Consider the following 57,671-nt stretch of genomic DNA (forward strand, 5'->3'; position numbering starts at 1 on the left):
TTCAGGATCGGGGTGATGTCGTTGATGGAGTTGGTGCCGGCCTCGGTGGTGCCCATCCGCTCGGCCATCTCGTGCTGGTCGATGTCCTTGCCCTGCACGGACAGGGCGTTACGGGCCGCGGCCGGACCGCAGTAGAAGAACGTGTCCTGCGCCTCGTAGTCCACGCGCAGTTCCCGCTCACCCTTGCGGTCGGCCTGCACGGCAGGCTTGTCCACGGTGGGGGCGGCGAACACGGCCGACGCGGGGGCGGCCACGGCGCCACCGGTGACGAGCACACCGGCGGTGGTCAGCACGGTCTTACGCAGCAGATCGGTACGCATGATGATCGAAGCCCTTTCGCTCGGGGGTACGCGACCGGGGCAGGGGGATGCCCTTGGGTCGCGGTAGGAAAGGTGTGTCGCGAACGGACACGGCCCGGCAGGGGGGTGCTCGGGGGTCCGGGGAGATGTAACCGCCTCGGCTGCCGGGTCATTCCCGGTGGCCGGCCACCCCGGTGGGGGCGGGTCCTGCGGTCACGCCATGTACAACGACCCGGCCCACCCACCCATTCCGCCGCCAGGGTGGCGCCGACCACCCGACACCCGGCCCCAAACCGGACACCGCACCCGGCCGCGCCGCCGCCGAACCGGACACGCCGCGCAGGGCAGCCCAACCCTCCGGACCGGCCACCGGTCGGATACCGGCGACGGGCCACCCGCCCGGGCGCATCCCCCCGGTTGCTCCGCCGGGCACGCATCCTCTACGGTCTGGTCAGCGGTGGCGCGGTGCGGTCCGTAGCCGACGACCGCTGGGTGGCGCGCAAGCGGCCCGGGCTGGTGGAGTCCCGGGATCGTCCCGCCGGCGCCGGTCAGCGTCCGTGTGATCCTCAGCTCGTGAGCCCTGGGCGCCGTGCGTCCGGTTCCGGGCCGGGACGCACCGACCCCACCGGGAGCACCCGTGTATCTCACCCCGCACGAGCAGGACCGCCTGCTCGTCCACGTCGCGGCCGACGTCGCCCGCCGGCGGCGCGACCGTGGCCTGCGACTCAACTACCCCGAGGCCGTCGCGGTGATCACCGCTTTCCTGCTGGAGGGGGCCCGCGACGGCAGCACCGTGGTCGACCTCATGTCCGCCGGGCGCACCGTCCTCGGTCGGGACGACGTGCAGGACGGCGTCCCCGAGCTGCTGAGGGAGGTGCAGGTGGAGGCGACGTTCCCGGACGGCACCAAGCTGGTGACGGTGCACCACCCGATCCCGTGATCCCGGGCGAGGTCCTGCCCGCGTCCGGTCCGGTCGAGATCAACGCCGGGCGGCCGGTGACCATCCTGCTCGTCGTCAACACCGCCGATCGCCCGGTGCAGGTGGGGTCGCACTACCACTTCGCGGAGGCGAACCCGGCGCTGCGCTTCGACCGGGCCGCCGCCTGGGGGCACCGGCTGGCGGTGCCGGCGGGGACGTCGGTGCGCTTCGAACCGGGTGTCAGCCGGGAGGTCGAGCTGGTGCCGCTGGGCGGCGCGCGGGTCGTGCCCGGCCTGCGGGGTGCCTGCGCCGGCCCGCTCGACGGCCGCGACCGGGGTCGCGCCGCCGGTTCCGAGGACCGGTCCGACGGTACGAGTGAAGGGCCCACCGCATGAGCGCCGTCGCACGGGACCGGTACGTCGCCCTGTACGGGCCGACCACCGGTGACCGGATCCGGCTGGCCGACACCAACCTGCTGATCGAGGTGGAGCAGGACCACTGCGCCGGCGGCGACGAGGCTGTCTTCGGCGGCGGCAAGGTCATCCGCGAGTCGATGGGCCAGTCCCGGGCGACCCGCGCGGAGGGCGCCCTCGACACGGTGATCACGGGTGCGGTGGTGCTGGACCACTGGGGCGTGGTCAAGGCCGACGTGGGTGTTCGCGACGGGCGGATCGTGGCGCTGGGCCGCGCCGGCAACCCGGACACCATGGACGGTGTCCATCCCGACCTGGTGATCGGTCCGGCGACCGAGGTGATCGCCGGCAACGGTCGCATCCTCACCGCCGGGGCGGTCGACACCCACGTCCACTTCATCTGCCCGCAGATCGTCACCGAAGCACTCGCCAGCGGCGTCACCACCCTGGTCGGCGGGGGCACCGGGCCGGCCGAGGGCACCCGGGCCACCACGGTCACCCCGAACGCCTGGCACCTGGCCCGGATGCACGAGGCCCTCGACGCGTTCCCGGTGAACGTGCTGCTGCTCGGCAAGGGGAACACCGTCTCCACCGAGGCGCTGTGGGAGCAGTTGCGGGCCGGGGCGGGCGGCTTCAAGCTGCACGAGGACTGGGGCACGACGCCCGCCGCGATCGACGCCTGCCTGCGGGTCGCCGACGCCTCCGGCGTGCAGGTCTCGATCCACACCGACACCCTCAACGAGGCCGGTTTCGTGGCCGACACGCTGCGGGCGATCGGCGGGCGGGCCATCCACTCGTACCACACCGAGGGGGCCGGCGGCGGCCACGCGCCGGACATCATCACCGTGGCCGGCGAGCCGAACGTCCTGCCGTCGTCGACCAACCCGACCCGCCCGTACACCCGCAACACGCTGGCCGAGCACCTGGACATGCTGATGGTCTGCCATCACCTCAATCCGGCGGTGCCGGAGGACCTGGCGTTCGCCGAGAGCCGGATCCGACCGTCCACGATGGCCGCTGAGGACCTGCTGCACGACCTGGGCGCGATCTCGATCATCGGCTCGGACGCGCAGGCGATGGGGCGCGTCGGGGAGGTGATCCTGCGGACCTGGCAGAGCGCGCACGTCATGAAGGCCCGGGTCGGCGCGCTGCCCGGCGACGGCGCGGCGGACAACCACCGGGCCCGGCGGTACGTCGCGAAGTACACCGTCTGCGCGGCCATGGCGAACGGTCTGGACGATGAGATCGGCTCGGTCGAGCCGGGCAAGCTCGCCGACCTGGTGCTGTGGGATCCGGCCTTCTTCGGCGTCCGCCCGCACCTGGTGCTCAAGGGCGGCTTCATCGCGTACGCCCAGATGGGCGACGCGAACGCGTCGATCCCGACGCCGCAGCCGATGCTGCCGCGCCCGATGTTCGGCGGCTACGGTGTGGCGCCCGCCGCCACCAGCCTCGCCTTCGTGGCGCCGGCCGCGCTCGACGCCGGGCTGCGGCTGGACGTGCGGCGGCGGGTCGTCCCGGTGGCCGACGTGCGGTCGCGGGGCAAGGCCGACCTGCCGAACAACGGCGCGATGCCGCACATCGAGGTGGATCCGGACACCTTCACCGTCCGCGTCGACGGGGTGGTGGTGGAGCCGGATCCGGTGCCGGAGCTGCCGATGTCCCAGCGGTACTTCCTGTTCTGATGGGCACGCGCAGCCTGCTCCTGCTCCTCGCCGACGGGCGGTTTCCCGCCGGGGCGCACGCCCACTCCGGTGGCCTGGAGGCGGCCGTGGCGGCCGGCCGGGTCACCGACCTCGGGACGCTCGGGGCGTTCCTGCGTGGCCGTTTGGCCACGGCGGGGCTGGTCGGCGCGGCGTTCGCGGCGGCGGCGCACCGGGCCGCCCCGGCCGGCCGCAGGGATGCCGTGCTGGCCCGGCTCGACGCCGAGCTGGACGCGCGTACCGCCGCGTCGGCCCTGCGGGCGGTCTCCCGCCGTCAGGGCCGGGCGTTGCTGCGGGCCGGGCGCCGGGTCTGGCCGGGCGGCCCGTTCGCCGGCCTGCCCGATCCGGGCGAGGGTCCCCACCAGCCGCTGGTGCTCGGGCTGGTCGGGGCCGCCGCCGGGCTCGACCCGGGGGACACCGCGCTCGTCGCCGCGTACGGCACGGTCACCGGCGCGGCCAGCGCCGGGCTCCGGCTGCTCGGCCTCGACCCGTACCACGTCCACGCGCTGCTGGCCGACCTGGCCGGCGCGTGCGACGCCACCGCCGCCACCGCGGTGGCCGCCGCCGACGGCCCACCGGAGGCGTTGCCGGCCGCTGCCGCGCCCCTGTCCGACATCCATGCCGAAGACCACGCCACCTGGGAGGTGCGTCTCTTTGCGTCCTGAGATCGCGCACGACGAGTCCGTTCCACACACCCACCCCGAGCCCGGCGTCGACCCGCACGTGCCGCTCGCGCCCGCCGGCCGCGCCCTGCGGGTCGGCATCGGCGGCCCGGTCGGCTCCGGCAAGACCGCCCTGGTCGCGGCGCTCTGCCGGGCCTTCGCCGGTGAGCTGCGCCTCGGCGTGGTCACCAACGACATCTACACGACCGAGGACGCCGATTTTCTCCGGCGGGCCGGGGTCCTGGACCCGGCGCGGATCCGCGCGGTGGAGACCGGATGCTGCCCGCACACGGCGATCCGCGACGACATCGGTGCGAACCTGGACGCGGTCGACGAGCTGGCCGAGGCGGTCGGCCCGCTGGATCTGGTGCTTGTGGAGAGCGGCGGGGACAACCTGACCGCCACGTTCAGCCGGGGCCTGGTGGACCGGCAGATCTTCGTGGTCGACGTGGCCGGCGGGGACAAGGTGCCCCGCAAGGGCGGGCCCGGGGTGACCGCCGCCGACCTCCTCGTGATCAACAAGACCGACCTGGCCCCGATGGTGGGGGCGGACCTGTCGGTGATGGATCGCGACGCCCGGGCCCGCCGGGGCGACCTGCCGACGGTGTTCCTCTCCATCGTGGCGGACCGGACGGCGAGCCCGGTGGCCGACTGGATCCGGCACGAGCTGGCCGCCCACCACCGCGTCCCCGCCGGGTCCGCGTGATGCGGGCCGCCGCCCGGCTGGTGGCCCGCGTCGACCGGCACGGCCGCACGGTCCTCGCCGAGCTGCGCGGGGAGAGCCCGCTGCTGCTGCGTCAGGTGCGGACGCCGCACGGGGTCACGGTGTACGTCGTGGGCGGAGCGGCCGGGCCGCTCGCCGGGGACGACCTGCGGCTGGACGTCGAGGTGGCGGCCGGTGCGGCGGTACGCGTGCACACCGTCGCCGCGTCCGTCGCGCTGCCCGGCCGGCCCGGCGCGACGTCCCGGTTGCTGGTGCGGGCGTCGGTGGCGGCCGGCGCGGTCCTGCACTGGCTGCCGGAGCAACTGGTGGCCGCCGCCGGTTGCGGGCACGTGTCCGAGTCCCGGGTGGCGGTCGCCGACGGGGGCACCCTGTACTGGCGCGACGAGCTGGTCTGCGGCCGGCACGGCGAACTGCCCGGCGACGCGGTGGTGCACACCAGCGTCGACCACGGGGGCCGGCCGCTGCTGCGACAGGCGCTGTCGGTCGGGCCGGGCGCGCCTGGCTGGGCGGGGCCGGCCGTGCTCGGCGGCGCATCCGCGACCGGCTCGCTGCTGGTGCTCGACCCGGCGCGGCCGGTCGAGCCGCCCCGGGTGACGGCCGGCGGGACTGCCGCCCGCCTGCCGCTGGCCGGCGGCGCGGCGACGCTGTGGACCGCGACCGCCCCGGACGCGCACACGCTGCGCCGCCACCTGACGCTGGTGGAGCACGCCGCCGCGGCGTGAACCGTCAGGTGGGCACGGGTGCGCTGCGGCGGTGCGGGTCGAGCCGGCCGATCAGGTCGTCGAGCTGCCGGGCCAGGCCGGCGTCGTCCGATGTGGTCAGCGCGGCGAGCTCCGCGCGGACCGCCGCGTCCAGCCGTGCGTGCTCGCGCCGGCCGCGCTCGGTGAGGTACGCCCGGATGCGCCGCCGGTCGACCGGATCGACGCGGCGGAAGACCAGATTGCGGTCGACGAGCTGGTCGACCAGCTTGGTCAGGGTGCCCGGCGGCAGGGACGCCTCGGCGGCCACCTCGGTCATCGGGTGCCCGAGCCCGTCGGCGAGCAGGCCGAGCACCCGCCACGCCTCGATGCTGAGCGACTCGGCGGCGAGGACCGCGCCGACACGGCGGGACAGCAGGCGTTCGGCGCGGGTGAGCAGGGGAAGCAGGTCGGTTGGCGTCCCGGGAAGGTCTGGCATGGCACTCCCGCCTGGCGGTGGCTCCGCCATCGTACCGAGTCGTCCCGCTGGGTGGGGAGCGCTGGCGGGCGCGGAGCGGGTACGGCCACCATGTGTTCATGTCCGTGCCGGTCCCGGGGTCCGGGCGTCCACCGGCGGGGGAGCGCCTCACCGCCGGGGCGCCCTGGCTCACCGTCGACCGGGACGTGGTCAGCGTCGCGCTGGTCTACCCGATGCGCGGGCCGGCCGGCATGTTCGGGCCGAGCTGCGAGCTGTGCGCGCAGCTCGCGGTGGAGGAGGTCAACCGCCGGGGTGGGGTGCTGGGCCGGGAGCTGCGGCTGGTGCCGGTCGACGGCGGGGCACCGCCGGCGGAGGTGGCTGCCGAGGTGGACGCGCTGGTCTCGATGGGCGCCGTGCAGGGGGTGACCGGCTGGCACATCTCCTCGGTGCGGCAGGCGGTGGCGCCGCGCGTCGCGCACCGGGTGCCGTACGTGTACACCGCCCTGTACGAGGGCGGGGAGCGCACCGAGGGGGTGTTCCTCACCAGCGAGACGCCGGACGCGCAGCTCTGGCCGGCGATGCGGCTGCTCTCCGCTGAGCTGGGGATGCGGCGGTGGTTCGTGGTGGGCAACGACTACGTGTGGCCGCGCCGGACCGGGCTCGCCGCCCGGCGGTACGCCCGGCGCTGCGGAGCCCGGGTGGTCGGGCAGCACTTCCTGCCGCTGGAGACGCACGCGTTCGCCGAGGCGCTGCGCCGGATCGAACGCACCGAGGCCGACGCGGTGCTGATGCTGCTTGTCGGCGCGGACGCGGTGCGCTTCAACCGGGCGTTCGCCCGGGCCGGGCTGGACCAGCGGTGCCTGCGGCTGAGCACGCTGATGGACGAGAACATGTTGCTGGCCAGCGGGGTGAGCGCCACCGCCAACCTGTACAGCACGGCGGGCTTCTTCGCCGGCCTGGTGACCCCGGAGAGCCTGGACTTCCACGGCGCCTTCGCGCGCCGCTTCGGGGTGGAGGCGCCGCCGCTGGGCAGCCTGGGGGAGTCCTGCTACGAGGGCGTCATGCTGCTCGCCGCGCTGATCGGCAAAGCCGGCACGCTGGACGTGCGCGGGGTGGAGGCGGCGGCCGACGTGGTCACGTACGACGGGCCGCGCGGCGAGTTGCGCCTGCGGCGCCGGCACGTGCGCCAGCGCATCTACCTGGCCGAGGCCGACGGGTTGGAGTTCGCCGTCCGGACGGAGTTGTAGGGCGACCTTGACAGCCGGCCGGGCTGGCCGCCTAAGATGCTTCCTGCGTGAAGTATCCAGGGTGGACCCGGATGTCGTGAACGCCTGCCCCGGAGGCGGCCAATTGCCCGCCGGGGCCTCAGATAATTGTGTGCCGGTGCCTGTCGCCGATTTTCCGGCGGCGCGTGGCCGGCATTTTTCATGCCTCCGCTCAGGCGGGCCGGAAACAGTCTATTGAGGCGCAGGAAACGTCCGCGCAACGAAGCGGATCGAAGCTTTCCCTGCCCGACAACCAATTCGCGGATCCGGCCGGCGTCCACCCGCCGTCCGGCCGCCGCCGACGTCATCCGGGACCGCACCGCGACACCGACGTCGACATGACCTGACACGACCGCTGCTCCACGCACAGCGCAGGGAGAACAGATGTCATTGATCCGGGGCCGCATCCTGGCGGGTGCCACGACCCTGGTCGTCGCGGCCGCCTTGGCCGCGTGCGGCAGCAAGACCACCGACACCGACACCGCCGCGGGCGTCAGCGCCGACGTCTCCGGCGACACGGTGAAGGTCGGACTGCTCAACTCGCTCTCCGGCACCATGGCGATCAGCGAGGTCACCGTCCGAGACGCGATCCTGCTCGCCGTCGGGGAGATCAACGCCGCCGGCGGGGTACTCGGCAAGAAGATCGAGCCGGTCGGCGAGGACGGCGCCTCGGACTGGCCCACCTTCGCGGAGAAGGCGGAGAAACTGATCAGCCAGGACCGGGTCGCCGCGGTCTTCGGCTGCTGGACCTCGGCCAGCCGCAAGGCGGTCAAGCCGGTCTTCGAGAAGAACAAGGCACTGCTGTTCTATCCCGTCCAGTACGAGGGCCTGGAACAGTCGCCGTACATCTTCTACACGGGCGCGACCACCAACCAGCAGATCGTTCCCGGGCTCGACTATCTCAAGGCTCAGGGCGTGAAGTCGGTCTACCTCGTGGGCAGCGACTACGTCTTCCCGCGAACGGCCAACAAAATCATCAAGGCGTACGCGCAAGCGAACGGAATGACCGTCTCCGGGGAGGACTACGCCCCCCTCGGGTCCACCGAGTTCGGCACGATCGTCAACAAGGTGAAATCGTCCGGCGCGAACGCCGTCTTCAACACGCTGAACGGGGACAGCAACGTCGCCTTCTTCAAGGAGTACACCTCCGCCGGGCTCACCGCCGCCAGCCTGCCGGTGGTCTCGGTGTCGATCGCCGAGGAGGAGGTCAAGGGCATCGGCACGCAGTACCTCAAGGACCAGCTGACCGCCTGGAACTACTACCAGACCACGCCGGGCGCGGCGAACGAGAAGTTCGTGACCGCGTACAAGGCGAAGTACGGCGCGGACAAGCCGACCAGCGACCCGATGGAGGCCGCGTACGTCTCGGTCCACCTGTGGAAGGCGATGGTCGAGAAGGCCGGCAGCTTCGACGTGGAGAAGGTGCGCGCCGCCGCCGACGGCATCACCTTCGAGGCGCCGGAGGGCCTGGTCACCGTCGACGGCACCACCCAGCACATCGCCAAGACCGCCCGGATCGGCAGGATCGGCGCGGACGGGCTGATCACCGAGGTGTGGAACTCCGGCCAGCCGATCGAGCCGGACCCGTACCTCAAGAGCTACCCCTGGGCGAGCGGCCTGAGCTGACCGACGTGGCCCGGGCGGCGGCCCTGCCGCCCGGGCCACCCCACCCGTTCGGAGTACGCACCGTGACAGTCCTCTTCGGTCAACTCTTCACCGGCATCAGCATCGGCGCGGTGCTGCTGCTCATCGCGCTCGGCCTCGCGCTGACCTTCGGCCAGATGAACGTGATCAACATGGCCCACGGCGAGTTCATCATGGCCGGCGCCTACACCACCTACGTCCTGCAGCAGACCATCACCGGCGCCGGATGGTCGCTGCTGGTCGCGCTGCCGGTCGCGTTCGTGGTGGCCGGCGCGATGGGCGTGCTGCTGGAGGCGCTGCTGATCCGCCGGCTCTACGCCCGCCCGCTGGACACCCTGCTGGTCACCTGGGGCGTGTCGCTGATCCTCCAGCAACTCGCCCGGGACGTCTTCGGCAGCCCCAACGTGCAGACCCGCGCACCGGAGCCGCTCACCGGCAACGTCGCGCTGCCCGGCGGGGTGACCGTCGCGAACAACCGTCTGTTCATCCTCGTCCTGGCGCTGGCCGCCGTGGCGGCGCTGACCCTGGCGCTGCGGCTGACCCCGCTCGGCCGGCGGATCCGTGCCGTCGTGCAGAACCGGGACCTCGCCGCCGTCTCCGGCATCCCCACCGCCCGGGTGGACCGGATCACCTTCTTCGTCGGCTCCGGCCTGGCCGGTGTCGCCGGCGTCGCGCTCACCCTGCTCGGCCCGATCGGGCCCACCATGGGCACCAACCTCATCATCGACGCCTTCCTGGTCGTCGTGGTCGGCGGGATCGGCCAGCTCAAGGGCAGCGTGATCGTGGCGTTCGCGCTCGGCGTCCTCCAGGCCACCGGCGAGTACCTCACCACGCTGAGCGTCGCCAAGGTGATGGTGTTCATCGCCATCGTCGCGTTCCTCCAGTGGCGGCCCCAGGGCCTGTTCACCCTGCGTACCAGGAGCCTGGCATGACCGCCCTCGCCGGACCGCCCGCCACCACCGCCGTCGACCCCGCCCCGGCCGCCGGCCCACGCCCCGGCCGCGGCCGCCGCGCCGGCCGGCTGCGGACCGCCGTCGGGTTCGCGCTCGGCGCCGTCCTGCTGTTCGCCGCCGCGCCGCTGGTGCTGTCCGACTTCCGGCTGTCGCTGCTGGCCAAGTACCTGTGCCTGGCCATGGTGGCGATCGGCATCGGCATCGCCTGGGGCCGCGGCGGCCTGCTCACCCTCGGCCAGGGCGTCTTCTTCGGACTCGGCGGCTACGCGATGGCCATGCACCTCAAGCTCGCCGACGCGGGTCCGGGCCAGATGCCCGACTTCATGCGGCTGTACGGGCAACTCGACGAGCTGCCGCTGTGGTGGCGTCCGTTCGCCAGCCCCTGGTTCGCCCTGCCGGCGACGGTGCTGCTGCCGATGGCGGTCGCCTTCGGGCTCGGGTCGCTGGTGTTCCGGCGGCGGGTACGCGGCGCGTACTTCGCCATCCTCAGCCAGGCCCTGGCCGCCGCCATGGTGATCCTGCTGATCGGCCAGCAGGGCACCACGGGAGGCACCAACGGGCTCACCGACATCCAGGGCTTCTTCGGCTACGACCTGGACGACCCGGTCAACCAGCGGACGGTCTACTTCCTCATCGCCGCCGCCCTGCTGGCGCTGCTGTGGCTGGCCCGTCAGCTGATCCAGAGCCGCTACGGCGAACTTCTGGTCGCGGTCCGCGACGGCGAGGAGCGGGTCCGCTTCCTCGGCTACGACCCGGCCAGCGTCAAGCTGGTCGCCTACGTGACCGCCGCCGGCATGGCCGGCCTGGCCGGGGCGCTGTTCGTCCCGGCGGTCGGCATCATCTCGCCGGCGTTGATCGGGATCGTCCCGTCCATCGAGTTCGTCATCGGCGTCGCCGTCGGAGGCCGGGCTACCCTGCTGGGCCCGGTGCTCGGCGCGGTCGCGGTGGCGTGGGCGCGGACCGCCCTGTCCGAGCGGTTCCCGGGCACCTGGACGTACCTGCAGGGCGGCCTGTTCGTGCTGGTCGTGGCGTTCCTTCCGGGCGGCCTGGCGGCGCTGTTCAGCCGCCGGCGCGGCACCGGCGGCGGTCCACTGACCCGGCTGCGCCGGCGCCGGACGGAGGCGGCGGCGTGAGCGGGCCGGACGGGCTGGTGATCCGCGACCTGCGGGTCAGCTTCGACGGCTTCACCGCCGTCGACGGGGTGAGCCTGGACGTGCCGCCCGGGGACATCCGGTTCCTCATCGGCCCCAACGGCGCGGGCAAGACCACCCTGGTGGACGCGGTCACCGGGCTGGTCCGGGCCACCGGCTCGGTGCGTTTCGGCGTACACGAGCTGCTCGGCCGGCCGGTGCACCGGATCAGCCGCCTCGGGGTGGGCCGGACCTTCCAGACCGCGTCGGTCTTCGAGGAGCTGTCCGTCCTGCAGAACCTCGACATCGCGGCCGGAGCGCGGCGGAGCTGGGCGACCCTGGCCCGGCGGCGGCGCGGGGTGCCGGACGAGGTGGCCGCGGCGCTGGACACCGTCGGGTTGGCCGGCCATGCCGACCGGCTCGCCGGCACCCTCGCCCACGGCCAGAAGCAGTGGCTGGAGATCGGGATGCTGCTGGTGCAGGACGCGAAGCTGCTGCTCCTGGACGAGCCGGTCGCCGGGATGAGCCACGAGGAGCGCGACGCCACCGGCGCCCTGCTGGAGACGGTGAGCCGCGACCGCACGGTGGTGGTGATCGAGCACGACATGGACTTCCTGCGCCGCTTCGCCCGGACGGTCACCGTGCTGCACGCCGGCCGGGTGCTCAGCGAGGGCACCGTGGCGCAGGTGCAGGCCGACCCCCGGGTGCAGGAGGTCTACCTCGGCCACCCGGTCGACAGCGGTTCGAGCGGAGGCGAGGCGTGATGCTGGCACTGTGCGGGGTGTCCGCCGGGTACGGCCGCAGCCGGGTGCTGCACGGCGTCGACCTGGCGGTGCCCACCGACGGCGTGGTCGCCGTGCTCGGTCACAACGGGGCCGGCAAGAGCACCCTGCTGCGGGTGGCCGCCGGGCTGCTGCGTCCGCACGCCGGCACCGTCGAGCTGGACGGCGAGGACGTCACCCGGCTCGCCCCGCACCAGCGGGTGGCGCGCGGGCTGGCGTACGTGCCGCAGGGGCAGCAGTGTTTCCCGCACCTGACGGCGGGGGAGAACCTGCGACTGGTGGCCGACGGGCGGCGTGACGGCGCTGCGGCCACCGCCGACGCGCTGGACCTCTTTCCCGCGTTGCGGCCGCTGCTGCGGCGGCGCGCCGGCCTGCTCTCCGGCGGGCAGCGGCAGCAACTCGCCCTGGCCCGGGCTCTGATCACCCGGCCCCGGCTGCTGATGCTCGACGAGCCGACGGAGGGCATCCAGCCGTCCGTGGTGACCGAGATCCAGGACCGGATCGTCGGGCTCACCCGGCAGGCCGGCATCAGCGTGCTGCTGGTCGAGCAGCACCTGGGTTTCGCGCTGCGGGTGGCCGACCGCTACCACGTCCTGGAATCGGGGCGGGTGACGTCGGCCGGGGACGCCGGCGCCGGCGCGGGCGCCGCGGTCCGGGCCGCCCTGGCGGTGTGAGGGCGCGGGTGTCGGGTCGCCCTCCGTGAGGTGCTCGTATCCTTTCGGCGAACCTCTTCGGAACGCGCCGGCCCGGGTCGGCGCGCCCCGGCACCGGCTGCGCGGACGAAAGGACACGGTGTGAGCACCGAGACGTTGGAGTTCCAGGCGGAGGCCCGTCAGCTGCTCCAGCTGATGGTCCACTCGATCTACTCGAACAAGGACGTCTTCCTGCGGGAGCTGATCTCGAACGCCTCGGACGCGCTGGACAAGCTGCGCCTGGCGTCGCTGGTCGACAAGGATCTCCAGGTCGACACGTCGGACCTGCACATCGCGATCGAGGTCGACCGGGCCGCGCGCACGCTGACCGTGCGGGACAACGGCATCGGCATGTCCCGCGACGAGGTCGTCCAGGTGATCGGCACGATCGCCAAGTCCGGCACCGCCGAACTGCTGCGCAAGCTGCGCGAGTCCACCGACGCGGGGGCGTCGCAGGAGCTGATCGGGCAGTTCGGGGTGGGCTTCTACGCGGCGTTCATGGTCGCCGACCGGGTCGAGCTGGTCACCCGCAGGGCGGGGGAGAGCGGCGGCACCCGCTGGGAGTCGACCGGCGAGGGCACGTACACGATCGCCCCGGCCGCGGACGCGCCGCAGGGCACCGCCGTCACGCTGCACCTCAAGCCGACCGACACCGAGGACAACCTGAACGACTACACCGCCGAGTGGACGATCCGGCAGATCGTCAAGCGGTACTCCGACTTCATCGCCCACCCGATCCGGATGGCCGTCGAGCGGCCCGGCGCCGACGGCGGCGAGCCCACGAGCGAGGTGCAGACCCTCAACTCGATGAAGGCGCTGTGGGCGCGGCCCCGCGACGAGGTCGAGCCGGCCGAGTACCACGAGTTCTACAAGCACGTCAGCCACGACTGGGCCGACCCGCTCGAGGTCGTGCACATGCGTGGCGAGGGCACCTTCGAGTACGAGGCGCTGCTCTTCCTGCCCGCCCACGCCCCGCTGGACCTCTTCTCCCCGCAGGGCCGCCGCGGCGTGCAGCTCTACGTCAAGCGCGTCTTCATCATGGACGACTGCGAGGCGCTGATGCCGTCGTACCTCCGCTTCGTCAAGGGCGTGGTGGACGCGCACGACCTGTCACTCAACATCTCCCGGGAGATCCTGCAGCAGGACCGGCAGATCCAGGTGGTCCGCCGCCGGCTGGTGAAGAAGGTCCTCGCCACCGTCAAGGAACTCAAGGCCAACCAGCCGGAGCGGTACCGCACCTTCTGGGCCGAGTTCGGCGCCGCGGTCAAGGAGGGCCTGATCGACGACACGGAGAACCGGGACACCCTGCTGGAGATCATCTCCGCCGCCTCCACCCACGACGCCGCCGAACCGACCGACCTCGCCGGGTACGTCAGCCGGATGAAGGACGGCCAGACCGACATCTACTACGCCACCGGCGAGTCCCGCCCGACCATCGAGAACTCGCCGCACATGGAGGCGTTCCGCGCCAGGGGCTTCGAGGTGCTGCTGCTCACCGACCCGGTCGACGAGGTGTGGGTCGACCGCGTCGGCCAGTACGACGGGAAGACCCTGCGCTCCATCGCCAAGGGCCAGGTCGACCTGGACACCGAGGAGGAGCGCACGGCGGCCGAGGCCGAGCGGGAGCGGCAGCGCGCGGACTACGCCGACCTGCTGACCTGGCTGGGCACCGCCCTCGCCGACCAGGTGAAGGAGGTCCGCCTGTCGTCCCGGCTGACCACCTCCCCGGCCTGTGTCGTCGGTGACGCCACCGACCTCACGCCCACCCTGGAGAAGATGTACCGGGCGATGGGCCACGAGGTGCCGCAGGTCAAGCGGATCCTGGAGCTGAACCCCACGCATCCGCTGGTCAGCGGACTGCGCAAGGCCCGCGAGCAGGGGGGCACCGAGGAGTCGCTGCGGGAGACCGCCGAGCTGCTGTACGGGATGGCGCTGCTGGCCGAGGGCGGCGAACTGGCCGATCCGTCGCGGTTCACGCGGATCCTCGCCGAGCGGCTCGCCCGTACCCTCTGACGGTCGTGCGGGGCGCCGGGCCGCCGGCGCCCCGGTCAGCCGGCGGTGGACGGCCGCGACGCCACCCACCAGCCGGCGGTCGCCACCACCGCGACCGCGCCGCTGAGCAGGAACGGCGCGACCAGCCCGGCCTGGGCGGCGAGGGCGCCGCCGGCCAGGGCGCCCAGCGCCGTGCAGCTGTAGGTGAGCGTGCGGGAGGCGGCCACGACCCGGCCGAGCAGGCCCTCGGGTACGAGCCGGTGGCGCAGCGACAGCGCGGCGACGTTGAGGACGGCGAACGACGCGCTGGTCAGGACCACCACCACGACGGCCGCGACGCGGTTCGGGGCGACGACCAGCAGGACGGGCACGCCGCCGGTGAGCGCCAGCGTGACGGCGAGCACGTCGCGGTGCCGGAACCGCCCGAGCACCCGGCCGGCGAGGAGCGAACCCGCCAGCCCGCCACCCGCGCCGGTCGCCAGGAGCAGGCCGAAACCGAGCGCGCCCAGGCCCAGGCTCTCCCGTGCGTACAGGACGAAGATCGCGAACCACGCCGTGTCCGCGGCGGCGATCGCCGCGCCGACGACCACGAGCGTACGCAGCACCCGTTGCCGGACGAGCCACCGCAGCCCGGCCAGGACACCCCCGCCGGCGCCGGTCCCGCCGGCCTCGGTCCCGGCGTTGCGGACCGGCGGTCGGGCCAGGCTCAGCGGCAGCGACAGCACGAGCATCACCGCGAGGGCGAGGGCGGCACCGTTGACCGCGAACGGCAGCGCGGCACCGACGACGAACAGCAGCGCCCCGACCGGCGGGCCGACGAACTCGTTGCCGACGATCTCCCCGGCCACCAGGCGTCCGTTGGCCCGCTCCAGGTGCTCGTCGCGGACGAGCCGCGGCACGGCGGTCTGCGCGGCGGTGTCGCGCAGCGTCTCGCCGACGCCGAGCAGGAAGGACGCCGCCACCACCAGGGCGATAGTCGCCCAGCCCGTCGCCACCGCCACGGCCAGCGTCGCCAGGACCAGCACGCGCCCGGCGTCGGCGGTGGCGATGACCGTACGGGCGCCCCGCCGGTCGGCCAGCGCACCGGCGAGCAGACCGGTGACCAGCCAGGGTAGGAACTGCGCGGCGGCGACCGCCGCCACGGCGACCGGGTCGTCGCTGAGCGCGGCGGCCAGCAGGGGGAACGCCGCCACCCGGATACCGTCGCCCAGGTTGGCCAGGGCGGCGGCGGTCCAGAACGTCCAGAACGGGCGGCCGAGCGAGCGGTCAGCAACCATGCGGCAGACCGTACCGCCTCCCCTGGTCAGGCTCCGCCGTGGAGCTGCCGCCGCGCGCCGTCCATAGACTGAGGTATCCGGATCCTCGTGCCGTGCCGAGGAGGCACATCGATGAATGAGGCTGGTGCTCGACGACGTACGCGGGCCGCAGCCGCTGCCCTCCTGATCTTCCTGGTCCTGACCGGTTCCGGCTGTTCGCTGCCGCAAGGTGACGAGGAGCCCGCCGACCGGGACCGGTTGACGCTGAGCGGTGACGGATTCTCGCTCGTCGAGTTCGGCGACCCCATCGAGCAGGCCAGCGGGCGGTTGCGTGAGCGCTGGGGTCCGGAGGAGGCCCACGAGATGGTCTGCGAAAGCTCCGCGACGTCGAGGATCCTTGCCTGGGACGGAGTGGTGCTCGTCTTCAACGACCGTGGGCTGGCCGGTTACCTCTTCGGTCCCCGGGCTGATGATCCGATCACCCCGGTCGCCCGGGACGTTGGGAAGGCGTCGACGGACCAGGGACTGCGCCTCGGCGACACCGTGGCGAGGGCTCGCGAACTGTACGGCCGGACCTTCGTTCTGACGGAGACCAGCCTCGGTCCCGAATGGTGGGTGGAGACCGACGCGGTCGGGGAGCACTCGGTCAGGGGCTTCGCCTCGGGCCTCGGCCCGAGGGACACCATCGCCCGCATCGGCGCCGGCGATCTGTGCGCGGTGCGATGACGGGACGGCCCCCGGCCGCCGTCACGGGTCGCGCGCGGCTGACGCTCTCGACGTGCTCAGGTAGGCCGTGGTCAGCAGGATCTCGATGACCAGCGCTCCCGCCATACCGAGGACCGCGCCGAGGACGAGCAGGTCCGGCTCCCGCGTACGCTCCCGCTCCACGTCCACGAGGTCGATCGACACCGCGGGTACGGGAAGCCGGTCCTCGTTGGCCCCGGGCACCTGAGACGAGGTCAGCGAGTACCTGGTGATCGATCCTTCGGACTCGCCCGGCCGGCTCACGCCGTCCGTCTCGAAGCGGTCCACCTTGTAGGCGCCCGTGTGAACGGAGACGGTGCCGTCAGCGGAGGTCGCGGATCCGCGCTCGCCGGCGACGTCGATACGCGCTGTGCGTACGAACTTGTACTGACTGGAGTGGGACAGGCTGCCGTTGCGGAGGCTGACCGAGACCTGGGACGGTGCCGGCAGCGCCTGGGGGACGAGTACGAGATGTGACTCGTCCCGCTCGCCGAGTCCGGGCGTACCGACATGTCGCCAGCCGTCGGAACCGATCGACCTGCCGTCGTCCGCCCGCGCGTTCAACCTGACGACGTCAACCTTGTCCCCGGTAGGTGAAGTGAGGGTGAGCGGCTCACCCGGCGACCAGCCGGCGAGGGTCAACGTGATGGTTGTGGTGGTGATCGTGTCACCTACGGCCACGTCGAAGGAGAGCGACTCGATCTTTGCCGGGACGTCGGCGACGTAGGTCGGACTACCACTGTTCTCCTGGATCGGTGCGGACCGGTAGGCCACTCTCCCGTAGCCGACACCGCTCGCGGTGGCGGTCACCAACAGCAGCAGTGCCAGGGCGACCAGCTGTCGCTTCGCTATGGTGCGTTGACGGCCACCGTCGCGCTGTCGCCTCCGGACGAGCGCGGGGCCCGGAAGTGCGTCCCTCTCCGACCTGGTACGGGCACCAGCCGGATCGCCACGGTCATCCGCCGGTCGGGACGGCTCGTCCTGGTCACCGCGCTGCTCGACGGCAGGGGGCCGGGAGCGTGCGTCGTGCGGTAGCCAGAGGCCGCTCTGGACCTGCCGCCAGGACGTGAACCGGTCGCTCTGGAAGCTTGTTTCCCGCCTCGGCCCCGGTCGAGCGATCAATTCCTGGCCTCCCCGCTGCCGGGCCGCTTCAGGCGCACTGCCGCCACCTTGCCAGCGTCCGGCGGGTGCTGTCGACTCTGCCCGGTCACCGCCTCCGCGAGCGGTGGGCGCCAGGCTGCGGACGAGCGGGGAGGGGCGAACGCGCCGCCAGCGTGGGAGCGACGCCGGTTGGGTAACACCGGGACATGAGCACGAGCACAGCGGAGCGCGGGACGGCCGTGCCGACCCGGGTCGGCACCGTCGCGGTCGTCGCGCACCGGAAGAAGACCCTCGGCGGCGGCCTGGACGCGCTGCGCACCGAGCTGGTCGCGGCGGGCGTCGAGGACCTGATCTGGTACGAGGTGCCGAAGAGCCGCAAGGCGCCACAGAAGGTGCGCAAGGCACTGAAGAAGGACGCCGACCTGATCTTCGTGTGGGGTGGGGACGGGATGGTGCAACGCTGCGCCGACACCCTCGCCGCCACCGGCACGGCGATGGCGATCCTGCCCGCCGGCACGGCGAACCTGTTCGCGGCGAACCTGGGCATTCCCGAGGACCTGACGGAGGCCGTCCGGATCGGGCTGCACGGCCCGCGCCGCGCGCTCGACCTGGGGAGACTCAACGGCGAGCACTTCGCGGTGATGGCCGGTGCCGGCTTCGACGGCGATCTGATCCGCGAGGCCGACCGGAAGCTCAAGGGCCGGCTCGGCCGGATCGCGTACCTGTGGACCGGGTCGCGGCACGTGCGGGGCGAGCTGGTCCCCACCCGGATCACCGTCGACGGCGCCGAGTGGTTCGACGGCGAGGCGAGCTGCGTGCTGTTCGGCAACGTCGGCACGATCACCGGCGGCATCCCGGCGTTCGACGACGCCCGGCCGGACGACGGCGCCCTGGAGATCGGCGTGTCGACCGCGAACGGCGCGGTCGACTGGGCACGGACGCTGGGCCGGATGGCGGCCGGCCGCTCCGAGGAGTCGCCGTTCGTGCGGATCACCCGGGGCCGCCGGGTCAAGGTGAAGCTCGCCGCGCCCCGGACGTACGAGCTGGACGGCGGCGCACGGCGTGCGGTGACGAAGCTGAAGGTCCGCGTGGTGCCCGGCGCGTTGACGGTCTGCTGTCCGGAGCCGCCAGAGCGGTGACGTCGCCGGCGGCGGATCCGGTGCCATACCATTCGGGGAGTGTCGACCGTCGATTCGCCAGCCGTGCTCGAGACGGTCTGGCAGCAGCAGGGTGTGTGGTCCCGGGCGGCGGACGCGGCGCGGCGACGCATCGTCCGGGGTCGTCGTCTGGTCGGCGGCCTGACGGTGGTCGCCGCCGTGGCCGGCACCGCCGCCGCGCAGCTCGGCACCGTGCACCTGGCGGCGAGCCGGGCGCTGGCGATCGTCGCCGCCGCGGCGCTCGGCCTCGTCCCGCTGGCCGCCCGGTCCACGGCCCGTGAGCCGGTGCAGGTCTGGACGCGGCTGCGCTCGGTCGCCGAGTCGCTGAAGGCCGAGGTGCACCGCCATCTGGCCGGTGTCGCCCCGTACCGGGGGCCGGACCGCGACGCGGTGCTGCTGAGCCGCGTGGACGCGATCCTGGACGAGGCCGGTGACCTGGTCGGGCACACGGTTGACGTCGCCCCGCCGGCCCGGCCGCTGCCGGCGGTGTCGGACGTCCCGTCGTACCTGGTGCAGCGGGTGGACCGGCAGGTCGAGCGGTACTACCTGCCGGAGGCCCGGCGGACGGGCGCCGCCGCCCGCCGGATCCGGGTGGTCACGACGGGCCTGACCGCGGCCGGCGCGGTGCTCGCCGCCGTGGTCGGCGTGCTCGGCGACGGGCTCGGCCTCGCCGTGTGGGTGGGCGTGGTCGCCACGGTGACGACGGCCGTGGTCGGATACGGCGCGGCCCAGCAGTACGAGCAGCAGCAGATCGAGTACGCCCGCACCGCCGACCAGCTCGTCCGGCTGCTCCGCGCCCGGCGGAACGGGGACGGCTGGACCGGCGACGACGCGGTCGTGGCCGAGGCGGAACGTCTCATCGCACTGTCCAATGAGGCCTGGATGGCCAGAACCCTTGAAGAAGATGGCGTACCGCGCCGCTGAGACTACTCGGCGTGTTGTAGACTCATCGACAGTTGTCTAGGGCCGCCGTCCCGGGTGGCCCCCGCTGACCCACAAGTCCGATGGGGGGACTCACGTGGATCGCAACGCAGGCCGGCCGACGACCGCCGCTCCGCTGGCCGATCTCCGGCACACTCCGCTCGGCAAGATTCCGCTCTCCCGCGCCCGCAGGGTGGCGCTGTCCGACACCCGCGCCGCGGACCAGCCGGCCCGCGTCGATGTCGCAGCCTTCGGTTCGTCGATCTGACGCCGGTGAACCCGCGACGCCGGGGAGGCCCGTACCGGTCGGCGCCCTGAGTCAGTACGTTCTCAAGATCGTCAGCCGGTGCGACCTGTCCTGCGACCACTGCTACGTCTACGAGCACCCGGACCAGTCCTGGCGCCGACAGCCGCACACGATGTCGCCGCGGACGGTGGCGGCCGCCGCCCGACGTATCGCGGAACACGTCACCGCGCACCGGCTCTCCGCCGTACGGGTGGTGCTGCACGGCGGTGAACCGCTGCTGGCCGGCGCGGCCGGGCTCGCCGCGATCGCGGCGGAGCTGCGCCGCCGGCTCGACCCGGTGACCCGGTTGGACCTACGCATGCAGTCCAACGGCGTGCTGCTCACCGAGGAGATCGCCGAGGTGCTCGTCGCCCACGGCGTCGCGGTCGGCGTCTCCCTCGACGGCGACCGGGCCGCCAACGACCGGCACCGCCGCTACGCCAACGGCGCGAGCAGCCACGGCCGGGTGCTGCGGGCGCTCGCGTTGCTGCGCCGCCCCGAGTACCGGCCGAGCTACGCCGGTCTGCTGTGCACCGTCGACCTCGCCAACGATCCCGTGACGGTCTACCGCGCGCTGCTCGCCGAGGAGCCGCCCCACATCGACTTCCTCCTGCCGCACGCCAACTGGGACCGCCCACCGCCGCGCCCGGCCGGCGCCGCCACCCCGTACGCCGAGTGGCTGCTCGCCGTGCAGCGGGCCTGGACGGCCGACGGGCGTCCGGTGCCGATCCGCCTGCTGGACTCGCTGCTCGCGACCGCGGCGGGCGGCACGACCCGCACCGAAGCCGTCGGGCTGGCCGCCGCCGACCTCGCGGTCATCGAGACCGACGGCAGCTACGAGCAGGTCGACTCGCTCAAGTCCGCGTACGACGGGGCGCCGGCCACCGGCCTGGACGTCTTCCACCATCCGGTGGACGCGGTCGCCGCCCACCCGATGATCGCGGTGCGGCAGGCCGGGCTGGCCGGCCTGTGCGCGACGTGCCGGGCCTGCCCGGTCGTGCGGCAGTGCGGCGGGGGGCTGTTCGCCCACCGGTTCCGCACCGGCAGCGGCTTCGACAACCCGTCCGCCTACTGCGCGGACCTGATCCACCTGATCCGCGGCGTGACCGGCGACCCGGCCGTGCCGGCCCCGGCCGGCGTGGCGGCTGCGATGCCGCCGGCATCGGCGGGTCCGGCCGGCCCGACCGGCGCCGGCGATGCGCCGGACGACGGCGCCGACGACGTTCTCGGGTCCGACGTGCTGGATCCGGCGGTGCTCGACGACCTCGGCACCGGGTACGGCACCGACGCCTCGACCCGCCAGCTCGCGGCGGTCCATCTGGCCAAGACCCGCGCGCTGCTGGTCGCCCTCAGTCCGGCGACTGCCGGGCACCCGGTCGCCGGACCCGCCTGGGACCGCCTCGTCGAGCTGGACGTCACCGCACCGGCAGCGGTGCGGGACGTGCTGGCCCACCCGTTCGTACGCCGGTGGGCGCACCGCTGCCTGGAGACGCCGGCGCTGGCCGACCTCGGTCGGCTCGCCGCGGTGGCCGCGGCGGCGGCGATCCGCGCTGGCGCGCCCGTCGAGCTGGACGTGCCGGTCCGCGACGGGGTGCTGAGCCTGCCCACGCTTGGCGCGCTCGTGCTGCCGGAGGCGACCGGGAGCGTCGCCGTCACCGCCGTGGAGGGCGGCTTCCTCGTCCGGACCGGCGGACGGGCCGTCACCGTCCGCACCGACGACCGGGAAGCCGGTGCCGGCGGCCCCGCGCTGCGCGACGACCGCCACCGGCCCACGGGGGCGTCGCGGTTCGGCGGGGCGGCGCCCACCTGGCGACCGCTGCGCCGGGCCGGCGAGCCGTGGCCGCTCATCGAGGACACCGACCCGTACCGGGACTGCTACCAGGACCTGGCCGTCGCCCCGCGACTGTCGGCCGGCGCCGCCGCCCGCTGGGCCGGCCAGCTCACGGCGGCGCTCCGGAGGGTCGACACCGAGGCCTCCGGGTACGCCCCCGGCGTGCGGGCCGTGCTGCGGGCCGTCGTGCCGCTGCGCCCCGACCGGCGGGGCCGGCAGCGCAGCGCCGCCGCCGCGTCCGCCTTCGGCGCCATCGCCGTGACGCCGCCGCCCGGCGACGCCGAGCTAGCCGTGCTGCTCGTCCACGAGGTGCAGCACCTCAAGCTCGACGCGGTGCTCGACGTGTGCGAGCTGGTCGACCGGCGGGACGCCCGGCTGCTGACCGTGCCCTGGCGGGAGGACCCGCGCCCGGTCGAGGGCGTGCTGCACGGCACGTACGCCCACCTGGCGGTCGCCGACGTGTGGCGCCGCCGGCCGGGCGCGGAGGCCGCGGCGCACCACCGCCGCTACCGCGACTGGACCGACGGCGCACTCGACGCGCTGCTGGAGCTGGGGGCGCTGACCCCGGTCGGGAAGCAGTTCGCCGCGCGCATGCGCGCCACGGTGGACAGCTGGACATGACCGCGGGGCGCGCCGTCCTGGCCGCCGATCTGCGGGCTCTGGGCCTGCCGGCCGGCGCGACGGTTCTCGTGCACGCGTCGCTGCGGCGCGTCGGGCCGGTCGACGGCGGCCCGGCGACCGTGCTGGCCGCCCTGTGCGAGGTGCTGGGGCCGGGCGGAACGGTGGTGGTGCCGACCCACACCGCCGGCAACTCGATCACCTCGCCGGCCTTCCGCGCCGCGACCGCCGGGATGACCGCCCGGGAGGCGGCGGAGGTGGCGGATCGCATCCCGCCGTTCGACCCGGACACCAGCCCGGCGGAGGGCATGGGCGCGTTCGCCGAGCACGTCCGGCGGACGTCCGGCGCGGTGCGCAGCCGGCACCCGCACACCTCGTTCGCCGCCCTCGGCCCGGCCGCCGCCGACCTGACGGCCGTGCACGACCTGGACTGTCATCTGGGCGAGCGGTCCCCGCTCGGCGCCCTGTACGCCGCCGGCGCGTTCGAGCTGCTGCTCGGCGTCGACTACACCAGCTGCACCGGGTTCCACCTCGCCGAGTACCGGCTCGCCCGGCCGGGCCCGACCCGCCCGCACCGCTGCTACGTCAGAGACGACACGGGCCGCCGGACCCGGCTCGACTTCCTCGCCCTGCACCTCGACGACTCGGACTTCCCGCGCCTCGGCGCGGCGGCCGACGGCGAGCCATGGGCACGGCGCGGCCGGGTCGGCGCCGGAACCGGCCGGCTGCTGCCGGTCCGCGCGGCGGTCGACTTCGCCGTCGACTGGATGACCGTCCATCGTGATCGGTCGCGAGGGTCCGTCCATGTTTGCCGCTGCCGATACTGTGATCTGGCGGCAGTGTCTCCTTCGGACGGGAGCGGCGGGTGAGCGAGGAAGACTTCCGGGTGGACCCGCGCGCCCCCGTGTTCTTCCTCAGCTACGCCCGCGCCAAGCAACGGCCCGCCGAGCCGCCCCGGGACACCAACCAGAAGGTCTTCCAGCTCTACGTCGACCTGTCCGACCACGTCTCGGAGCTGCTGGGCCTGCCGGCCGGCAGCACCGCGGGGTTCCTCGACCGGGTGCTCGACGGCGGCCAGGTGTGGGCCGAGGACCTGGCCTTCGCCGCCGGGCACTGCCAGGTCTTCATCCCGCTGATCTCCCCGCAGTACCTGCGCAGCGCCTGGTGCGCGCGGGAGTGGAACGCGTTCGTCCGCCGGCGGCAGGTGCGCCGGCCGGACGCCCGGGCGACGCCGGGGGAGCGGCCGGTCATCCCGGTCAACTGGTCGGTGATGGGTCGCCGCCGGGAGCTGCCAGAGGCGATCCGCCGGCGGCAGCTGTTCTCCCCGACCGGGCTGCCGCCGGACATCGCCCCGCAGTACCAGCAGGAGGGCATCTACGGGCTGCTCAGCCTCGGGCGCAACGGCAAGGACGCGTACGACGCGGTGGTGTGGCGGCTCGCGCAGCGGGTGGTGCGCGCGGTGGACACGCACTGGGTCGAGCCGTACGTGTCGCAGATCGAGGAGCTCGGCGACGGGTTCGAGGAGGGCGGCGATGAGCTGGACTGACACCTCGCGCTCCGGCCGGGAGACGTACTTCTTCCTGAGCTACGCCCACTCGGTGCCGCTGTCGGCGGCGGCCCGGCCGGACACCGACTACTGGGTCACCCGCTTCTTCCAGGACCTGCACGCCGCCGTGCAGCGCGGTGCCCGGCAGGGCGACCTGGACATCGGGTTCTTCGACGGGCTCGTCGCGCCCGGCGCCGACCTGCGACAGTCGCTCACCGACGCGCTCAGCGTCGCCCACGTGTTCGTCCCGTTGTACTCACCGAACTACTTCAGCAACGCCTGGGCGGTCGGGGAGCGGGCGGCCTTCCAGTCGCGGCTCGGGCCGCTGCGGCCCGGTGCGGCCGACCGGCACATCCTGCCGGTGTTGTGGATCCCGTTCCCGCCGTGGGACGACCGGCCGGAGATGGCCGAGGCGCTGGACCTGGTCGGCGGTCCCGCCGAGTACGCGGAGAACGGGCTGCGGGCGTTGTGCAAGCTCAGCGCCTACCGCCGGCAGTACGACCTGGTGCTCAGCGCCCTCGCCGAGCGGATCGTGGCGGTTGCCGAGACCGCGCCGCTGCGGCCCTCCCGGGCCGCGCCGGTCGCCGCCGCCGCGGTCGACGACCCGGGCGACCCGGCGCTTGTCGTCACCGCCCTGGCCGCCGCGGACGGGCGTCGGTGGCGGCCCTTCGCGGGGCGGCACGTGCTGGCCATCGCCGACTACGTGGCCGCCACCGCGCAGCGGCTCGGGCTGCCGACCCGGGTCGTCGAGTTCGCCGGCGCCCGCGACCGCGCCCCGGACAGCCCGACGGTCCTGCTCATCGACGCCGGCCTGGGCGTGGCCGCGGTCCGGGCGGCGGTCGCCGGCCTGCCCCGCTGGGTGGTGCCGCTGGTCGTCGGCGGCCCCGACACCGCGGCCGACGAGATCGACGGCGTACTACGCGAGGGGCGTTTCCCGGACGTGCGGCCGGTGCACGACGTGGACGAGTTCGAGCGCTGCGCGCCGCTGGCGGTCATCGAGGCGCGCAAGCAGTTCCTCCGGCACGGCCCGCTCTACCCGCAGGACGGCCCGGCCGCGCCGCGACCGAGCCTGCGCCCGACCGACCCATCCGACAAGCGGCGACGAGGGGGAGACCGATGACGAGACAGCGCGACGGTCAGGTGGTCACCTTCTACTCCTACAAGGGCGGCACCGGGCGGACGATGGCCCTGGCGAACACGGCCTGGATTCTCGCCGCGAACGGCCAGCGGGTCCTCGTCGCCGACTGGGACCTGGAATCACCGGGCCTGCACCGGTTCCTCGCCCCGTTCCTCGACCCGGAGCAGGTCGCCTCCACCGGCGGCGTGATGGACCTGATCCTGGAGTACGAGTGGGCGAATTTGAAACGCCGCCGGGAGGCCGAGGCCGCCGGGCGGGCCGAGACGGCGGAGTCCCGGCCCAGCGACTGGCACCGCCACCTGGCCAAGGTGCAGAAGTACGCCTTCTCCGTGAACTGGGAGTTCCCCGGCGGCGGCAGCCTGGACCTGCTGCTCGCCGGCCGGCACAACCCGGACTACGCCACCAGCGTCACAAGTCTCAACTGGGACAACTTCTACAACCGGCTGGGCGGGGCGCTCTTCTTCGACGCGCTGCGCGAGGACATGAAGCGGCACTACGACTGGACGCTCATCGACAGCCGCACCGGCATCAGCGACGTCGCCGAGATCTGCACCATCCACCTGCCGGACGTGCTGGTCGACTGCTTCACCCTGAGCGACCAGGGCATCGACGGGGCGGCCACGGTCGCCGCCCGGGTCCGCGGCTACGAGGGGCGCCGGGCGCGGCGGGTGCTGCCGGTGCCGATGCGGGTGGACGAGGGGGAGAAGGGCAAGGCGGACGCCGGCCGGGCGGTGGCGATGCAGCGCTTCGCCGGCCTGCCGGGCGGGATGACCGACGCCGAGCGGCGGGAGTACTGGCTCACCGTCGAGGTGCCCTACCGGGCCTACTACGCCTACGAGGAGACGCTTGCCACCTTCGGCGACATCCCCGGCGGCCGGACCACCCTGCTGTCGGCGTACGAGACGCTGACCGGGCACGTCACCGGCGGTCGGATCAGCTCGCTGCCGCGGATGGACGAGGCGCTGCGCCGCCGCACCGTCGCCCGCTTCGAGCGCAAGCCCGCCGTCGCCGACGAGATGGTCGTCCTGCGGCACGCGCCGGAGGACACCGCCTGGGCGGAGTGGGCGCAGGCCGTCCTCACCGCCGTCGACCTGCGGGTGGCGGTGGCCACGGCGGACGAACCGGTGCCGGCGCGGCCGGGCACCGTGACCCGCGACGTCACCCTGGTTTCCCGGGCCTACCGGCTGGCACACGGTGATCCGGTGGATCCGCGCCGCGCCGGCACGGCGCTGACCGTGTACGTGGACGCCACCACGCCGTCGCCGGACGCGCCGATCGGCAGCTGGGTGTCGCTGCACGAGCTGGCCGTCGACGAGGCCGTCGACCGCCTGCTGCAGCTGCTCGGGGCGGCGCTGCCGCCGGGGCAGGCGCGCCCGGACGTGCGCGCCGCCCGGTACCCGGGCACCCGGGCGACGGTGTTCAACCCGCCCAGCCGCAACCTCCGCTTCACCGGGCGGGAGGATCTGCTGCGCCGGCTGCGGGAGGAGCTGAAGGCCGCCGGGAGCGCCGGCGTCCCGGTGGCGCTGCGCGGTGGCCCTGGCATCGGCAAGACGCAGCTCGCCATCGAGTACGCGCACCGCTTCCGCGGCGCGTACGACGTCATCTGGTGGATCCAGGCGGACCCGCCGCAGTTCGTCGACGTGCGGGTGGCCGACCTCGGCGCCGAGCTGGGCCTGCCCCGGCAGCCCACCATTCCGGAGATGACCCGGGCGGTGCGGCAGCGGCTCAGCCGCCCGGAGCGCCGCCCCGACGGCGGGCCGCCCGAGCAGTGGCTCCTCGTGTTCGACAACGTCGACCAGTACGAGCACGTCCGCGACTACCTTCCGCAGGGCGCCGGGCATGTCCTGGTGACCACCCGCAACCCGGACTGGGGCGACCTGGCCCGGGCGTTGGACGTGGAGGCGTTCCAGCGCGCGGAGAGCGTCGCCCACCTGCGGGCCCGCGTCGGTGAGCGGTCGATCACCGTCGCCGAGGCCGAGCAGGTCGCCGACGCGGTGGAGAACGTGCCGATCTTCGTCGCGATGGCCGGCGCCTGGCTGGCCGACACCGGCACGCCGGTCGTCGACTACCTGGCGGGCCTGGAGCGGACCGGCCCGGCGGAGGACATCTGGGACTTCTCGCTGCAGCGGTTGCGGGAGGGCTCGGTGGGCGCCTACCGGCTGCTGCAGTTGGCCTCGGTGCTCGCCCCGGAGATCTCGCTTGAGCTGCTCTACAGCGACCAGGTCGCCAAGGTCATCGCCGCGCACGACCCGGTGGTGGCCGCGCGGGTGGCCGACCGGGTGTCCGAGCGGGACATCGCCGCCGCGCTCGTGCAGCGCATCAACCGGCTGGCGCTGGTGAAGGTGGACCTGCACGCCCAGCAGGTCCAGGTCCACCGGCTGCTCCAGGCGGCGCTGCGGACCCGGATGACGCCGGAGGAACTGGCCGGGGTGAAGCACGACGTGCACCGCGTCCTGGCCGGCTCGCGCCCGTCCGGCGAGGTCGAGGACCCCGCCGCCCAGGCGCGCCTGCGGCTGTTCTGGCCGCACCTCGACGGCGCCGACGCGCTCTCGTCGCCCGACGACGACGTCCGGCAGTTGATCATCGACCGGATCCGCTACATCTACATCAACGGCGGCTACACCCAGGGCCACCGGTACGCCGAGCAGGCCGACGTCGCCTGGACCCGGCTGCTGGCGCAGCTCCCGCCGGACACGCCGGAGCACCGGGCGTTGCAGGTCCAGTTGCTGCACCTACGGTTCAACCGGGCCAACCTGCTGCGCAGCCTCGGCCGCTTCGACGAGGCCCGCCGCCTCGACGAGGAGACGCTGGGCGCGCAGGAGAAGCTGATCGGGTCCAGCCACCCGTACACCCTGATGACGGCCGGCGGGTACGGCGGGGACCTGCGGGCGATCGGCCGCTACTCCGACGCGCTGGAACGCGACCTGCGTACGTACGCCGCCTCGGTGGAGGTGTTCGGGGAGGACCACCGGCGGACGCTGACCGCCGCGAACAACCTGGCCGCCTCGTACCGCCTGATGGGTGACTTCCGGCGCGCGCTCGACGTCGACGAGGTCACCTACCGGCGGCTGCGGGTGGTGCTCGGCCCGGAGCACCCGCGGACCCTGCTGACGGCGAACAACCTGGCCCGGGACCTGCGGGAGGCCGGCGACTACGAGGGGTCGGTGGCGCTGCTGCAGACGGTCGTCGCGGGGTACCGCAGCCTCTTCGGTGACCAGTCGCGCAACGTGCTCACCGCGCAGACGAACCTCGCGGCGTCGCTGCGCAGCACCGGCGAGATCGCCGAGGCCGCCCGGCTGCTCGACGACGCGTACGAGCAACTGCTCAGCGGGTTCGGGCCGCTCAACCCGGACACCCTGTTCAGCCGGCTGTCCCGGGCGGCGAACCTGATGCTGCAGGGGGAGGGGCAGCGGGCCCGCGCCGAGCTGACCGAGACCGAGGCGCAGCTCGGGGAGGTCTTCGGCGAGGCCCACCCGTACGTGCTGGTGTGCCGCAACAACCTGACGGTGGCGATGTGGGACGCCGGTGAGGTCGCGGCGGCCCGGGAGCTGTCGACGGCGACGGCGCCGGCGGTGACGGCCGCGCTGGGCGGCACGCACCCGCTGACCATGGCCGTCGCCAACAACCTCGCCGTCTTCACGATCCTGCACGGGGAGCTGGAGGCGGGGCGGGAGCAGCTACGCATCGTCGTCGGGCGGCTGCGCGAAACCCTGGGTGACGACCACCCCGACACGCTGCGGGGCCGGGGGAACCTGGCACTCGCCGAGCAGACGGCCACCGGTGGCGCGGGCAGCATCGAGCGGATGCGGCTGGCGGACCGGCTGGCCAACCGGATCGGGCAGCACCACCCGAGCGTGGTGAACCTGCGGGAGGGGCGGTACGTGCGACGGGTCCTCGACCCGCACCCCTACTGACCGAACCGGGCGCCGATCAGCACGTCCCGGCTGGGGCTCATCGTCGCGTCGTCGTCGGCGGTGAGCCAGCTCAGGATGCGGGGCAGCTCGGCCACCGCGTCGAAGTGCGCCGCGCCGGCCTGCACCTCCAGCTCCGCCCCGGGGATGCGGGCGGCCAGCCAGCGGGTGTGGCTGACCGGGGCGAAGGTGTCCTCGGCGCCGTGCCACAGCTTCACCCTCGTCACCGACGTGTCGATCAAACCGAGGTCGAACTTCCAGTCCCGGCGCAGCGCGAGCACGTCGTCGATCCACCCGTACGGGCCGGCGCGCAGCGCGTCCTCGAAGGTGTCGGCGAGCATCCGACGCAGCGCCGGGTCCCGGATCACCCGCCGGTCCGCCAGGGTCATCTGCGCCATCAGGTCCTCGAGCAGCCGCCGGGGATCCTCGCTGGCGCGCTGCGCCCGGCGGCGGATCTCCTCGACGATCGCCGAGGTGTCGGGGCGGCCGGCACCGAAGCCGTTGACGTTGTCGGAGTTCATCCCGGCGAACCAGTCCAGCTCCGGCGCGTCGGACGGGGCGAACCCGACAAGCGCCGCCACCCGGGTCACCCGGTGGCGCAGGGCTGGGTCGGCGGCGCAGGCGAGGGCGTGCGGACCGCCGCCCGACCGGCCGGCAATGGCGAACCGCGCCAACCCCAGGTGGTCGGCGACCACCTCGACGTCCCGGGCGGCGTCGGCCACGTCGCGCCCCTCGAACCGGTCGGAGTCGCCGTAGCCGGGACGGTCGTAGGTGATCAGTTTGACGCCTAACCGGTACAGGACGATGCCCCGTGGCTTCGGTCCCTTGCGGCTGCCCGGTGTGCCGTGCATGAGGAAGACGGGATGCCCGTCGGGCGCGCCCGTGACCTCGTACGCCAGTCGCTTGTTGTCCGCGCGATAGGCGAATTCGGTCCCCGGCTCCCCTTCTCGGACCACTCCAGCCTGCCTTCCGGTGCTGCTGACCAGCGAATATCCGTCACGTCGGCCCAGAGCGAAGATGATTGATCGGCGGTGAACGACTCCACTCGGCATTTGAGCCTAACGGTCCGGCTCTTTCCCCGCTATCCGCCGGCTCGACAACCCGCCGGATCTGTCGGAAAGGACACCGACGGGGTGGTCCGTGGTGGAAGTTCCACCCGGCGCCGCCGATCGAATCCGGTCGGCGGCGCCGGTACGCATCGACGCAGGTCGCGGCCCTGCGACCCGGGTCGGCCCCGGGTCAGGCGGCCGACGCGGAGCGGCGCGTCTGCTCCGGCGTCGTCGGACGCCGCCCGCGCGCCGGGGCGACCGACCAGCCGGTCAGCGGGTCGGCACGCCGCTCCTCCGGGATCTCCGCCCGCTGCCGTTCGGCCGCCGTGCCCCGGGAGACTTCCAGGGCGCGCTGGGCGGTCCGCCAGGCGGCGCACGGCCACCCCTGGCCGGCGCAGAGCAGGTTCCCGCAGTCGGTGCCCGCCGCGTCGGGCTGATGGGCGTCGGCCACCTCGAGGGCCAGATCCCACAGCAGCGGGTCGGTCACCTCGTCGGGCCGGTACGCGCGATGGTCGGACCGGTCGTGGCTGGTGTCGGACATGTGGTGCGGCCCCCCTCATGAGCTGGTACCGACCTTACCTTCACCCCTTACCGCCGCCGGTAAACGGGCACGTCGGCCCGGTGTAAGGGCCGTTCGGCCGGTCAGCCATTGACAGGCGACCAATCCACGGCGAACGATGAGCGCAGTTCACCGACCGTCAACGGATCGTCACCCGTCCCCGGGACGGCGCTGCGCAGCCGGCGCTGCGGGCAGCGTCAACCCCCGACGCCGCCGGACGCCACGGCGCCCGCACGCCGCTGCCTGCCGGTGGAGCTGAGGTAGCGGACCGGCCGCCCGGAGCGCCCGCACGGCACTCCCACTGCCGCCGCACGCCGGGATGTGAGAAGGGCGGACATCGATGTTCGATTCCTCCGGCCGGCGCTGGCGACACCGCCTGCCCGCGCTCGTGGCGGCCTCCGCGGCCGCCGTACTCATGGTCAGTCCCGCCACGGCCGTCGTGCCGGACGGGCCCGCGCCCCGCGCCGACGCCGGGCCGGTCGCCGGCGAGGCGGCCAACGTGGTGGAGGTGCTCCTCGACGGCACCGCGCAGCTCGACGCGCTGGTCGCCACCGGCGTCGACCTCGACCACCACGTCACCCGCACCGCCGACGGCGTGGTGGTGCACGCCGTCGTCACCCCGACCGAGGCCGCCGCCCTCACCGCCGCCGGGTACCGGCTCGGCCGCGTACTGCACCGGCCGGGCGACGCGCAGGTCCGCGTCGACGAGCGGGAGGCGACGATCGCCGCGCACCGGGCGGACAACGCCGGGTTCACCGCCACGACCGGCACGTCCGATGTCAAGATCATCCGAGCCGACTACTTCACCTCCGGGACCAGCCAGGTCCTGTCGGTGGAGGCCAAGTGGGCCGAGGGTCAGAGCGCCACCACCGCCCTCACCGTCGAGCGCGACAGCGGCCCGGGCACCGAGATCGGCTCCGGGGGCACGCAGACCATCTCCCGCTTCGTCGACGCCGGCGTCTACCTCTACCACCGGGGCGCCGCCCCGGTCACCGCGAAGCCGGCGTACGTCCGCGTCACCAGCCCCACCGGCGGGGTCGCCGTCGCGAAGGTCCAGGAGTGGCTGCCCATCCCGGACACCGACCCGGAGGGCCCCGGTTACCAGAAGGACTTCGTCACCAGCTACCTCACGCCCACCGAGCTGTACGCGCGGATCCACCAGCTCGCCGCCGAGTTCCCGCACCTGGCGGAGATCGTCGAGCTGCCGTACCGGACCAACGGGTACCGGCGCAAGGCGCAGACCGTCCTCGGCGCCGCCAGCGCCGGCCGGGTCGCCGTCGATTCGCTCGCCTGGGGTCACCAGGGCGGCAACGACATCTCCGTCGAGCTGGCCGACCCCGGCGCACCGGACGCGGCGCTGGCCGTCACGGTGACCGGCACCGACGTGCGGGTCACCCTCGCCACCGACGCCGGGGGCGCGGTCACCAGCACCGCCGCCGAGGTCGTCGCGGCGCTCAACGCCCACGCCGGGTCGCTGCTGCGGGCGTACACCTACCGGGGGAGCCCGGGAACCGACGTGGTCGCGCCGGCACCGCCGACCCGGCTCACCGACGACCTCAGCGCGCCCCCGTCGGTCTCCCGGGAGCCGCACCCGGTCTACGCGATCCGCATCGGCAAGCACCGCGACGGGTCGCGGACGGGCGTCCTGGCGTACGCGCAGGAGCACGCCCGGGAATGGGTTCCGCCGCTGGTCACCATCGAGACCGCCGAACGGCTGCTGCGCAACTACGCGCACGACGGGCGGACCAAGCAGCTCCTCAACGACCTGGACATCTGGATCGCCCCGTCGGTCAACCCGGACGGCGGGCACTACTCGTTCTACGACTTCAACTTCCAGCGCAAGAACATGACCAACCACTGCCCGGCGACGGGGGCGGCGGACTTCCTCGGCCGTGACTCGTGGGGCGTGGACAACAACCGCAACTACACCGAGTACAGCCTGTTCGACGGCTACTCCGGGGCCTCGACGAGCTGCACCAGCGGCACGTACGCCGGCCCGGCGGAGCTGTCCGAGCCGGAGAACCGCAACGTCGACTGGCTGGCCAGCCGGCCGAACATCAAGTTCTCGATGAACCTGCACTCCTCCGGCAACTACTTCATGTGGTCGCCCGGCGCGTACGCCGTCCCCGGCCGGATCTCCGCGCCGCGGCCGACGCTCGCCGAGGAGTCCGCGTTCTGGGGTGCGTCCGCGCGCATCCTGACCGCGATCAAGCGGCACCGCAACCTCGCGGTGACGCCGGCCCGCACCGGCCCGATCTCGGACGTGCTGTACTCGGCGGCCGGCAACTCCGGCGACATGCTCTGGTACCGGTACGGCATCTACGCGTGGAACTTCGAGGTCGGCACCTCGTTCCAGCCGGAGTGGGACGAGGCGCACGACGAGACCATGGAGTTCGCCAACGGCCTGGTGGAAATGATGCGGGTGGCCCGCGAATTCGCCCGCGACCGGAAGCGGCCGACGAGCACACTGACCGTGGCGCCCGGCGCGACGCCGGGCACGGTCGACGTGACGTTCGACGTCAGCGAACCGGCGGCGGTCTTCTACACCCTCGACCGCAGCGCGCCGTCCTATTCGTCCACGCTGTACGGCTCGGCCGGCATCCGCGAGGGCGGTGCGACGCTTACCGTGCCGGCGGGCACGACGTTCCACTGGTTCTCGGTGGACTCGGCGGGCAACGTCGAGAACAACTACCGCCCCGACGGCAACGGTCGCAACTACCGCAGGGCGGTGGCGACCCTCCCGACGGGCTGAGCGGGTACATCGCGGCGGCGCTTCCGGTTCGCGGGGGGCGCCGCCGGCGGTGCTTCCCGTTCGGGGGCGCCGCCGGCCGTCGGCTCGACCCGGCCCGGTCGGTTCCGGCCCGGCCCGGTCCGCGCGCCGTCAGGCCGTCCAGTCCAGCCAGGCGTCGCCGGCCGAGACGACGGCCAGCCAGATCAGCACGGCCGCCAACGGCACCAGCGGCACGAACGCCGGCCGCTGCCGCAGCAGCCGGATCGCCACGGCCAGCAGCGCCAGCCAGATCACCAGGAGCCCGGCCAGCGCCCAGGCGGGGACGACCAGGCCGCTCACCACGTAGAAGAACGCGAGGACCAGGTGCGCGGCCAAGCCGAGCCACCCGACGAGAAGAGCGAACCGCATCCGCCCATGATGCGCCCCACCCTCCACCCGTGGGAGCCCCGTGCCGACGCCGTCGAGGATCCCGGCACGCTGGCGGCGTCGAACGGTGTGACCGTGGCCGTGACCGCCGGTCAGCCGGTTGCCTCGGTGATCGCGGCGAGCACCGCCGCCACGTGCGGGCGGACCTGCGCACGGAGGTCGTCGCTCCAGCTCTCCTCCGCGTACGTGGATCGCCGGTACAGGTCCCGCGCGTGGGCGAGGACCGGCCGGTGCTCGGGCGAGAGGCGCTCCAGGGCCCAGCCGGCGGCTGCCTCCTTGGACGTGATGCCGCCGGTGGCGACGGTGAACCAGATCCGGGCCAGGGTCAGCACCACGTTGCGGGTGTCGGCGTCGAGGTCGTCGAGCAGGGCCGGGATGCCGGCCAGGGATGCCCGGACCAGGTCCGGTCCGGGAACGGGGGAGAGGACCTGTGCCGGGGGCGGACCCGCCAGGGTCCGCCGTCCAGCCAGGACGTTTGTGATCAGCAGGGCCAGGTCCGGCATCGGCTCCGGCCGGGGCACCGCACCCGCCTCGTAGTCGCCGCGGAGCCACTCGCCGTACTGGAACTCGACCGTCGGCGGGTACCGCCACGGGTGGACCTCGGACCGCACCACGACGGTGAGTTCGACTGGGCGCGCCCCGACCGCCGAACCGGAGATCGGCAGCAGCCCGGCCAGGAGGGCGGCGCGCTGGCGGTCGTCCATGCCGCGCTGCGTCACGACGAGGACGTCCACGTCGCTGGCCGGTCGGAGCCCGCCGTGCACGGAGGAGCCGTGCGGGTAGACCCCGACGAGATCGGGCCCGAGCACGTCGGTGACGAGCCGGACGATGTCTGCGACCTGATCCACGCCACCAGTCTCGACGATCATCGACGTGAGCGCTGCCCCCGGTGACCGACCACGAAGATCAGATGATGGTGAGCAGGTCGTACGGCCCCGGCGTGCCCGGCTGAGCATCATCCGTTCGACGGACGGGGCCCTACCGACCCCTTCCGGCGACGGTTCGGCGACCGCCGGGCATCGGTGGGTGACGAAGCGCCATGATGGGCCGGTGAGGATCCTGTCCATCCAGTCGTCGGTCGCGTACGGCCACGTCGGCAACTCAGCCGCTGTCTTCCCGCTGCAACGCCTCGGGCACGAGGTGTGGCCGGTGCTGACCGTGCACTTCTCCAACCACACCGGGTACGGGGCGTGGCGCGGCCCGCTGCTGGCGCCGTCCGACGTCGCCGAGGTGATCGCCGGCATCGCCGACCGGGGCGTGCTCGGCGACGCCGACGCGGTGCTGTCCGGCTATCAGGGCGACCCGGCGATGGGCGCGGTGATCCTGGACGCGGTGACCCTGGTGAAGACCGCGAACCCGGACGCGGTCTACTGCTGCGACCCGGTGATGGGCGACGTCGGCCGGGGCATGTTCGTGCGGCCGGGCATCCCGGAGTACCTGCGGGACGTGGTCGTCCCGCGGGCGGACATCATCACCCCGAACCAGTTCGAGCTGGAGTTCCTCGCCGGCCGCGCGACGAACAGCGTCGACGAGCTGCTGGCGGCGGTCGACGCCGTACGCGCGACCGGGCCGCGGCACGTGCTGGTCACCAGCGTGCTGCACGGTGACGTCCCGGAGGGGTCGCTGGAGGTGGTGGCCGTGTCGGACGAGGGCGCGTGGGCGGTGACCACCCCGCTGCTGCCGATCACCCCCAATGGCGGCGGCGACGTCACCGCGGCGCTGTACCTGGCGCACCTGTCGACGACCGGCTCTCCCGCGACCGCGTTGGAGCGCACCACCGCGTCCATCTTCACCGTTCTCGAGGCGACCCTCGCGGCGGGCACCCGGGAGATCCAGCTGGTGGCCGCCCAGGACGCGATCGCGAACCCGCCGGCCCGGTTCCCGGCCCGCCGGCTGCGCTGAGCCGGCCGCAGCCGCCGGCCGGTGGAGTCGGCGGCGGACGGCACGGAGGCCACCTCCCCGGTCGGGGAAGGTGGCCTCCGCGGACGGAACTAGCCGGCCCGGCAGGACGACAGCACGCCCACCACGCCGACGCCCGGGTCCTTCAGCGGCAGCTTCGCCGACGCCGCCGGGCAGCGCGGCACGGTGAGGTCGTGGATGCCCCGGCCGAAGGTCGCCGCCGTCAGCTGACGGGACGGCTCGTGCCAGCGTAGGTACATGACGGCCGCCTTCGGCAGGTCGGCACCGAGCGCGGCCCACTCGCCGCCGTTCCACGCCGACACGTAGACACCGACGTCGGTGCCGACCAGCAGCAGCCCGTCACCGGTCGGGACCACCGAGTTGACCGGCGCGTCCGGCAGGCCCCGGCCGATGTCGGTCCAGGTCCGGCCGCCGTCGCGGGTCAGCATGACGTGCGGCCGGTCGCTGCCCGAGCGGAAACCGGAGAACGTCGCGTACGCGATCTTGGCGTCCTTCGGGTGCACCGCGACGCGGGTGACCCAGGTGCCGGGCAGCTGCGCCGGGTCGACCTGGTTCCAGTTCGCCCCGAGGTCGTCGGTCCACCAGAGCCGGCCGTCGTCGGTGCCGGCGTAGAGCGTGTCGCCGTCGGTGGGCGCGGCGGCGATCGTGGTGATGGTGCCCCACGGGTAGCCGGACGGGTCGTTCGGGCCGCCGCCGGTGAGGTCGGGGCTGATCGCCGTCCAGGTGCGACCGTTGTCCGTCGACCGGTTCACGATGTTGCCGGCGTAGTACATGACGTCCGGGTCGCTCGGGTCGAACTGCAGCGGGGTGAGCCAGTTGCGCCGCTGCGACGTGGTCTGGCCGGCGCCGATCGGTGCGCGCGGGCTGGCGCCGGCGTTCTCCGACCGGTAGCAGGAGCCGTACTGGCTGCACCCGAAGACGATGTTCGGGTTCTCCGGGTGGATGAGCGTCTGGAGGCCGTCACCGCAGCCGATCGCGTCCCAGGGGCCGCCGGCACCGTTGTAGCCGCGGTTGCAGCCGTTGTCCTGCGTGCCGCCGACCTTCAGCCGCGGGTCGGTCTGCGCGACGTCGACCGTGTAGAACTGCGTGTACCGCTCGTCGGTGGCCTTGACCCAGCCGCCGGCGCCGCCGGCCTCCGACCGGTAGAAGCCGCCGTCGTTGCCGAGGTAGACCCGGCCGGGGACCTTCGGGTCCCAGCGCATGGCGTGCTGGTCGGCGTGGACCCCGCCGACGGAGGAGAAGCTCTGCGCGCCGTTGGTGGAGCGCATCAGGTTGACGCCCATCAGGAACACGTGGTTCTGGTCGGCGGGGTCGACGAAGAGCTTGCCGAACCACCAGCTGAACGTCGACTGGGACGCCTGGCCGGCGGTGACCGGGGTCTGCGTCCAGGTGTCGCCGCCGTCGTCGGAGCGGTAGAAGGCCCGGAACGGGCCGAGGGCGGTGCCGACGTACGCGTACAGGCGCTGCGGGTTGCTCGGTGCCAGGGCGAGACCCCAGCGGCCCTGGTCGGCGTCGATGGGCAGGCCGGTGGTCATCCGCTGCCAGGTCCGCCCGCCGTCCGCGGAGCGCCACAGGCTGGAGCCGGGACCGCCGTAGGTGCGCTGGTTCGGCTGCCGCAGGTGGTCCCACATCGCCGCGTACACCCGCTGCGGGTCGGTCGGGTCGATGACGACCTCGGTGGCGCCGGTGGTGCCGTTCGGCGGCGCGAGGACCTGCCGCCAGCTGTCACCGCCGTCCTCGGTGAGGTAGACGCCGCGCTCGCCGCCGGGGACGAACAGGTTGCCGCTGGCCGCCGCGAAGATCCGGTCCTCGTCGCCCGGGTCGATGGCGAACCGGGCGATGGCGTGGCTGTCGGCCAGACCGACGTGTTCCCAGGTGGCGCCCCGGTCGGTGGACCGGTAGACACCGTCACCGCCGAAAGTGATCGAGCCGCCGCCCGGCTGCGCCTCGCCGGTGCCCGCGAACAGCACCCCGTCACTGGTCATGGCGACCGCGCCCATGGCCTGGCCCCAACCGTCCGGCCAGGCGGGCGTGAAGGTGGCCCCGGCGTCGCCGGACTTCCAGACGCCGCCGGAGGCGGCGGCGATGAACACCTGGTCGGGCACCTGCGGGTCCACCGCGATGTCGACGACCCGGCCACCGATGTCGGCGGGGCCGAAGAACGACCACTCCCGTTCGGCGAGCGGCCGGTAGACGCTGCGGGTGCGGGCGGCGAGCTGGTTGGCCTCGCCCCGGGCGCGGACGTACTTGGCGGCGGACAGGTCGGTGCTGCCGTCGCTCATCCGCTGGGCGGTCATCCACTCGTCGGGCAGCTCCATCGGCCCGGTGGGCGAGCTGGTGGCCAGCGACGGTAGTGCGGCGGGCGGTGGACTGGACGACGCCGTCAGCGCGACCGCGGCGGTCAGCGCCAGCAGCGCCGTCGCCGTCAGCCCGCGACGACGTCGGGCGAGGGTCAGGTCCATGCGGTGTCTCCTGTCCTTACGCGGACGCTCCTGTGTGGGCACGCTAGACAGCGCATCGGTGAACGTCACCGATCATCTGTCGGGAAACCCGGCGCCCGGTTAGGACAGGTGTCGAGACCGGTTCAGCCGCTGCGGAACTCCGGCAGCCCCGCGTCGTCGGAGTCCGGGCCCACCATGACGGTCAACGTGGCGCCGTCGGAGCAGAGCGCGCCGGCCCGCAGGTACATCCGCCGGTCCTGGGTACGGGCCAGCACCTCGGTCTCGAAGATCTCGTCCTCGACGCGCAGCAGCTCGATGTCGGTGCGCTGTTCGTAATGCGCCCGCACGTCCAACGGGGACATCCGGACGGTGGCCGCCACGCTGGTCAGCGCGCCCTGCTCGACGACGCTCGTGACCCGGGCGCCGTCGGGCAGCACCAGGCCCGGCACGGCGGCGTCGACCTCCGGCTCCTGGTCCAGCGGCACCCGGTCGCAGCTGGGCAGGTTCGCGAGGAGGTCGCGGTTGCCGCTCGCCGGCGGCTCCGAGCCGCCGCAGCCGGCCACAAGAGCGAGGGCGGCGACGGCGGCGAGGGCCCGGAGTCTCATGGGCATGCACGATGCCACGGTCATCGCAGCACCCGCCAGCGCCGGACGGCGAGCAGCAGCCCGGTGATGATCACGGCGGTGACCAGCATGAGCAGGATGGTGACCAGCGACCCGTACGCGAAGCCGGCGAACTCGAAGGCCTGGTCGAAGATGTAGACCGGCAGGTAGAGCGTGGCGTTGGCGGGCCGGCCGTCGGTGAGCACGTACGCCGGCACGAAGTTGACCTGCAACGTGAGGACGGTGTCCCGCACGGCCAGCAGCACCAGCACCGGCGCGAGCAGCGGCAGCGTGATCCGGCGCAGCTGACCGAACGGGCCGCACCCCTCCAGCGCCGCCGCCTCGTACAGCCGGCCGTCGAGCAGTCGCCGGGCGGCCAGCACCACGACGAACCCCTCGCCGATCGGGAACGCCAGCATCAGCACCACCCCGATCCGGGCGGTGGTCGGATCGGCGAGCCAGGTGAACCCGGGGTGCCCGAACAGCCCGAGGAGCTGGTTCAGCGGCCCGTACAGCGGGTTGAGCACCCACAGGAACAGCACCGCGAGCGCCACGTCGGGGATCACCGTCGGCAGGTAGACGGCGGTGCGGAACCAGCGCCCACCGGGCCGGGGGGCGGCGAGCAGCAGGCCGAGCCCGACGGCCGCGACGAACCGTACCGGCACGGCGAGCGCCACGTGGAACAGCGACGCCTCCAGGCTGTCCAGCAGGAACCCGTCGTCGAGCAGCCGCCGGACGTTGGCCAGCCCGACGAACCGCGGGTCGCGGGTCAGCCCGGTGTGGTCGGTGAACGCGTACGCCACGTTCAGCGCCGCCGGCACCAGCACCAGCAGGGCGACCGCGACCGCGTACGGGGCGAGGAACGCCCAGCCGGTAAGCGGTGGCCGGGAGCGGGCCCGACCCGGTCCGCCCGCCGGCCGGTCACCGGCCACCGTCGCCGGTGCCGTCCGGTCGCCGGTCGCGGTCACCGGCGCCGCCCGGTGACCGCGTCGAACCGGTGCAGCCGGTCGGCGCGCAACCGCACCTCGTCGCCGGGCGCGACGCCGGGGCGGGGGCCGGTGCGCACCGTGAGCCGGGTGCCGTCCGGGCAGCGGGTGAGCAGGATCGCCTCGCTGCCGAGGGCCTCCACCGCCTCGACGGTGGCGCTCACCGGTCCCGCGCCGTCGAGCGTCAGGTCCTCCGGGCGGACGCCGAGCGTCACGCCCGGGTCGCCGCCGAGCACACCGCCGCCGGGCACCAGGTTCATCGGCGGGCTGCCGAGGAACCCGGCGACGAACGTGTCGGCCGGCTCGTCGTACACCTGTTGGGGTGGGCCGACCTGCCGCACCCGCCCGGCGGCGAGGACCACCACCCGGTCGCCGAGGGTCATCGCCTCGTGCTGGTCGTGCGTGACGTGGACGGTGGTGGTGCGCAGCTCGCGGTGCAGGGCGAGCAGGTCGGCGCGGGTGGCGAAGCGCAGTGGCGCGTCCAGGCTCGCCAGGGGCTCGTCGAGCAGGTAGACGGCCGGGTCGCGTAGCAGCGCCCGGGCCAGCGCGACCCGCTGCCGCTGCCCGCCGGACATCTGGTCGGGGTAGCGGTCCAGCAGGTCGCCGATGCCGAGCCGCTCGGCGGCGGCGCGGGCCTGCCGGTCGGCCTCGGCGCGCCCCACCCGTCGTACCCGTGGGCCGAACGTCAGGTTGCCGTGGACGGTGAGGTGCGGGAAGAGGGCGTAGTCCTGGAAGACCATCGCCACGGCCCGCCGGTGCGGCGGCACCCCGGCCACGTCGACGCCGTCGACGAGGATCCGGCCGGCGTCCGGCCGGTCGAGGCCGGCGATGAGCCGCAGGATCGTCGACTTGCCCGACCCGGACGGCCCGACCAGGGTGACGAGTTCCCCGGCCCGCACCTCCAGGTCGACGCCGTCGACCGCGGTGGTCCGCCCGTACGCGCGGGTGAGCCCTTCCAGCCGGATGAGTCCGCGCCCGGTCACTTGCCCACCGGCGGCGTGAACAGGGGACGGACGGTCTCCTCCAGCCGGCGCAGCCCCTCCTCGCGGTCGACCCGGCCGTAGAAGACCTCCGCCAGTAGCGTGTCCGCCTCCTTCTCCACGCGCGCCCAGGTGGCGGTGCGTGGGGTGGCGCGCAGGTGCGGCTCGGCGTCGAGGAACACCCGCGACGAGCGCGGCGGCCTGGCCGGGTCGAGGAACGCGGGGGAGCCGGCCACGTCGAGGCGGGACGGCACGGTGCGTCCGGACTCGGCGAGCGTGCGCTGCCCGTCGGCGCCCATCGCGTACTCGATGAACCGCCACGCCGGCCGGTGGTCCGGCAGGCCGGCGCTCATGCAGTACGCGTCGCTGTGCAGGATCGACGCCGGCACGCCGCCCGGTGCGACCGGCAGCGGCGCCGCGTCCCAGGTGAAGCCGGTGATCGTGCGCAGCGTCGGCACGGCCACCCGGCTGCTCAGGTACATGCCGAGCGTGCCGCGCAGGAACCGCGCCTCGCTGGACTCGCTCTGCTCCTCCGCGTCCGGCGGCACCACCCGGTGCCGCGACTGGAGGTCGAGGAACCAGTCGACGGCTTCCCGGGCGGCGGCGTCGCCGCGCAGGGTCAGCGTCCCCGGCCGGTTCGGGTCGTCGACCAGTTCGCCCCGATTGGACCAGACGAACGGCGCGAGTCGCGCGATCGACGGCTCCACCCCGAGCCCGTACCGGCCGTCCCGGGTCAGCGCCTTCGCGGCGGCGAGGAAGTCGTCCCAGGTCCAGCCGGCCGCCGGCGCCGGCACGCCGGCGGCCCGGAACAGGTCGGTGTTCCAGTAGACGACAAGGGACGACAGGTTCTGCGGCAGACAGGTCAGGGCCGTCCCGTCGAACCGGAACGCGTCGAGCGCACGGGGACTGAAGTCGCTCTCCTTGATCGCGTTGCTGGCGTCCAGGTACGCCTGAACCGGCTCGATCGCGCCCTGCGCGGCGAACTGCCCGTACCGACGGTAGTTCAGCAGGAACACGTCCGGCGGCCGGCCGCCGGCGAAGGACGTGGTCAGGCGCGCCATCAGCTCGTCCTGTGTGGCCACCGGGGAGAGCGTGACGTCGACGTCCGGGTTGGCCGCGGTGAACCCGGCCACCATGGCGCGGTAGCCGGCGACCTCCTCGGCGTCGCCGAACAGCACGACGGTGACGCCGTTGCGGTCCGCCTCGTCACCCGGGGTGCAGCCGGCGCCGACCAGCAGGAGGGTGAGCAGGGCCGCGCAGGCCCGCCGCCAGGAGGAGGTCATCGACGTCCTTTCGCTCGTAGCGCCGCCAGGGGGTCGTCGGACAGCAGGATCCGCTGCGCCAGCAGGAACACCAGCACGCACGGCGCGGTGGCGACCACGCAACCGGCCATCAGCAGCGGCCAGTCGGTGGGGTTGAGCAGCAGCAGGAACCGCAGGCCGAGCGGCCAGGTGTAGCGGTCGCCGCTGGTCAGGTACAGCAGGGGGTCGATGAAGTTGGACCAGTGGAAGGTGAAGGCGAGTACGGCGACCGCCAGGGTGGCCGGCTTCACCTGCGGCATCGCCAGCCGCCGCCAGACGGTGAGCCATCCCGCCCCTTCCAGGCGGGCGGCCTGCAACTGGCTGTCCGGGACGCCGCCGAAGCTCCACGCGTACAGCAGGACCAGGAACGGGCTGACCGCGAGCGTGGCCGGCGCCAGCAGCGGCAGGTACGTGTCGACGACCCCGGCCAGCCGGAACAGCTCGAAGCGGGTGGCCCACACCGCGGTGACCGGAACCAGCAGCAGCGCGAGCAGCCCGAGCAGCGCCCGCCGCCGTGCGCTGGCGGGGAGCAGCCGCAGCCCGAAACCGGTGAGCGACGCGACAAACACGGTCAGCGGGACGGCCAGCGCCACCACCAGTGCCGAGTTGGCCAGGTAGCGGAACACCGGCACGAGTTCCGGCAGGCGCGCGTACGCGGCCGTGGTCGGCTCGGCCGGCCACAACTCCAGCGTGCGGGCCGGCGGCGTGCCGGCGGGCCGCAGGGAGCCGACGACCATGAACCAGAGCGGGGCCACGAACAGCGCCGCGACCAGGGCCGGCACGACGTACCGCCCGAGCCACCGCCCGGCCACCGCACCACCCCCTCGCCGCCGACCGCCGCACCGGCTCCGCCGAACCTACGAACCGCTGCGCCACCGGGTCATCAGGCACCTGTCGAAGATCCCGATCCCGTCTTGCTACGCCTGTCGCACCTCACTCCTCCGCCCGGTGGCGTCCGGTCAGCCGGGCCAGCTTGAGTGCCAGGTGCAGGCAGAGCCGTTCGCCGCCGTCCTTCAGGTCGGTGCCGGCGAGCTCCTCGATGCGTTGCAGGCGGTAGTACAGCGTCGTGCGGTGCAGCCGCAGCTCGGCGGCGGTGGCGTGGGCGTTGCCGGCCAGGTCCAGGTAGCGCTCCAGGGTGGTCAGCAGCGCCTGGTTGCCGGTGCCGCCGAGCAGCCGGGCCAGCCCGGGGTGGACGTCGGCCACGTCGAGGTCGTGCTCGCCGAGCCGGGCCAGCGCCCGGTAGACGCCCAGCCCGGACCAGGACACCACCCGGCCCAGCGCCGGCAGCCGCGCGCCGACCCGGGCGGCGTGCAGGGCCTCCACGTACGAGTCGACGGCGTCCACCAGCCGGGGACGGGTCCGGCCGACGCCGACCACCGTCCGCTCGACCGCCGCGAGAGCGCGGGTGACCTGCCGCAGGTCGTCGTCGAGATGCCGGGCCGCGACCTCCGGCGTCGGCCGGCCGGCGGCCGGCTCGGCGGGCAGCAGCAGCACCCCGTGGTCGTGGCGCAGCAGGTGCAGCGCCTCGCGGACGCCGGCCCGCCGGCGCGCCGCCACAAGCGACTGCTCCAGCGCGATCCGGGCCCGCTCGTCCGGCTGCCGCGCCTCGGCCGCGACCAACCGCGCGACGAGCACCGTCGTCGGGCCGTCGCCGGCGATCATCCCGGCCTCCAGCAGTGCCCGGACCGCCTGCTCGCGGGTCTCCGGGCTGTCCGCGAGCAGCGTCCGCGCCGCCTCGGTCTCGCGCTGCGCGGCCAGCTCGCCGAGCAGGTTCTCCCGGTACAAAGCCAGGGACAGCTCCTTGAGCAGCCCGGTCGCCGCCAGGTCGACGTCGGTCATGGTGCCGTCGGGGTCGATGAACCACACGAAGCCGAGCAGCAGGTCGTGGTGGCGCACCGGGACGCAGAGCCGGGGCAGCAGGTCCAGGTCGGGACGGGCCGGGGTGCGCACCGGCGCGTGGGCGTCGGCGATGCCGAACTCGCGCAGCCAGGCGATCACCTCGGGGGTGGTCTGCCGGCGCAGGATCGACGCCCGGCGCACCTCGTCCATCAGCCCGGTCTGTTCGCTGTAGACGACGACCCGCTGCCGCCGGTCCTCGATCAGGGCGGGTCGGCCGGCGTGGGCGGCCACGGCGTCGACGATGCGTTGCAGATCGCCCTGCACCAGGCTCCCTTCCGCGCCCCGACCATCGGCGGGCGCCACCCGGGGCGCGTCATGATCGGAACTCCTGTCTACACCTGCGGAGAGCGTCGGGCCAGGCCCGTCCGTTACGGGCGGCCCGCCCGGCGGATGTCGCGTTTCCGGCCCGTGGTGGCGCCGGTTCGACCACAGTTGGTGCGTGACCTGACTGCCCGGTTCCGGCCGGTCCGGCACCGGCGCGGGGGAGGAGGCGACGTGACCGGGCTGCGGACCGACCTGTACGAGCTGCGGATGGCGGCCAGCTACCTGCGGCGCGACCTGACCGACCGGGCCACGTTCAGCCTCTTCGTCCGTCGCCTGCCGCGCCGGCGGGGCTTCCTGGTCGCCGCCGGGCTGGACGAGGCGTTGGCGTTCCTGGAGACCTTCACGTTCGACTGCGACGACCTGGCGTACCTGCGTGACGTCGTGGGGTTCGACAAGCCGACCCTGACCGCGCTCTCCGTGCTGCGGTTCACCGGCGACGTGTGGGCGGTGCCGGAGGGCCGGGTGGTGTTCGCCGACGAGCCGTTGCTCGAGGTGACCGCGCCGATCGCCGAGGCGCAACTGGTCGAGACCGGTCTGCTGAACCTGCTCACCTTCCAGACCACGGTGGCCAGCAAGGCGGCCCGCTGTCGGCTCGCCGCCGGCGGCGCGCAACTGGTGGACTTCGCGTTCCGCCGCACCCACGGGGTGGCGGCCGGCGCCGGCGTGGCGCGGGCGTCGGCCATCGCCGGATTCGGCGCCACCAGCCATGTCGAGGCCGCCCGACGGTACGGGCTGCCACCGTCCGGCACGATGGCCCACTCGTACGTCGAGGCGTTCCCCGACGAGCGGGCCGCGTTCCGGGCGTTCGCCGCCGACTTCCCCGCCGATCCGATCTTCCTGGTCGACACCTACGACACTCCCGCCGGCGTACGGGCCGCCGTGGACGTCATCCGGGAGCTGGGCCTGACCGGGCCGGCCGGGGTGCGGCTGGACTCGGGCGACCTGGCCGCCCTGGCCCGGCAGACCCGGGCCATCCTGGATGACGCGGGGCTGACCGGGGTCCGGATCGTGGCCAGCGGCAGCCTCGACGAGGACGTGATCGCCGGGCTCGTCGAGGCGGGGGCGCCGATCGACGCGTACGGCGTCGGCACGAAGATGGGCGTCTCGCACGACGCGCCCTCCCTGGACAGCGCCTACAAGCTGGTCGCCTACGGGGACCGGCCGGTGCTCAAGCTGTCGCCGGGCAAGGCCACCCTGCCCGGCGCCAAGCAGGTCTTCCGCGACCGCGCCGGCTCGGCGGGAGACATCGTCGGTCTGCGCGACGAACCGTCGCCGCCGGGCCGGGAGGCACTGCTGGTGCCGGTGATGCGGGACGGGCGCCGGCTGGACGACGTCGATCCGGCCGGTGCGGTACGCGCCGCCCGCGAGCGCTTCGACGCCGACCTGGCATGGCTGCCCGAGTCGGCACGCCGGCTGGCGGACCCCGTGCCGCTCACCGCGACGGTCAGTCCGGCGCTGACCGCGCTGCACGAGCGGGTGGCCGCCCGAGTGGGTGTAACCAGTTCTTGACGGCGGCCCCCGGCCAGCGCGAATGATCCCGGTGATCGGCGTCGTTTCGATCTCCGCGCTTCCGGGCCTCGGCATGGTGGGCCGGGCACGGTGGTCGGGTCGTAGTGGTCGGGTCAGGGTGACCGGCTCGCGGTGGTCGGCTCGCGGTGGTCGGGTCGCGGTCGGCTCGTGGTGGTCGGCTCGCGGTGGTCGGGTCACGGTCGGCTCGTGGTGGTCGGGTCAGGGTGACCGGCTCGCGGTGGTCAGGTCGTGGTGGTCGGGTCACGGCGGTCGGGGACGGGCGGGTGCTCTGGTAGGGGTCCGCGTCGCGGGCGGTCGTGGTGGCGGGTCGGCGGTTGCTGGGGACCGGCCGCCGGGGTGGACGGAGCGACGCCCGCCGTCGCGTCGTTGGAGCGCGGGGCTCCGGAGGTCGCCGCCCGGTGCGCCGCGCGGCGTGGGGCGGAGGTGCGGGCGGTGGTGGTGGTTGCGGCGAGGGCGCCGGTCGGGGTCGAGCCAGGCCGGTGGGAGGAACTCGGGTAGCCCGTCGGCGGCGAGGCGGACGTGCCAGTCGTGGTGGTGGATCTGGCGGTGGTGGTGACGGCAGAGCAGGACGGCGTTGGCGAGGCTCGTTTCGCCGCCGTCGGCCCAGTGACGCAGGTGGTGGCCCTCGCACCAGCGGGGTGGTCGATCGCAGCTGGGGAAGGCGCAGCCCCGGTCGCGCAGGACGAGCGCGCGGCGCAGCGGGCCGGCGATGAGGCGACGTCGGCGGCCGACGTCCAGGACCTGACCGGCGCCGCCGAGGACGATCGGGAGGATCGCGGCGTCGCAGGCGAGACGTCGGACGCTGTCGGCGGGCAGGGTGAGGCCGGTGTCGAGGGCGCCCGTTCCGAGTTGGGCCGCGAGGGCGTCGTAGGCGGTGGTGACGATGATCTGGGCGGCTTCGCCGCCGTGTTCCGGTAGCTGACCGGTGCGGAGGGTCAGACGGCACAGGTCGGCGAGAGCGTCGTGGCGGCGTTGGCCGGGGGTGCGGGTGTCGTCGGGCCCGCTGGGTGCGGTGAGGGGGTCGAGGGCGGCGTGCAGCAGGGCGGCCGTTTCGGAGTCGAGGTTGCCGGTGAGGCGGAGCCGGCCGTCGCTGTGGTGGGACAGCGTGAGGTAGCGGTCCCGGTCGGCACGGGCAGCCTCGGCGGCCAGTGCCTTCTCGGCGGCGCGTTCGGCCACTTCCGGTGCGATGTGGTCGAGGATCCGCGCGCTGAGCCGGCGCAGGAGACCGGCGTCGAACTGGCCGGACCAGTCGACGAGCAGGTCGGCGGACCGCTCGGCGGCCTCCGCGCCGGCCTCGGCGCGGACCTTGGCGACCGTCTCGGCAATGACTCGCGCCTGCTCGACGTCGATCCAGCCGTCGGCCAGCGCGGCACGGACGCCAGCGAACCCGGCACCGGAGCCGGTCGATCCCGCCGACGCGCCGGCCGGCCCGTCCTGAGCCGCTCCGCCCCGGGACGCCCCGGCCATCGACAGCCCGGCCCCCAACGACCCGGCTCCGGACGGGCCGCCTGGCCCGGCGTCCAACGCGACGGCGAGCTCGACCAACCGTCGCGCCCTGCGAACGGTCAACCGCAGCCGCTCGCGCAGCCACACCGCGGTCGACGAGGCGCCCTGCGCGACCGCCGTGCCCCGCCCGTCCAGCTCCCGAACCAGCGCGAGCTTCACCGCGGCGAGCCGCTGCTCCAGCCGGTGCGCGGCATCGAGGGCGTCGACGAGCTGCTGATCGGGCATCGACCAGACAGCGGCGTCCACGCACGGCCGGATGTCGACCTCCGCCCGCGCCAGCTCCTCCAACACGTCACGAACCTAGAACACGTGTACGACACTTTCCGATGACACGACAAGCTCGGGTTTCGCGGTCACTTCTTGGTGGTGTACCAGGGCGCGTGGACGCGGTGGTCGCGCACGACGGCGGGGAAGGTCGTCCGCCCCGAGGATCTTGGAGTGTGCCGCGTCGTAGTGCCCTTATGTATCCCGGCGGCGCATCGCGACGTATCCGGCGAGCAGTGCAGTCACCGTCCATAACGCCATGAGTCCGATCCCGGTCCAGGGGCCGTAGGGGCGAGCGAAGCGTGGGTCATCCGCCTGCCCGACGATGTGCATGATCACCTGGCCCGCCTGGTCCGGCAGGTACTGCGTGACGGTCTTCAGCTTTGGCACGTTGCCCAGGCCCTGTGAGCCGAGGAAGAGCAGCGGGAGAAGGATGCCCAGGGTTGGAATCGCGGTGCGCAGCAGCGTCGCCAGCCCGGTCGCGAACAGGTAGATGAGCGTGAGGTAGAGGCATGCGCCGGCGACCGCGACGGGCACACCGTCAGCATTCAGCGAGGTGCCGTGCGGGCCGAGGCCGGCCTGCGCGGCGGCGAAGGTGGCGATTACGGTCATCGCGGCGACTGCGGCGGCCAGCAGCGCCCCAGTGAGCACCTTGGCGGCGTAGAACGCGCCGCGTTGCGGTACCACGGTGAGGCTGGTGCGGATCGTTGCGGTGGAGTATTCGCTGGTGACTACGAACACCGCGAGCACGACCAGCGGGAGTTGGCCGATGGTGAGGCTGTAGAAGGTGGCGAAGAGCGGGTCGAATCCCGCCTGCTGGTCCGGGGGCAGGTGCGCGAAGTTGGCTCGGAAGCTGAGCCCGACCAGGTAAGCGAGGCCAACGCTGAGCGCGACGGTCAGCACCACGCTCCAGATCGTTGACCGGACCGAACGGATCTTGATCCACTCGGCCGAGATCAGCGCGGTCATCGGCGGTCACCGCCGGCCCGGTGCTCGGTCGCGTCGTCGGTCAGCCGCAGGTACGCCTCTTCGAGGGAGGTCGCCCCAGCGCTGGTGATGAGCTCGCCGACCGTCGTGTCGGCGATCAACCGGCCCCGGCCGATGATGATCAGCCGGTCGGCGATCACCTCAATTTCATTCATCAGATGGCTGGAGAGCAGTACCGTCCGCCCCTCGGCGGCGAGCGCCCGCATGAGCTCGCGGATCCACCGCACGCCCTGCGGGTCGAGCCCATTGACCGGCTCATCGAGGATCAGGATGCCCGGGTCTCCGAGCAGGGCCGCCGCGATACCCAGCCGCTGCCGCATGCCGAGCGAGAAGCCACCGACCCGCTTGCGGGCCGCCCCGGCCAGGCCCACCTGCTCCAAAATTGACGCTATCCGGGCGGGTCCGATGCTGTTGGTTCTGGCTAGCCAGCGCAGGTGATTGATCGCCGATCGGTTCGGGTGCACGGCGTTCGCGTCGAGTAGGGCGCCCACCTCGTGCAGCGGGTGGCGGATCGACCCGTACGTGAGACCGTTCACTAGGGCCTGACCCGCGGTCGGCGCGGCCAGCCCGAGCAGCAGCCGGATGGTGGTGGTCTTGCCGGCGCCGTTGGGGCCGAGAAAGCCGGTGACCATGCCCGGCTTGACAGTGAAGGAGAGCCGGTCGACGGCGACCGTGTTCTGGTACCGCTTGGTCAGTTGGTGGATTTCGATCACGTCGGCCACCATGCCCGAAGGCGGCGCCGGGCGCGTCGGAGCAGGGGATGACCTACCCAGGGGGGAGGTACCGCTCCGTGCATGTCGATACCGTCAGCGAGGTGTACCGGAGCGGGCGGCTGCGTCGCCGTCATTTGATCGCGCTCGACGGCTTGGCCGCGGCGGGATATCTACTGTTGTTTGTGCCCTCCGCCGTCGTGCGCGCCGACGCGCCGGCCTGGTTCGCGGTGCCTCTCGTTGTCGCGGTCGGGGCGCCGGTGGCGGTGCGGCGGTTCTGGCCGGTACCGGTGTTTCTGGTCGTGTTCGCGGCCTCGGTGGCGGCGCTGGCTGCCGGTGTGCTGGTGGATCCGTTCGTCGCGGCCGCGTTCGCGCTGTACCCGGTCGCCACCTGCGCCCGGCGAGCATGGGTGCCCACCCCAGTGGCCGGCGCGGTAGCGACGGCCGTGCTGGTCGGCGGCGCAGTCGCGGGCACGCCGTACGAGTCGTGGCACCGGCTCGGCGTCATCGTGCTCGGCGCCGGGTTCCTGGCCGGAGCATGGACCGCCGGCCGGATGGTGCGTGAGCGCCGCGACGACGCCGCCCGCTCGGCCGCGGAGCTGGCCGGCCGCGCGGCCGCCGAGGAGCGTCTGCGTATCGCCCGTGAGCTACACGACGTGGTTGCGCACAGCATGAGCCTGATAGCGGTGAAGGCCGGCATCGCGAATCACGTGATGGCGGTACGGCCCGATGAGGCGCAGGACGCGTTGGGGGTCATCGAGGCCACGAGCCGTACCGCGCTGGCCGAAATGCGCCAGCTGCTCGGCGTGCTGCGCTCCGGTGCGGACACTGCCCAACTGGCCCCGGCTCCCGGGCTGGCCGGGCTGCCCGCGCTGGTCGAGCGGGCCGAACAGGCCGGCGTACCGGTCGACTTCGACGTGCGGGGTACGGATCGGCTGCCCGAGGGCGTGGCGCTGTCGGTGTATCGGATCGTTCAGGAGGCGTTGACGAACGTGGTCCGCCACGCGGCACCGACCCGCTGCCAGGTCTCGGTGGCGGTCGGATGCGGCGAAGTCCACGTCGAGGTGACCGACGACGGGCCCGGGACGCGGGTGCTGCCGCCCGACCGGAGCGCCGGGCACGGGCTGATCGGCATGCGCGAGCGGGCACTTATGTACGACGGCTCGTTCCACGCCGGGCCCCGGCCGGAGGGCGGGTTCGGCGTGTCCGCACGCCTACCCTATGAGCCATGACCGAGCCGATCCGGGTACTCATCGCCGACGACCAGGCCCTGGTGCGGGGCAGCTTCCGCGTACTCGTGGACACCGCCCCCGGGCTCACCGCGGTCGGCGAGGCAGGCACCGGTACCGAGGCGGTCACGCTCGCCCGCGATGCCCGACCCGACGTGGTGCTCATGGACGTCCGGATGCCCGAGATGGACGGCATCGCGGCGACCCGGCACATCTGCGCCCGGCCCGGCCCGGGGCCGAGGGTGCTCATGCTGACCACGTTCGACCTCGATGAGTACGTGTACGCGGCATTGCGCGCGGGCGCGAGTGGCTTCCTGCTCAAGGACGCCCCACCAGCCGACCTGCTGGCCGCTATCCGGGTCGTCGCCGCGGGCGAAGGGCTGCTCGCACCGACCGTAACCCGGCGGCTGATCGCCGAATTCGCCCGGCGCACGCTCCCAGCCCGCCCACTGGTCAGCGGACTCAACGGGGTCACCGACCGGGAGCGGGAGGTGCTCACACTCATCGCCCGCGGACTGTCCAACCCGGAGATCGCCGAGCACCTGCACCTCAGCCCGGCCACAGTGAAGACCCACATCGGGCACCTGCTGACGAAGCTCGACGCGCGCGACCGGGCGCAGCTCGTCATCACGGCCTACGAATCGGGCCTTGTGACACCGGCGTCGTCAATGAAGGATGACGCGGCGAAACATCAACGATGGTGACGCCCTGCAGCTCACGCCCACCGGGCGCTGTGTCACGGCCCGGTGGGCGTGGCGCGCGTACCGTCGGGCACGGCCGTCTCCGCCTCCGGCGGCGGGCCTCCGGTGGCCGGCGCCGGCCCGAACATCGCCTCGCCCTTGGCGAACCACGCCACCCCGAATGCCAGCACCGCGACCGCCTCGCACCAGAACAGCGGCCGGAGCAGATCGCGGGTGGATTCCGGTAGCGCGTTGCTGGCCAGGCCGATCGCGATCGCGGCGAGGATGAGACCGCCGCAGGTGTGGTAGAGCCCGCTGCGGACCCGGGTGTGGACCTCGCGCGGGTCGCGCCGGGGGAACAGGACGAGGCAGAAGAGGGCCAGGATGACGAACAGCGCCGCGGCGGCGACCTGGTGCACCCGCCCGACGAGGACGTCGCCGGAGGTGATCACCGAGCCGGTCTGCTGCGTGGCGGCCGGAAACACGGCGACGACGACCGCAAGCGCACCTGCGACGGTGCTGAGCAGGTCGTCCAGCTTCCGGTGCCGGTAGGAGATGAGGAAGACGCCGATCGCGCACAGGCTGCCCACGAAGACATCCCGCATCTCGGTGTAGTAGTAGGCGCTGAGCGACGACAGCATCGTCGGCCGGCCGGTGACCAGGGAGTGGCCGGCGACGAGGACGACCGGCAGCGCCACGCCCACGATGCCGATCCCGAGGCGCAGGCGGCGTACCGTCTGGGCGTCCTGCGGCCGTCTCGACGGCGAAAGGTCCATGGTCGCCTCCGTGCGTCGTCACCCGGCAGCTCCCGCCCGGCGACGGCTACCTCCAGTGCAGCCGGAGCGACCGTCCGTGTCAATGCGTCCGGTCTGGCGCCATCCACCGGTGGTCCCCACCGCAGCCCTGGAACGTTTGCCCGGCTGGCCGGCGGGAAGACCGGCCGGGCGCGACCGTCGGTCGGACCCCCGGTGGTGCCCGACAATCGGCGGCGCGCCGCACGGGCGGGCGGATCTCGAGGAGGAGCGGGGATGGCCGACGGCAGAAGCGCGAAACCGGCGGGCAGCCGGCCGACCGGGGCGAGGAAGGTCACCGGGGCGAAGAAGGCCCCGATGAACCCGAGGGCGGCGGCGAAGAAGGTCGCCACCGCCACGAAGCGCGCCACCGGGGCGAGCGCGGCCAAGGCACCGGGCGGGCAGCCGACGTCGACCACGACCCGGGTCGCGCGGAAGAAGAGCACCGCGGCCACGACAACGGCGACCCGCCGGCCGACCGAGGGAGCGACCGCGGCGAAGAAGGCGACGAAGGCGGTGGCGAAGAAGGCGCCCGGGACGAAGGCGACGGCACGAACGGCGCCCGCCGCGAAGCGAACGCCCGCGACGCAGGCCGCCGTGAAGAAGGCGCCGCCGACGACGGCGGCCCGGAAGAAGGCGGCACCCAAGCGGGCGACCACCATGGAGTCGTTCGGCAGCCGCCGGACCTCCCGCACGGGCAGGTGACCTGGCCGTACGGGAGGTCGGACGCGCCGTCACCAGCGGGACGGCGGCGGCGGTGGCACGACCGGTGGCCGGTCGTCGCAGGTGATGGTGTTCGGCAGCAGCCAGGGGGCCAGCCACCCGCCGTCGTTGCCGCCGAGATCGGTGAGGCCGAACTCGGACCCGGCCGGCGTGAAGTGGAACGACCCGCAGTTGTTGACGCCGACGGCCCCGACGTTGCGGGCGTCCACGTTGGCGAACGACGCCGAGCCGGCCGTACGGGCGCTGACCACCGAGGTGCCGGTGCCGTCGACGCGGATGTCCCGGAAGCGGACGTTGCTGATCGAGTGGAGATCCTTCACCGCCCACTCACTGACCAGCATGATCGCGTTGTACGTGTTGTCGAGGTACGCGTCGCCGACCACCTCGACGCGAGCGTCGATGCTGCGGTCCAGGGCGTAGAGCCAGATGGCGCCCAGCCCGATCTTCCAGTTCAGCTCGTACGTGCCGGCGCGGACGGTGGTGTTGCCCGTGATCAGTAGGTGCCCGGTGAACGGCTCCGCGCCGAACCGGGAGCCGACCTGGATCGCGCTGCCCTCCCGGACCGGATCGGCGACCAGGTTGTGCGAGACGGTGTTGTCCGTGCCGCCGTAGATCGCGATGCCGTTGGCCAGCACCGGTGACTGCACGGTGTTGCGGGTGAACGTGTTGCGGGCGTTGGCGACCTTCTCCGACCACATGGCGAGGCCGTCGTCGCCGGTGTTGCGGACGAAGTTGTTCGCGACCACCGAGTCGGTCACCGCGGTGTGGAAGTTCAGCGCGTCGGCGATCTGGTCGACGATGATGTTGTCGGTGACGCGGACGTTGCGCATCGGACCGTCGAACCAGATGCCCACCTTTGTGTGCTGCAGGTAGAGACCGTCGATCGTGGAGTCGCTCATGGCGCCGCCGATCGCGTTGACCTGGTCGGTGTCGATGCGCTCCCGTACGTCACCGGAGATCGTGAAGCCGGAGAGGTGGACGTTGCGGCTGCCGCCGTCGGCGGCGTCCCGTCCGTAGAAGCCGACGCCGGTGTGCACCGAGCCGTCCGGGGCGGGGCTGGGCAGGGCGACCTCGCGGCCCTTCACGATCGTGTACCAGTTGCCGGCGCCCTCGATCGTGACGTCGTCGACGATGATGTGCCGGTTCACCTGGTACGTGCCGGGCGGCAGGTACACCGGCAGGCCGGTGCGCCGGGCGACGGCGATGGCCCGCTCCAGGGCGGGCGCCGAGTCGCGGCGGCCGGTCGGGTCGGCCCCGAAGGCCAGCACGTTCGCGGCCACCAGCCGTACGCGCGGCGGGCCGACCAGTTCCGAGTCGAGCAGGTCGATGACCGTCCACTCCGCGTTGGTGCGCGCGGGAGCGGTGAGCCGGATCCGGTCGCCGGCGCGGTAGGTGCGACCGAGCAGCAGGCGCTGTTCGTCGTAGAAGTGGCTGGGGCGGAACGGCTTGGTGATGCTGGGGTACGGCGTGGTCTGGGCCGGTACGCACGAGCACTCGGTGATCCACCAGTCCGGGTGCAGCAGGTCGGCCTGCGGGTCGTTGGTGAACGGGTACTGGTTGTAGAGCCAGGAGTACCGCGAGGTGAGTGTCATCGTGCGGATCCGCTTGCCGTTGGCGGCGACGTCCAGCGGCGCGTTGATTCCGCCGCCGTTCGGTGCGTCCGGGATGCTGTAGCGCACGGTGATCGCGTTGGCGGCGGCCGGCAGGACGAACTCGACGTACCGGCCGGGGAGGAGCTTGACCGCCTGCCGCCCGGAGGCCTCGGACGGGAGCGTGTAGGCGTTCCGGTCCGGACCGATGACCTCGCCGTCGGTGACCGCGTTCTCCGCCTCCTGTTCCAGGAAGGCGACCTGTGCGCCCCTGCCGGCGACGAGTGACGGGTCGAGCGCGGCGCGGGTGACCACCGGTGCGTGGTCCGCCGGGCGGCCGGCGGCGGTCGCGGCCGGCGGGCCGGTGAGGAGACCGAGCATCGTGGCGAGCGCCGTCGCGGCGGCGCTCGCCCGGACGGTTGGACGACGGCGGATGGGTGGGGCGGCCGCTCGCTGGGTGGGGTTCATCGTGGACTCATCTCTTCTCGGTGGTGTGGTGCCGAGGGACATCGCCACGGCCCGCTGAGCCCGGGAGCGGTGGCATTGGCGGTCATGATGTCAGCGGTGGACATCCAACTGCAAGAGATGAGTAGACAACTGAAAACTTCTATCGTGACTCTGAAACAATGCGGTGGCTCGGACTGGTGCGGTCGCCCAGTCGGAGACACTGCAGCGCGGCCGGTGGCTGCCGGTGAGGATTTTGACGGACCCTCCTGCCACCATGGGTGACCGTTCGACCACGTACTGGAGGCGACGTGTCATCGTCCACAACTGGCCGCGACCGTCCGGCCGAGACCCCGGCGGAGCCCGTCCTGCCGGAGCTGCGTGCCATGTGGTGGGAGACCGGGGTGCGCGCCCGCGCGGAGGCCGGGCTGCTCGCCGTCTTCGCCGAGCTGCCCCGGCTGGTGGGCCAGGCGGTGGTGATCAGCTGGCGGGCCGACCGGCTCCGCACTTCGGTGGTGGCGGTCGCGACCATCGGCTCCGGCGCGATGGCCGCCGGCGGCCTGCTCGCCGCGCAGCGGGTGCTCGTCGAGCTGTTCGCGGGCGGTCCGACCGCCGACAAGGTGGTCGCCGCCCTGCCCGCGCTCGCGGTCCTCGCCGCGCTGACGGGGCTGCGCGGCGGCATGGGCATCGCCACCGGGTACGCCCTCAACGGACTCACCCCCCGCGTGGACCGCGAGGTCGAGCGCGGCCTGTTCGAGGTCACCACCGCCGTGCGGTTGGACGCCTTCGACGCCGATGCGTTCGCCGACGACATGGAACGGGCCACCCGGGGCACCGATGCGGCGATCGACCTGGTGCAGGCCACGATGAACCTGGCCGCCGGGCTGGTCGGCCTGCTCGGGGTGGCGGTCGCGGTGGTGGTCATCCACCCGTTGCTGCTTGTCGCGCTGCTGGTGGCGACCGTGCCCGGCGGGTGGGCCGCGCTGCGCGCCGGGCACCTGCGGTACGGGACGTACATCGCCGGCTCGGTCCGCCGGCGTCGGCTGTGGATCCTGCACCGGCTGATGGCGGAGCGGGCCTCCGCGCCGGAGCTGCGGTCGTACGGGCTGCGGCGCTTCCTGCTCGACCAGTACGACCGGGTGATGGACACCGAGACCGGCATCCAGCTCGCACTGGCCCGCCGGGTCACCACGACCACGACCGTCGGGGCGCTGGTCGGCGGGCTCGCCACCGCGGTCGTGTACGTCCTGCTGGGGCTGCTGCTGATCGACGGGCAGATCCCGCTGGCCGCGGCGGCGACCTGCGTGATCGCCGTGCAGGCCGCGCAGCGGTCGCTCAGCACGGTGACCTTCCAGATCGACCGCGTCTACGCCGACGGGCAGCACTTCGGCGACTACACCGGTTTCATGGCCCGGGCCGCCGACTACATCGACCCGGCCGACGGGTCACGCCGCGATCCCGGCCCCCTTCGCGAGGTCGGCGTGCGTGGGGTGACGCTGCGCTACCCGGATCGGGACGCGCCCGCCGTGGACGACGTCACCCTCACCGTCCGCTCCGGTGAGACCGTGGCGTTCGTGGGGGAGAACGGCTCCGGCAAGACCACCCTCGCCGCGTTGATCGCGACCCTGCGCGCCCCGACCGCCGGCGCCGTCGAGTGGAACGGCCGCCCGCTCGCCGAGTGGGACCTGGCGCGGGTGCGGTCGCGGATCGCCGTGGTCACGCAGGAGTACCACAAGTGGCCGTTCACCGCCGCCACAAACATCGCCGTCGGCGACGTCGACCGCGAGGTCCGCCAGGACGACATCGAGTCGGCGGCCGCGCGCGCCGCCGCGCACGAGATGATCAAAGACCTGCCGTACGGGTACGAGACATTGCTCGACCGCACCTTCGCCAAGGGGCAGGATCTCTCCGGCGGGCAGTGGCAGCGGATCACCGCCGCCCGAGGGTTTCTCCGCGACGCCGATCTGCTGATCATGGACGAGCCGTCCTCCGCCCTGGACCCGCGCGCCGAGGACGCCCTCTTTCAGGCCATCCGGGACCGGCACGGGCGGGCGACGACGATCCTCATCACCCACCGGCTGGCGAACGTCCGCCACGCGGACCGTATCTTCGTGCTGCACGAGGGTGCCCTGGTCGAGTCCGGCACCCACGACGAGTTGATCGCCGTCGCCGGTCGGTACGCCGAGTTGTTCGCCCTCCAGGCGGCCGGTTACGACGCCGCGCCGGTGGCGCGCCCGCCGGCGCCCCGTCAACCCTGAGCCGTCGCCGCGGCGGCGCGCCGCCCCTACGGCCGGCAGTACACGTCGCCGGAGTTGGCGGCGTGCGGCAGGGCGTCCAGGACGGTCGCCATCGCGTCGGCGGACATCCACTCCGGCTCCGCCAGCGCCATCGTGTCGCCGAGGGCCAGGTTGAACCGGGTGAAGCCGAGCGCGGCGGCGCGGTCGAGCGCGCGCCGGGCCACCGCCCGTTCGATCGTGGTGAACTCGAGCGACAGCGCCGGCAGCGGGCGGGTGAGCCCGGCCAGCACGGCGTCCTCGAAGCCCTCCACGTCGATCTTCACGAAGGCCGGTACGCCGTGCTCGTCGACGAGCGCGTCGAGGGTCGTGGACGGCACGTCGATGCGCTCGTCCCAGACCTCCTCGCGCCAGCCGTCCGCGCCGTCGGCCGCCCGCACGAAGTGCGGCGACGCGGTGGAGACGGTGGGGTTGGCGGAGTTGACGTGGAGTTCGAGGGTGCCCGGGGTGGCGCCACAGGCCGCCGCCACCAGCACGACCTGGTCGTCGTCGCCGTACAGGGCGCGGATCGTCCGGCCGCACAGCGGCTGCGGCTCGACGGCCACCACCCGGGCGCCGAGGCGGCGGAAGCTGCCGGTGCGGTCGCCCACGTGGGCGCCGACGTCGAAGACCAGGTCACCGGGCCGGACGAACTGCGCGTAGAAGCCGTCCATCGCCGCCGCCCGCCCGGGATCGCGGTAGGAGAGTTCCAGCGACGGCCGCAGCGCGGCGAGGGCGGAATCGGCCAGGAGCGACTCGAGTACCTCGGTGTTGACGCGCACGGCCGGACCCTAGCCCACAACCCCCGCGATCTTGCAGTTCTGGCCCTCGTTATGCGGCTCTTCTCCCTTTTGCCGGGGCAGAAAGTGCATGATCGCGGGGGCGGGG

Annotated in this window: 50 protein-coding genes; 29 read left to right on the forward strand and 21 right to left on the reverse strand. The window is 73.5% G+C overall.

The genetic code is table 11. The annotated features are described in order from the left end of the window. Positions 1–320, reverse strand: a 320-nt coding sequence (locus ABTW87_RS22575; protein WP_350652932.1) for a C39 family peptidase, incomplete at its 3' end; no start/stop codon positions are given. Between the two features lie 616 nt (positions 321–936). On the opposite strand from ABTW87_RS22575, the gene ABTW87_RS22580 reads away from it, so the two are divergent. The 6 genes from ABTW87_RS22580 to ABTW87_RS22605 are packed head-to-tail and all read left to right on the forward strand — an operon-like array spanning position 937 to position 5,439. Further along, entirely contained in the window at positions 937–1,239 is a 303-nt protein-coding gene (locus ABTW87_RS22580; RefSeq protein WP_155331938.1) for an urease subunit gamma, read from the forward strand. Continuing rightward, positions 1,236–1,613, forward strand: a complete 378-nt coding sequence (locus tag ABTW87_RS22585; RefSeq protein WP_350652933.1) for an urease subunit beta — start codon at positions 1,236–1,238, stop codon at positions 1,611–1,613. Before ABTW87_RS22580 ends, ABTW87_RS22585 begins: the two co-directional genes overlap by 4 nt. Next, on the forward strand, positions 1,610–3,313 hold the full coding sequence (locus tag ABTW87_RS22590; protein WP_350652934.1) for an urease subunit alpha: 1,704 nt from the start codon (positions 1,610–1,612) through the stop codon (positions 3,311–3,313). Before ABTW87_RS22585 ends, ABTW87_RS22590 begins: the two co-directional genes overlap by 4 nt. Further along, positions 3,313–3,996 (forward strand): urease accessory protein UreF, encoded by a 684-nt coding sequence (locus ABTW87_RS22595; RefSeq protein WP_350652935.1) that lies wholly within the window; start codon positions 3,313–3,315, stop codon positions 3,994–3,996. Before ABTW87_RS22590 ends, ABTW87_RS22595 begins: the two co-directional genes overlap by 1 nt. After that, on the forward strand, positions 3,986–4,699 hold the full coding sequence (gene ureG / locus ABTW87_RS22600) for an urease accessory protein UreG (RefSeq protein ID WP_350652936.1): 714 nt from the start codon (positions 3,986–3,988) through the stop codon (positions 4,697–4,699). Before ABTW87_RS22595 ends, ureG begins: the two co-directional genes overlap by 11 nt. Further along, the gene (locus tag ABTW87_RS22605) at positions 4,699–5,439 is read left to right on the forward strand and encodes an urease accessory protein UreD (protein WP_350652937.1); all 741 of its coding nucleotides are present in this window, start codon (positions 4,699–4,701) and stop codon (positions 5,437–5,439) included. The genes ureG and ABTW87_RS22605 overlap by 1 nt, the downstream gene beginning before the upstream one ends. A gap of 4 nt (positions 5,440–5,443) precedes the next feature. Here the strand turns inward: ABTW87_RS22605 and ABTW87_RS22610 are convergent, their stop codons facing one another. Further along, positions 5,444–5,893, reverse strand: coding sequence for a MarR family winged helix-turn-helix transcriptional regulator (locus ABTW87_RS22610; RefSeq protein WP_350652938.1), 450 nt, complete (start codon positions 5,891–5,893; stop codon positions 5,444–5,446). Positions 5,894–5,991: 98 nt separating this feature from the next. Between ABTW87_RS22610 and ABTW87_RS22615 the strand changes: the two genes are divergently transcribed. The 7 genes from ABTW87_RS22615 (at position 5,992) to htpG (ending at position 14,351) form a co-directional block, all read left to right on the forward strand. Next, a complete protein-coding gene (locus ABTW87_RS22615) occupies positions 5,992–7,119 on the forward strand; it encodes a substrate-binding domain-containing protein (RefSeq protein WP_350652939.1) in 1,128 nt (375 codons plus the stop codon). A gap of 402 nt (positions 7,120–7,521) precedes the next feature. Next, entirely contained in the window at positions 7,522–8,763 is a 1,242-nt protein-coding gene (gene urtA / locus ABTW87_RS22620; protein ID WP_350652940.1) for an urea ABC transporter substrate-binding protein, read from the forward strand. Positions 8,764–8,825: 62 nt separating this feature from the next. Then, positions 8,826–9,713, forward strand: coding sequence for an urea ABC transporter permease subunit UrtB (urtB, locus tag ABTW87_RS22625; protein ID WP_350652941.1), 888 nt, complete (start codon positions 8,826–8,828; stop codon positions 9,711–9,713). After that, positions 9,710–10,867 (forward strand): urea ABC transporter permease subunit UrtC, encoded by a 1,158-nt coding sequence (gene urtC, locus ABTW87_RS22630; protein ID WP_350652942.1) that lies wholly within the window; start codon positions 9,710–9,712, stop codon positions 10,865–10,867. Before urtB ends, urtC begins: the two co-directional genes overlap by 4 nt. Beyond that, a complete protein-coding gene (gene urtD / locus ABTW87_RS22635) occupies positions 10,864–11,628 on the forward strand; it encodes an urea ABC transporter ATP-binding protein UrtD (RefSeq protein ID WP_350652943.1) in 765 nt (254 codons plus the stop codon). The genes urtC and urtD overlap by 4 nt, the downstream gene beginning before the upstream one ends. Continuing rightward, positions 11,628–12,320, forward strand: coding sequence for an ATP-binding cassette domain-containing protein (locus ABTW87_RS22640; protein WP_350653014.1), 693 nt, complete (start codon positions 11,628–11,630; stop codon positions 12,318–12,320). The genes urtD and ABTW87_RS22640 overlap by 1 nt, the downstream gene beginning before the upstream one ends. A gap of 120 nt (positions 12,321–12,440) precedes the next feature. After that, entirely contained in the window at positions 12,441–14,351 is a 1,911-nt protein-coding gene (gene htpG, locus ABTW87_RS22645; protein ID WP_350652944.1) for a molecular chaperone HtpG, read from the forward strand. Positions 14,352–14,386: 35 nt separating this feature from the next. On the opposite strand, the gene ABTW87_RS22650 is transcribed toward htpG, so the two are convergent. Continuing rightward, positions 14,387–15,607: an MFS transporter gene (locus ABTW87_RS22650; RefSeq protein ID WP_350652945.1), complete on the reverse strand. Its 1,221-nt coding sequence runs from the start codon at positions 15,605–15,607 to the stop codon at positions 14,387–14,389. A 111-nt stretch (positions 15,608–15,718) separates the two neighbouring features. On the opposite strand from ABTW87_RS22650, the gene ABTW87_RS22655 reads away from it, so the two are divergent. After that, the gene (locus ABTW87_RS22655; protein ID WP_350652946.1) at positions 15,719–16,312 is read left to right on the forward strand and encodes a hypothetical protein; all 594 of its coding nucleotides are present in this window, start codon (positions 15,719–15,721) and stop codon (positions 16,310–16,312) included. Positions 16,313–16,333: 21 nt separating this feature from the next. Here ABTW87_RS22655 and ABTW87_RS22660 read toward each other — a convergent pair whose 3' ends face one another. Then, positions 16,334–17,140: a hypothetical protein gene (locus tag ABTW87_RS22660; RefSeq protein ID WP_350652947.1), complete on the reverse strand. Its 807-nt coding sequence runs from the start codon at positions 17,138–17,140 to the stop codon at positions 16,334–16,336. A gap of 497 nt (positions 17,141–17,637) precedes the next feature. Here ABTW87_RS22660 and ABTW87_RS22665 point away from each other — a divergent pair, with 497 nt between their 5' ends. The 8 genes from ABTW87_RS22665 (at position 17,638) to fxsT (ending at position 28,842) form a co-directional block, all read left to right on the forward strand. After that, positions 17,638–18,570 (forward strand): diacylglycerol/lipid kinase family protein, encoded by a 933-nt coding sequence (locus tag ABTW87_RS22665; protein ID WP_350652948.1) that lies wholly within the window; start codon positions 17,638–17,640, stop codon positions 18,568–18,570. A gap of 39 nt (positions 18,571–18,609) precedes the next feature. Further along, positions 18,610–19,512 carry a DUF4231 domain-containing protein gene (locus tag ABTW87_RS22670; protein ID WP_350652949.1) on the forward strand — a complete coding sequence of 301 codons (903 nt, stop codon included), beginning with the start codon at positions 18,610–18,612 and terminating at the stop codon, positions 19,510–19,512. 64 nt (positions 19,513–19,576) lie between these two features. Then, the gene (locus ABTW87_RS22675; protein ID WP_350653015.1) at positions 19,577–19,777 is read left to right on the forward strand and encodes an FXSXX-COOH protein; all 201 of its coding nucleotides are present in this window, start codon (positions 19,577–19,579) and stop codon (positions 19,775–19,777) included. After that, on the forward strand, positions 19,749–22,247 hold the full coding sequence (locus ABTW87_RS22680; RefSeq protein ID WP_350652950.1) for an FxsB family cyclophane-forming radical SAM/SPASM peptide maturase: 2,499 nt from the start codon (positions 19,749–19,751) through the stop codon (positions 22,245–22,247). The genes ABTW87_RS22675 and ABTW87_RS22680 overlap by 29 nt, the downstream gene beginning before the upstream one ends. Further along, positions 22,244–23,113, forward strand: coding sequence for an AAC(3) family N-acetyltransferase (locus tag ABTW87_RS22685; RefSeq protein ID WP_350652951.1), 870 nt, complete (start codon positions 22,244–22,246; stop codon positions 23,111–23,113). The genes ABTW87_RS22680 and ABTW87_RS22685 overlap by 4 nt, the downstream gene beginning before the upstream one ends. Continuing rightward, positions 23,110–23,790: a TIR-like protein FxsC gene (locus ABTW87_RS22690; protein WP_350652952.1), complete on the forward strand. Its 681-nt coding sequence runs from the start codon at positions 23,110–23,112 to the stop codon at positions 23,788–23,790. Before ABTW87_RS22685 ends, ABTW87_RS22690 begins: the two co-directional genes overlap by 4 nt. Next, complete coding sequence (locus tag ABTW87_RS22695) at positions 23,777–24,910, forward strand: TIR-like protein FxsC (RefSeq protein WP_350652953.1); 1,134 nt, start codon at positions 23,777–23,779, stop codon at positions 24,908–24,910. Before ABTW87_RS22690 ends, ABTW87_RS22695 begins: the two co-directional genes overlap by 14 nt. Continuing rightward, on the forward strand, positions 24,907–28,842 hold the full coding sequence (gene fxsT / locus ABTW87_RS22700; protein ID WP_350652954.1) for an FxSxx-COOH system tetratricopeptide repeat protein: 3,936 nt from the start codon (positions 24,907–24,909) through the stop codon (positions 28,840–28,842). Before ABTW87_RS22695 ends, fxsT begins: the two co-directional genes overlap by 4 nt. Here fxsT and ABTW87_RS22705 read toward each other — a convergent pair. Continuing rightward, positions 28,836–29,795 carry an alpha/beta fold hydrolase gene (locus tag ABTW87_RS22705; protein WP_350652955.1) on the reverse strand — a complete coding sequence of 320 codons (960 nt, stop codon included), beginning with the start codon at positions 29,793–29,795 and terminating at the stop codon, positions 28,836–28,838. The two genes, fxsT and ABTW87_RS22705, sit on opposite strands and share 7 nt — an antisense overlap. Before the next feature lie 283 nt (positions 29,796–30,078). Then, on the reverse strand, positions 30,079–30,429 hold the full coding sequence (locus ABTW87_RS22710) for a hypothetical protein (protein ID WP_350652956.1): 351 nt from the start codon (positions 30,427–30,429) through the stop codon (positions 30,079–30,081). A 358-nt stretch (positions 30,430–30,787) separates the two neighbouring features. Between ABTW87_RS22710 and ABTW87_RS22715 the strand changes: the two genes are divergently transcribed. Then, positions 30,788–33,199 (forward strand): M14 family metallopeptidase, encoded by a 2,412-nt coding sequence (locus ABTW87_RS22715; protein WP_350652957.1) that lies wholly within the window; start codon positions 30,788–30,790, stop codon positions 33,197–33,199. Between the two features lie 129 nt (positions 33,200–33,328). On the opposite strand, the gene ABTW87_RS22720 is transcribed toward ABTW87_RS22715, so the two are convergent. Continuing rightward, on the reverse strand, positions 33,329–33,586 hold the full coding sequence (locus ABTW87_RS22720) for a hypothetical protein (RefSeq protein WP_350652958.1): 258 nt from the start codon (positions 33,584–33,586) through the stop codon (positions 33,329–33,331). A 110-nt stretch (positions 33,587–33,696) separates the two neighbouring features. Continuing rightward, on the reverse strand, positions 33,697–34,452 hold the full coding sequence (locus ABTW87_RS22725; protein WP_350652959.1) for an aminoglycoside adenylyltransferase family protein: 756 nt from the start codon (positions 34,450–34,452) through the stop codon (positions 33,697–33,699). A 202-nt stretch (positions 34,453–34,654) separates the two neighbouring features. On the opposite strand from ABTW87_RS22725, the gene pdxY reads away from it, so the two are divergent. Then, positions 34,655–35,506, forward strand: coding sequence for a pyridoxal kinase PdxY (pdxY, locus tag ABTW87_RS22730; protein WP_350652960.1), 852 nt, complete (start codon positions 34,655–34,657; stop codon positions 35,504–35,506). Between the two features lie 89 nt (positions 35,507–35,595). Here pdxY and ABTW87_RS22735 read toward each other — a convergent pair whose 3' ends face one another. The 7 genes from ABTW87_RS22735 to ABTW87_RS22765 form a co-directional block, all read right to left on the reverse strand. After that, positions 35,596–37,986, reverse strand: a complete 2,391-nt coding sequence (locus ABTW87_RS22735) for a WD40/YVTN/BNR-like repeat-containing protein (protein WP_350652961.1) — start codon at positions 37,984–37,986, stop codon at positions 35,596–35,598. 122 nt (positions 37,987–38,108) lie between these two features. Further along, positions 38,109–38,570 carry a hypothetical protein gene (locus ABTW87_RS22740; protein ID WP_350652962.1) on the reverse strand — a complete coding sequence of 154 codons (462 nt, stop codon included), beginning with the start codon at positions 38,568–38,570 and terminating at the stop codon, positions 38,109–38,111. Between the two features lie 20 nt (positions 38,571–38,590). Then, complete coding sequence (locus ABTW87_RS22745) at positions 38,591–39,535, reverse strand: carbohydrate ABC transporter permease (protein ID WP_350652963.1); 945 nt, start codon at positions 39,533–39,535, stop codon at positions 38,591–38,593. Beyond that, positions 39,532–40,536: an ABC transporter ATP-binding protein gene (locus tag ABTW87_RS22750; RefSeq protein ID WP_350652964.1), complete on the reverse strand. Its 1,005-nt coding sequence runs from the start codon at positions 40,534–40,536 to the stop codon at positions 39,532–39,534. Before ABTW87_RS22750 ends, ABTW87_RS22745 begins: the two co-directional genes overlap by 4 nt. After that, positions 40,533–41,816 carry an ABC transporter substrate-binding protein gene (locus tag ABTW87_RS22755; RefSeq protein WP_350652965.1) on the reverse strand — a complete coding sequence of 428 codons (1,284 nt, stop codon included), beginning with the start codon at positions 41,814–41,816 and terminating at the stop codon, positions 40,533–40,535. Before ABTW87_RS22755 ends, ABTW87_RS22750 begins: the two co-directional genes overlap by 4 nt. Then, positions 41,813–42,646 carry a carbohydrate ABC transporter permease gene (locus ABTW87_RS22760; RefSeq protein ID WP_350652966.1) on the reverse strand — a complete coding sequence of 278 codons (834 nt, stop codon included), beginning with the start codon at positions 42,644–42,646 and terminating at the stop codon, positions 41,813–41,815. The genes ABTW87_RS22755 and ABTW87_RS22760 overlap by 4 nt, the downstream gene beginning before the upstream one ends. Before the next feature lie 121 nt (positions 42,647–42,767). Next, positions 42,768–43,997, reverse strand: coding sequence for a PucR family transcriptional regulator (locus ABTW87_RS22765; protein ID WP_350652967.1), 1,230 nt, complete (start codon positions 43,995–43,997; stop codon positions 42,768–42,770). Positions 43,998–44,228: 231 nt separating this feature from the next. On the opposite strand from ABTW87_RS22765, the gene ABTW87_RS22770 reads away from it, so the two are divergent. Next, complete coding sequence (locus tag ABTW87_RS22770) at positions 44,229–45,566, forward strand: nicotinate phosphoribosyltransferase (RefSeq protein WP_350652968.1); 1,338 nt, start codon at positions 44,229–44,231, stop codon at positions 45,564–45,566. A gap of 261 nt (positions 45,567–45,827) precedes the next feature. Here the strand turns inward: ABTW87_RS22770 and ABTW87_RS22775 are convergent, their stop codons facing one another. The 3 genes from ABTW87_RS22775 to ABTW87_RS22785 all read right to left on the reverse strand — a co-directional run bounded on the left by ABTW87_RS22775 (position 45,828) and on the right by ABTW87_RS22785 (position 49,057). Continuing rightward, complete coding sequence (locus ABTW87_RS22775) at positions 45,828–47,384, reverse strand: HNH endonuclease signature motif containing protein (protein WP_350652969.1); 1,557 nt, start codon at positions 47,382–47,384, stop codon at positions 45,828–45,830. Positions 47,385–47,552: 168 nt separating this feature from the next. Beyond that, a complete protein-coding gene (locus ABTW87_RS22780) occupies positions 47,553–48,326 on the reverse strand; it encodes an ABC transporter permease (RefSeq protein WP_350652970.1) in 774 nt (257 codons plus the stop codon). Continuing rightward, positions 48,323–49,057: an ABC transporter ATP-binding protein gene (locus ABTW87_RS22785; RefSeq protein ID WP_350652971.1), complete on the reverse strand. Its 735-nt coding sequence runs from the start codon at positions 49,055–49,057 to the stop codon at positions 48,323–48,325. Before ABTW87_RS22785 ends, ABTW87_RS22780 begins: the two co-directional genes overlap by 4 nt. Positions 49,058–49,104: 47 nt before the next feature. Between ABTW87_RS22785 and ABTW87_RS22790 the strand changes: the two genes are divergently transcribed. Both ABTW87_RS22790 and ABTW87_RS22795 read left to right on the forward strand, forming a co-directional pair. Continuing rightward, a complete protein-coding gene (locus ABTW87_RS22790; RefSeq protein WP_502891631.1) occupies positions 49,105–50,286 on the forward strand; it encodes a sensor histidine kinase in 1,182 nt (393 codons plus the stop codon). Continuing rightward, the gene (locus ABTW87_RS22795) at positions 50,283–50,987 is read left to right on the forward strand and encodes a response regulator (protein ID WP_350652973.1); all 705 of its coding nucleotides are present in this window, start codon (positions 50,283–50,285) and stop codon (positions 50,985–50,987) included. Before ABTW87_RS22790 ends, ABTW87_RS22795 begins: the two co-directional genes overlap by 4 nt. 32 nt (positions 50,988–51,019) lie before the next feature. Here ABTW87_RS22795 and ABTW87_RS22800 read toward each other — a convergent pair whose 3' ends face one another. Next, complete coding sequence (locus tag ABTW87_RS22800) at positions 51,020–51,739, reverse strand: hypothetical protein (RefSeq protein ID WP_350652974.1); 720 nt, start codon at positions 51,737–51,739, stop codon at positions 51,020–51,022. A 252-nt stretch (positions 51,740–51,991) separates the two neighbouring features. On the opposite strand from ABTW87_RS22800, the gene ABTW87_RS22805 reads away from it, so the two are divergent. Beyond that, entirely contained in the window at positions 51,992–52,459 is a 468-nt protein-coding gene (locus tag ABTW87_RS22805; RefSeq protein WP_350652975.1) for a hypothetical protein, read from the forward strand. Positions 52,460–52,488: 29 nt separating this feature from the next. On the opposite strand, the gene ABTW87_RS22810 is transcribed toward ABTW87_RS22805, so the two are convergent. Next, entirely contained in the window at positions 52,489–54,534 is a 2,046-nt protein-coding gene (locus tag ABTW87_RS22810; RefSeq protein WP_350652976.1) for a glycosyl hydrolase family 28-related protein, read from the reverse strand. A 287-nt stretch (positions 54,535–54,821) separates the two neighbouring features. On the opposite strand from ABTW87_RS22810, the gene ABTW87_RS22815 reads away from it, so the two are divergent. After that, positions 54,822–56,768, forward strand: a complete 1,947-nt coding sequence (locus tag ABTW87_RS22815) for an ABC transporter ATP-binding protein (RefSeq protein WP_350652977.1) — start codon at positions 54,822–54,824, stop codon at positions 56,766–56,768. 26 nt (positions 56,769–56,794) lie between these two features. Here the strand turns inward: ABTW87_RS22815 and ABTW87_RS22820 are convergent, their stop codons facing one another. Further along, positions 56,795–57,565: an FkbM family methyltransferase gene (locus tag ABTW87_RS22820; protein WP_350652978.1), complete on the reverse strand. Its 771-nt coding sequence runs from the start codon at positions 57,563–57,565 to the stop codon at positions 56,795–56,797. Positions 57,566–57,671: the final 106 nt, after the last annotated feature.

Source organism: Micromonospora sp. NPDC126480, assembly GCF_040302465.1.
Classification (GTDB): domain Bacteria; phylum Actinomycetota; class Actinomycetes; order Mycobacteriales; family Micromonosporaceae; genus Micromonospora.

What these genes read in the sequence shown, in the direction of transcription:
- ABTW87_RS22590 (WP_350652934.1), top strand. Translation starts at nt 1,610, where the DNA reads ATGAGCGCCGTCGCACGGGACCGGTACGTCGCCCTGTACGGGCCGACC.
- ABTW87_RS22595 (WP_350652935.1), top strand. Translation starts at nt 3,313, where the DNA reads ATGGGCACGCGCAGCCTGCTCCTGCTCCTCGCCGACGGGCGGTTTCCC.
- ABTW87_RS22605 (WP_350652937.1), top strand. Translation starts at nt 4,699, where the DNA reads ATGCGGGCCGCCGCCCGGCTGGTGGCCCGCGTCGACCGGCACGGCCGC.
- ABTW87_RS22610 (WP_350652938.1), bottom strand. Translation starts at nt 5,893, where the DNA reads ATGCCAGACCTTCCCGGGACGCCAACCGACCTGCTTCCCCTGCTCACC.
- ABTW87_RS22615 (WP_350652939.1), top strand. Translation starts at nt 5,992, where the DNA reads ATGTCCGTGCCGGTCCCGGGGTCCGGGCGTCCACCGGCGGGGGAGCGC.
- urtA (WP_350652940.1), top strand. Translation starts at nt 7,522, where the DNA reads ATGTCATTGATCCGGGGCCGCATCCTGGCGGGTGCCACGACCCTGGTC.
- urtC (WP_350652942.1), top strand. Translation starts at nt 9,710, where the DNA reads ATGACCGCCCTCGCCGGACCGCCCGCCACCACCGCCGTCGACCCCGCC.
- ABTW87_RS22640 (WP_350653014.1), top strand. Translation starts at nt 11,628, where the DNA reads ATGCTGGCACTGTGCGGGGTGTCCGCCGGGTACGGCCGCAGCCGGGTG.
- ABTW87_RS22650 (WP_350652945.1), bottom strand. Translation starts at nt 15,607, where the DNA reads ATGGTTGCTGACCGCTCGCTCGGCCGCCCGTTCTGGACGTTCTGGACC.
- ABTW87_RS22655 (WP_350652946.1), top strand. Translation starts at nt 15,719, where the DNA reads ATGAATGAGGCTGGTGCTCGACGACGTACGCGGGCCGCAGCCGCTGCC.
- ABTW87_RS22665 (WP_350652948.1), top strand. Translation starts at nt 17,638, where the DNA reads ATGAGCACGAGCACAGCGGAGCGCGGGACGGCCGTGCCGACCCGGGTC.
- ABTW87_RS22680 (WP_350652950.1), top strand. Translation starts at nt 19,749, where the DNA reads ATGTCGCAGCCTTCGGTTCGTCGATCTGACGCCGGTGAACCCGCGACG.
- ABTW87_RS22685 (WP_350652951.1), top strand. Translation starts at nt 22,244, where the DNA reads ATGACCGCGGGGCGCGCCGTCCTGGCCGCCGATCTGCGGGCTCTGGGC.
- ABTW87_RS22695 (WP_350652953.1), top strand. Translation starts at nt 23,777, where the DNA reads ATGAGCTGGACTGACACCTCGCGCTCCGGCCGGGAGACGTACTTCTTC.
- fxsT (WP_350652954.1), top strand. Translation starts at nt 24,907, where the DNA reads ATGACGAGACAGCGCGACGGTCAGGTGGTCACCTTCTACTCCTACAAG.
- ABTW87_RS22710 (WP_350652956.1), bottom strand. Translation starts at nt 30,429, where the DNA reads ATGTCCGACACCAGCCACGACCGGTCCGACCATCGCGCGTACCGGCCC.
- ABTW87_RS22715 (WP_350652957.1), top strand. Translation starts at nt 30,788, where the DNA reads ATGTTCGATTCCTCCGGCCGGCGCTGGCGACACCGCCTGCCCGCGCTC.
- ABTW87_RS22720 (WP_350652958.1), bottom strand. Translation starts at nt 33,586, where the DNA reads ATGCGGTTCGCTCTTCTCGTCGGGTGGCTCGGCTTGGCCGCGCACCTG.
- ABTW87_RS22735 (WP_350652961.1), bottom strand. Translation starts at nt 37,986, where the DNA reads ATGGACCTGACCCTCGCCCGACGTCGTCGCGGGCTGACGGCGACGGCG.
- ABTW87_RS22740 (WP_350652962.1), bottom strand. Translation starts at nt 38,570, where the DNA reads ATGAGACTCCGGGCCCTCGCCGCCGTCGCCGCCCTCGCTCTTGTGGCC.
- ABTW87_RS22755 (WP_350652965.1), bottom strand. Translation starts at nt 41,816, where the DNA reads ATGACCTCCTCCTGGCGGCGGGCCTGCGCGGCCCTGCTCACCCTCCTG.
- ABTW87_RS22780 (WP_350652970.1), bottom strand. Translation starts at nt 48,326, where the DNA reads ATGACCGCGCTGATCTCGGCCGAGTGGATCAAGATCCGTTCGGTCCGG.
- ABTW87_RS22790 (WP_502891631.1), top strand. Translation starts at nt 49,105, where the DNA reads ATGACCTACCCAGGGGGGAGGTACCGCTCCGTGCATGTCGATACCGTC.
- ABTW87_RS22795 (WP_350652973.1), top strand. Translation starts at nt 50,283, where the DNA reads ATGACCGAGCCGATCCGGGTACTCATCGCCGACGACCAGGCCCTGGTG.
- ABTW87_RS22800 (WP_350652974.1), bottom strand. Translation starts at nt 51,739, where the DNA reads ATGGACCTTTCGCCGTCGAGACGGCCGCAGGACGCCCAGACGGTACGC.
- ABTW87_RS22805 (WP_350652975.1), top strand. Translation starts at nt 51,992, where the DNA reads ATGGCCGACGGCAGAAGCGCGAAACCGGCGGGCAGCCGGCCGACCGGG.
- ABTW87_RS22810 (WP_350652976.1), bottom strand. Translation starts at nt 54,534, where the DNA reads ATGAACCCCACCCAGCGAGCGGCCGCCCCACCCATCCGCCGTCGTCCA.